This is a genomic window from Mesorhizobium vachelliae (assembly GCF_033977325.1).
Classification (GTDB): Bacteria; Pseudomonadota; Alphaproteobacteria; order Rhizobiales; family Rhizobiaceae; genus Mesorhizobium; species Mesorhizobium vachelliae.
Map to the genome: position 1 here is coordinate 225,073 of NZ_JAVIIR010000005.1, position 55,918 is coordinate 280,990.

General features: G+C 63.5%; 53 protein-coding genes, 1 tRNA gene, 1 other RNA gene and 1 pseudogene (2 of these 56 running past the window's edge). 35 read left to right on the plus strand and 21 right to left on the minus strand.

The features are described 5' to 3' along the window. The 7 genes from RFM41_RS13340 to RFM41_RS13370 form a co-directional block, all read left to right on the plus strand. On the plus strand, positions 1-394 hold the 3' portion of the coding sequence (locus tag RFM41_RS13340) for an ABC transporter permease (RefSeq protein WP_430691535.1). The gene continues 629 nt to the left of window position 1, outside the view; 394 of the gene's 1,023 nt are visible here — the last part of the coding sequence; the start codon falls outside the window, past its left edge; it ends in the stop codon at positions 392-394. Between the two features lie 52 nt (positions 395-446). Beyond that, the gene (locus tag RFM41_RS13345; protein WP_320249058.1) at positions 447-1,292 is read left to right on the plus strand and encodes an ATP-binding cassette domain-containing protein; all 846 of its coding nucleotides are present in this window, start codon (positions 447-449) and stop codon (positions 1,290-1,292) included. A gap of 78 nt (positions 1,293-1,370) precedes the next feature. Beyond that, positions 1,371-2,375, plus strand: a complete 1,005-nt coding sequence (locus RFM41_RS13350) for a Gfo/Idh/MocA family oxidoreductase (protein WP_320249057.1) — start codon at positions 1,371-1,373, stop codon at positions 2,373-2,375. Then, the gene (locus tag RFM41_RS13355; protein WP_320249056.1) at positions 2,372-3,331 is read left to right on the plus strand and encodes a sugar phosphate isomerase/epimerase family protein; all 960 of its coding nucleotides are present in this window, start codon (positions 2,372-2,374) and stop codon (positions 3,329-3,331) included. Before RFM41_RS13350 ends, RFM41_RS13355 begins: the two co-directional genes overlap by 4 nt. Positions 3,332-3,343: 12 nt before the next feature. Continuing rightward, a complete protein-coding gene (locus RFM41_RS13360; protein ID WP_320249055.1) occupies positions 3,344-3,652 on the plus strand; it encodes a MocE family 2Fe-2S type ferredoxin in 309 nt (102 codons plus the stop codon). A 7-nt stretch (positions 3,653-3,659) separates the two neighbouring features. Continuing rightward, the gene (locus RFM41_RS13365; protein WP_320249054.1) at positions 3,660-4,448 is read left to right on the plus strand and encodes a TIM barrel protein; all 789 of its coding nucleotides are present in this window, start codon (positions 3,660-3,662) and stop codon (positions 4,446-4,448) included. Positions 4,449-4,467: 19 nt separating this feature from the next. Continuing rightward, the gene (locus RFM41_RS13370; RefSeq protein WP_320249053.1) at positions 4,468-5,292 is read left to right on the plus strand and encodes a 3-methyl-2-oxobutanoate hydroxymethyltransferase; all 825 of its coding nucleotides are present in this window, start codon (positions 4,468-4,470) and stop codon (positions 5,290-5,292) included. A gap of 476 nt (positions 5,293-5,768) precedes the next feature. Here the strand turns inward: RFM41_RS13370 and RFM41_RS13375 are convergent. From RFM41_RS13375 to RFM41_RS13385, 3 genes and pseudogenes are all read right to left on the minus strand, one after another. After that, positions 5,769-7,086: pseudogene (locus tag RFM41_RS13375) on the minus strand (DUF2130 domain-containing protein). A 143-nt stretch (positions 7,087-7,229) separates the two neighbouring features. Further along, positions 7,230-8,423, minus strand: a complete 1,194-nt coding sequence (locus RFM41_RS13380; protein ID WP_320249052.1) for a tyrosine-type recombinase/integrase — start codon at positions 8,421-8,423, stop codon at positions 7,230-7,232. Between the two features lie 165 nt (positions 8,424-8,588). Further along, positions 8,589-8,664, minus strand: a tRNA-Thr gene (locus RFM41_RS13385). A 72-nt stretch (positions 8,665-8,736) separates the two neighbouring features. Here RFM41_RS13385 and RFM41_RS13390 point away from each other — a divergent pair. The 3 genes from RFM41_RS13390 (at position 8,737) to RFM41_RS13400 (ending at position 10,680) form a co-directional block, all read left to right on the plus strand. After that, a complete protein-coding gene (locus RFM41_RS13390; protein ID WP_320249051.1) occupies positions 8,737-8,961 on the plus strand; it encodes a hypothetical protein in 225 nt (74 codons plus the stop codon). A 40-nt stretch (positions 8,962-9,001) separates the two neighbouring features. Further along, a complete protein-coding gene (locus tag RFM41_RS13395; protein ID WP_320249050.1) occupies positions 9,002-10,198 on the plus strand; it encodes a hypothetical protein in 1,197 nt (398 codons plus the stop codon). 71 nt (positions 10,199-10,269) lie between these two features. After that, positions 10,270-10,680, plus strand: coding sequence for a nuclear transport factor 2 family protein (locus tag RFM41_RS13400; protein ID WP_320249049.1), 411 nt, complete (start codon positions 10,270-10,272; stop codon positions 10,678-10,680). On the opposite strand, the gene RFM41_RS13405 is transcribed toward RFM41_RS13400, so the two are convergent. Together RFM41_RS13405 and RFM41_RS13410 are read right to left on the minus strand one after the other, a co-directional pair. Then, complete coding sequence (locus tag RFM41_RS13405) at positions 10,656-12,281, minus strand: cisplatin damage response ATP-dependent DNA ligase (RefSeq protein ID WP_320249048.1); 1,626 nt, start codon at positions 12,279-12,281, stop codon at positions 10,656-10,658. The genes RFM41_RS13400 and RFM41_RS13405 overlap by 25 nt on opposite strands. A gap of 241 nt (positions 12,282-12,522) precedes the next feature. Continuing rightward, the gene (locus tag RFM41_RS13410; protein ID WP_320249047.1) at positions 12,523-13,533 is read right to left on the minus strand and encodes a ligase-associated DNA damage response exonuclease; all 1,011 of its coding nucleotides are present in this window, start codon (positions 13,531-13,533) and stop codon (positions 12,523-12,525) included. A 108-nt stretch (positions 13,534-13,641) separates the two neighbouring features. Between RFM41_RS13410 and RFM41_RS13415 the strand changes: the two genes are divergently transcribed. The 3 genes from RFM41_RS13415 (at position 13,642) to RFM41_RS13425 (ending at position 15,687) form a co-directional block, all read left to right on the plus strand. After that, positions 13,642-14,565: a methyltransferase domain-containing protein gene (locus tag RFM41_RS13415; RefSeq protein ID WP_320249046.1), complete on the plus strand. Its 924-nt coding sequence runs from the start codon at positions 13,642-13,644 to the stop codon at positions 14,563-14,565. Positions 14,566-14,717: 152 nt separating this feature from the next. Beyond that, positions 14,718-15,092 (plus strand): hypothetical protein, encoded by a 375-nt coding sequence (locus tag RFM41_RS13420; RefSeq protein ID WP_320249045.1) that lies wholly within the window; start codon positions 14,718-14,720, stop codon positions 15,090-15,092. Positions 15,093-15,156: 64 nt separating this feature from the next. Further along, entirely contained in the window at positions 15,157-15,687 is a 531-nt protein-coding gene (locus RFM41_RS13425; RefSeq protein ID WP_320249044.1) for a P-loop NTPase family protein, read from the plus strand. Here RFM41_RS13425 and RFM41_RS13430 read toward each other — a convergent pair. The 7 genes from RFM41_RS13430 to RFM41_RS13460 form a co-directional block, all read right to left on the minus strand. Then, complete coding sequence (locus RFM41_RS13430; RefSeq protein ID WP_320249043.1) at positions 15,684-16,625, minus strand: 2-hydroxyacid dehydrogenase; 942 nt, start codon at positions 16,623-16,625, stop codon at positions 15,684-15,686. The genes RFM41_RS13425 and RFM41_RS13430 overlap by 4 nt on opposite strands. A gap of 40 nt (positions 16,626-16,665) precedes the next feature. Then, a complete protein-coding gene (locus tag RFM41_RS13435) occupies positions 16,666-18,294 on the minus strand; it encodes an ABC transporter ATP-binding protein (RefSeq protein ID WP_320249042.1) in 1,629 nt (542 codons plus the stop codon). Next, positions 18,291-19,430, minus strand: coding sequence for an ABC transporter permease (locus RFM41_RS13440; protein WP_320249041.1), 1,140 nt, complete (start codon positions 19,428-19,430; stop codon positions 18,291-18,293). The genes RFM41_RS13435 and RFM41_RS13440 overlap by 4 nt, the downstream gene beginning before the upstream one ends. After that, positions 19,430-20,527 carry a microcin C ABC transporter permease YejB gene (locus RFM41_RS13445; RefSeq protein ID WP_320249040.1) on the minus strand — a complete coding sequence of 366 codons (1,098 nt, stop codon included), beginning with the start codon at positions 20,525-20,527 and terminating at the stop codon, positions 19,430-19,432. Before RFM41_RS13445 ends, RFM41_RS13440 begins: the two co-directional genes overlap by 1 nt. 30 nt (positions 20,528-20,557) lie before the next feature. After that, entirely contained in the window at positions 20,558-22,435 is a 1,878-nt protein-coding gene (locus RFM41_RS13450) for an extracellular solute-binding protein (RefSeq protein WP_320249039.1), read from the minus strand. Continuing rightward, positions 22,435-24,315 carry an extracellular solute-binding protein gene (locus RFM41_RS13455; protein WP_320249038.1) on the minus strand — a complete coding sequence of 627 codons (1,881 nt, stop codon included), beginning with the start codon at positions 24,313-24,315 and terminating at the stop codon, positions 22,435-22,437. The genes RFM41_RS13450 and RFM41_RS13455 overlap by 1 nt, the downstream gene beginning before the upstream one ends. A gap of 250 nt (positions 24,316-24,565) precedes the next feature. After that, positions 24,566-25,249 carry a c-type cytochrome gene (locus tag RFM41_RS13460; protein WP_320249037.1) on the minus strand — a complete coding sequence of 228 codons (684 nt, stop codon included), beginning with the start codon at positions 25,247-25,249 and terminating at the stop codon, positions 24,566-24,568. Between the two features lie 193 nt (positions 25,250-25,442). Here RFM41_RS13460 and RFM41_RS13465 point away from each other — a divergent pair, with 193 nt between their 5' ends. Then, positions 25,443-26,171, plus strand: a complete 729-nt coding sequence (locus RFM41_RS13465; RefSeq protein WP_320249036.1) for a 3-deoxy-manno-octulosonate cytidylyltransferase — start codon at positions 25,443-25,445, stop codon at positions 26,169-26,171. Positions 26,172-26,181: 10 nt separating this feature from the next. Then, complete coding sequence (locus tag RFM41_RS13470) at positions 26,182-27,045, plus strand: prephenate dehydratase (RefSeq protein WP_320249035.1); 864 nt, start codon at positions 26,182-26,184, stop codon at positions 27,043-27,045. A gap of 129 nt (positions 27,046-27,174) precedes the next feature. Here RFM41_RS13470 and RFM41_RS13475 read toward each other — a convergent pair whose 3' ends face one another. The 3 genes from RFM41_RS13475 to RFM41_RS13485 are packed head-to-tail and all read right to left on the minus strand — an operon-like array spanning position 27,175 to position 28,903. Continuing rightward, positions 27,175-27,477, minus strand: coding sequence for a Dabb family protein (locus tag RFM41_RS13475; RefSeq protein WP_320249034.1), 303 nt, complete (start codon positions 27,475-27,477; stop codon positions 27,175-27,177). 10 nt (positions 27,478-27,487) lie between these two features. Continuing rightward, the gene (nudC, locus tag RFM41_RS13480) at positions 27,488-28,429 is read right to left on the minus strand and encodes an NAD(+) diphosphatase (protein ID WP_320249032.1); all 942 of its coding nucleotides are present in this window, start codon (positions 28,427-28,429) and stop codon (positions 27,488-27,490) included. 54 nt (positions 28,430-28,483) lie between these two features. After that, positions 28,484-28,903 (minus strand): HIT domain-containing protein, encoded by a 420-nt coding sequence (locus tag RFM41_RS13485; RefSeq protein WP_320249031.1) that lies wholly within the window; start codon positions 28,901-28,903, stop codon positions 28,484-28,486. A gap of 181 nt (positions 28,904-29,084) precedes the next feature. Here RFM41_RS13485 and ffs point away from each other — a divergent pair. From ffs to RFM41_RS13540, 11 genes are all read left to right on the plus strand, one after another. After that, positions 29,085-29,181, plus strand: an RNA gene (gene ffs, locus RFM41_RS13490) — signal recognition particle sRNA small type. A gap of 106 nt (positions 29,182-29,287) precedes the next feature. Beyond that, positions 29,288-31,105 (plus strand): DNA polymerase III subunit gamma/tau, encoded by a 1,818-nt coding sequence (locus tag RFM41_RS13495; protein WP_320249029.1) that lies wholly within the window; start codon positions 29,288-29,290, stop codon positions 31,103-31,105. Between the two features lie 22 nt (positions 31,106-31,127). Beyond that, the gene (locus RFM41_RS13500; protein WP_040993963.1) at positions 31,128-31,451 is read left to right on the plus strand and encodes a YbaB/EbfC family nucleoid-associated protein; all 324 of its coding nucleotides are present in this window, start codon (positions 31,128-31,130) and stop codon (positions 31,449-31,451) included. A gap of 217 nt (positions 31,452-31,668) precedes the next feature. Beyond that, on the plus strand, positions 31,669-32,652 hold the full coding sequence (locus RFM41_RS13505) for a cell wall hydrolase (RefSeq protein ID WP_320249026.1): 984 nt from the start codon (positions 31,669-31,671) through the stop codon (positions 32,650-32,652). Positions 32,653-32,752: 100 nt separating this feature from the next. Beyond that, positions 32,753-33,358, plus strand: coding sequence for a recombination mediator RecR (recR, locus tag RFM41_RS13510; protein ID WP_040985994.1), 606 nt, complete (start codon positions 32,753-32,755; stop codon positions 33,356-33,358). 217 nt (positions 33,359-33,575) lie between these two features. Beyond that, positions 33,576-34,808: a lytic murein transglycosylase gene (locus tag RFM41_RS13515; protein WP_320249020.1), complete on the plus strand. Its 1,233-nt coding sequence runs from the start codon at positions 33,576-33,578 to the stop codon at positions 34,806-34,808. A 267-nt stretch (positions 34,809-35,075) separates the two neighbouring features. Continuing rightward, positions 35,076-36,713 carry an ABC transporter substrate-binding protein gene (locus RFM41_RS13520; RefSeq protein WP_430691534.1) on the plus strand — a complete coding sequence of 546 codons (1,638 nt, stop codon included), beginning with the start codon at positions 35,076-35,078 and terminating at the stop codon, positions 36,711-36,713. 15 nt (positions 36,714-36,728) lie between these two features. Further along, entirely contained in the window at positions 36,729-37,796 is a 1,068-nt protein-coding gene (locus RFM41_RS13525) for an ABC transporter permease (RefSeq protein ID WP_320249018.1), read from the plus strand. Continuing rightward, positions 37,793-38,713: a nickel transporter permease gene (nikC, locus tag RFM41_RS13530; protein ID WP_320249017.1), complete on the plus strand. Its 921-nt coding sequence runs from the start codon at positions 37,793-37,795 to the stop codon at positions 38,711-38,713. Before RFM41_RS13525 ends, nikC begins: the two co-directional genes overlap by 4 nt. Positions 38,714-38,723: 10 nt before the next feature. Continuing rightward, positions 38,724-39,563, plus strand: coding sequence for an ABC transporter ATP-binding protein (locus RFM41_RS13535; protein WP_320249016.1), 840 nt, complete (start codon positions 38,724-38,726; stop codon positions 39,561-39,563). Continuing rightward, positions 39,560-40,306, plus strand: a complete 747-nt coding sequence (locus RFM41_RS13540) for an ABC transporter ATP-binding protein (protein ID WP_320249015.1) — start codon at positions 39,560-39,562, stop codon at positions 40,304-40,306. Before RFM41_RS13535 ends, RFM41_RS13540 begins: the two co-directional genes overlap by 4 nt. 204 nt (positions 40,307-40,510) lie before the next feature. Here RFM41_RS13540 and RFM41_RS13545 read toward each other — a convergent pair whose 3' ends face one another. The 3 genes from RFM41_RS13545 to RFM41_RS13555 are packed head-to-tail and all read right to left on the minus strand — an operon-like array spanning position 40,511 to position 45,653. Further along, complete coding sequence (locus RFM41_RS13545) at positions 40,511-43,600, minus strand: efflux RND transporter permease subunit (RefSeq protein WP_320249013.1); 3,090 nt, start codon at positions 43,598-43,600, stop codon at positions 40,511-40,513. Further along, positions 43,600-44,673, minus strand: a complete 1,074-nt coding sequence (locus RFM41_RS13550) for an efflux RND transporter periplasmic adaptor subunit (RefSeq protein WP_320249010.1) — start codon at positions 44,671-44,673, stop codon at positions 43,600-43,602. Before RFM41_RS13550 ends, RFM41_RS13545 begins: the two co-directional genes overlap by 1 nt. Next, positions 44,670-45,653: an efflux RND transporter periplasmic adaptor subunit gene (locus RFM41_RS13555; RefSeq protein ID WP_320249502.1), complete on the minus strand. Its 984-nt coding sequence runs from the start codon at positions 45,651-45,653 to the stop codon at positions 44,670-44,672. The genes RFM41_RS13550 and RFM41_RS13555 overlap by 4 nt, the downstream gene beginning before the upstream one ends. Between RFM41_RS13555 and RFM41_RS13560 the strand changes: the two genes are divergently transcribed. Next, a complete protein-coding gene (locus RFM41_RS13560) occupies positions 45,643-45,858 on the plus strand; it encodes a hypothetical protein (RefSeq protein WP_320249009.1) in 216 nt (71 codons plus the stop codon). The genes RFM41_RS13555 and RFM41_RS13560 overlap by 11 nt on opposite strands. Before the next feature lie 208 nt (positions 45,859-46,066). Further along, positions 46,067-47,344, plus strand: a complete 1,278-nt coding sequence (locus tag RFM41_RS13565; RefSeq protein ID WP_320249499.1) for a 4-aminobutyrate--2-oxoglutarate transaminase — start codon at positions 46,067-46,069, stop codon at positions 47,342-47,344. 53 nt (positions 47,345-47,397) lie between these two features. On the opposite strand, the gene RFM41_RS13570 is transcribed toward RFM41_RS13565, so the two are convergent. From RFM41_RS13570 to RFM41_RS13580, 3 genes are read right to left on the minus strand one after another with little or no spacing between them, the layout of a single operon-like run. Continuing rightward, positions 47,398-47,724: a type II toxin-antitoxin system RelE/ParE family toxin gene (locus RFM41_RS13570; RefSeq protein WP_320249008.1), complete on the minus strand. Its 327-nt coding sequence runs from the start codon at positions 47,722-47,724 to the stop codon at positions 47,398-47,400. A 4-nt stretch (positions 47,725-47,728) separates the two neighbouring features. Then, positions 47,729-47,959, minus strand: a complete 231-nt coding sequence (locus tag RFM41_RS13575; protein ID WP_320249007.1) for a type II toxin-antitoxin system ParD family antitoxin — start codon at positions 47,957-47,959, stop codon at positions 47,729-47,731. Between the two features lie 38 nt (positions 47,960-47,997). After that, the gene (locus RFM41_RS13580; RefSeq protein WP_320249005.1) at positions 47,998-49,251 is read right to left on the minus strand and encodes an NAD(P)/FAD-dependent oxidoreductase; all 1,254 of its coding nucleotides are present in this window, start codon (positions 49,249-49,251) and stop codon (positions 47,998-48,000) included. Between the two features lie 414 nt (positions 49,252-49,665). Between RFM41_RS13580 and RFM41_RS13585 the strand changes: the two genes are divergently transcribed. From RFM41_RS13585 to tsaB, 7 genes are all read left to right on the plus strand, one after another. Next, complete coding sequence (locus tag RFM41_RS13585; protein WP_320249003.1) at positions 49,666-50,955, plus strand: imelysin family protein; 1,290 nt, start codon at positions 49,666-49,668, stop codon at positions 50,953-50,955. A 55-nt stretch (positions 50,956-51,010) separates the two neighbouring features. Further along, a complete protein-coding gene (locus RFM41_RS13590; RefSeq protein WP_320249001.1) occupies positions 51,011-51,322 on the plus strand; it encodes a (2Fe-2S)-binding protein in 312 nt (103 codons plus the stop codon). After that, positions 51,288-51,773, plus strand: a complete 486-nt coding sequence (gene bfr / locus RFM41_RS13595) for a bacterioferritin (protein ID WP_320248999.1) — start codon at positions 51,288-51,290, stop codon at positions 51,771-51,773. The genes RFM41_RS13590 and bfr overlap by 35 nt, the downstream gene beginning before the upstream one ends. 12 nt (positions 51,774-51,785) lie before the next feature. Beyond that, positions 51,786-53,381, plus strand: a complete 1,596-nt coding sequence (locus RFM41_RS13600; protein WP_320248997.1) for a di-heme oxidoreductase family protein — start codon at positions 51,786-51,788, stop codon at positions 53,379-53,381. Then, positions 53,381-54,460, plus strand: a complete 1,080-nt coding sequence (locus tag RFM41_RS13605) for an imelysin family protein (RefSeq protein WP_320248995.1) — start codon at positions 53,381-53,383, stop codon at positions 54,458-54,460. Before RFM41_RS13600 ends, RFM41_RS13605 begins: the two co-directional genes overlap by 1 nt. A gap of 4 nt (positions 54,461-54,464) precedes the next feature. Beyond that, the gene (locus RFM41_RS13610) at positions 54,465-55,571 is read left to right on the plus strand and encodes a DUF1513 domain-containing protein (RefSeq protein ID WP_320248993.1); all 1,107 of its coding nucleotides are present in this window, start codon (positions 54,465-54,467) and stop codon (positions 55,569-55,571) included. A gap of 227 nt (positions 55,572-55,798) precedes the next feature. After that, positions 55,799-55,918, plus strand: the 5' end (the start) of a protein-coding gene (gene tsaB, locus RFM41_RS13615; protein ID WP_320248991.1) for a tRNA (adenosine(37)-N6)-threonylcarbamoyltransferase complex dimerization subunit type 1 TsaB. Its footprint extends 570 nt past the window's final position; only the first 120 of its 690 coding nucleotides appear in the window; the start codon lies at positions 55,799-55,801; the stop codon falls past the right edge of the window.

Genomic DNA, 55,918 nt, shown 5'->3' on the forward strand with positions numbered 1-55,918 from the left:
CGGCATTCCGACAAACCGCATGACGATCGCGCTGTTTGTCTTATCCGCGGTCAGCGCCACCTTCGTCGGCATATGCCAGGCGATCCTGTTCAACTCCGCCCAGGTCTCGGGCGGCATGAACTTCATCTTCAACGCCATCGTCTCCGTCGTTGTCGGTGGCGTGCTGCTGACCGGCGGGTTCGGCTCGGTCTTGGGCATCTTCGTCGGCACTATCACCTTCGCGATTGTGAGCCAGGGCATCTACTTCACCCAGATCGACCGAAACTGGTCGAACCTGATCATCGGTGTGATGCTTCTGCTGGCCGTGCTGATGAACCAGTCGTTCCGTGACCTGGCGCTGTACTTCAGACCGCGGGGCAAGCGAACCCTGCCGAGGGAGCCGGCAAACCCATGACAACTCAACCGAACCAGCCTGGCCGGTCCGCATGTGAAGGGATGAGCACGCCATGAACGATAAACCTGCCATTCTCGAACTGAGGAACGTCAACAAGTCCTTCGGACCGATCGACGTCCTGCACGACATTTCGCTCAGAGTGCGCGCCGGCGAAGTGCTCTGCCTGCTGGGCGACAACGGCGCCGGCAAGTCAACCCTGATCAAGACCTTGGCCGGCGTCCACAAGCCCACCAGCGGCGAGATACTAATGGATGGCCAGCCGGTGACCTTCACAGGACCGAGTGATGCACAGGGACGCGGAATCGCCACGGTGCACCAGTTCGGCGGCACGTTCCCGCTGATGAGCATCGGGCGCTCCTTCTTCGTCGGCGTCGAGCCGACCAAAGGCTGGGGACCGTTCAGGATCTACGACCGAAAGCGCGCCAACGAGATCGCGGTGAAAGCCGTGCGGGATTTCGGTATCACCCGAATCGATGACGGTGATCGGCTGGTCGGCGGCCTGTCGGGGGGCGAGCGCCAGTCGCTCGCCATTGCCCGCGCCGTCTATTTTGGCGCGCGCGTGCTGATCCTGGATGAGCCGACTGCGGCGCTCGGCGTCAAGCAGGCCTCACATGTGCTGCGCATCGTCAACGAGGCCAAGAAGCGCGGCCTCGCAGTGGTCTTCATCACCCACCAGGTCATGCACGCCATGACCGTCGGGGACCATTTCGCGGTGCTGATCCGCGGCGCGATCGCCGCCGATTTCCGCAAGGGCGAAAAGTCCCGCGAGGAAATCACGGATCTGATGGCCGGTGGCGAGACCATGGCCGACTTGGAAGCCCAGGTGGAAGGCTACATGGAAACCCATGAGGGACATCCGCCATCCCTCCAGGTACTGGAGGGCCCAACCGCGCACTAGACTTCACGGAGGCATCCCACGTTGGTGCCACTCCGTGCCGCCGCTGCCCAATATTCTAAGAAGCAAAGCAGGACAGAAATGACAATACGCGTTGCGATGATCGGCGCCGGCCTGATGGGCGCGGATCATGCCAGGATCGTCGCCGAGGAACTGCCAGGCGCAACCCTTCAATTGGTCTGCGACATGGACGAGCGGCGCGCTCGTTCCGTCGCCGACGCCTGTGGCGCCCTCGACGTCGCCACCGACCCCGAGGGCGCCATCGCGCGGCAGGACGTGGACGCCGTGATCATCGCCAGCCCCGATTTCACGCATGCGCCGCTTTCAATGGCCTGCATTGCCGCCCGCAAGCGGGTTCTGTGCGAAAAGCCCCTGTCACAAGCCTCGGCCGACTGCCTCGCGGTGATGGAAGCCGAGCAGAAGGCTGGCGCGAAATTCGTCCAGCTCGGCTTCATGCGCCGTTACGACCGGTCCTATCAGGAGATGAAGCGGGCGATGGAAGACGGTCGTCTCGGCCGGGCGCTGATGATGCATAATTTCCACCGCAATGTCGAAACACCCGCTGCCGATTTCACCGGCGCGATGGCCATCACCAATTCCGCCGCGCACGAATTTGACGTGGTGCGCTACGTGCTGGGGACCGAATATGCCGCCATTTCCGCATTCCAGCCGAGGCGCTCGGACGCGCGTGTGGCACCCGTCGTCATGGTGCTGGAAACGGTGGACGGCCAACTCGTCAACATCGAGATCAACAACAACGCCGCCTATGGTTATGACGTGCGTGCTGAGTTGGTCGGCGAGCGCGGCACGATTGCGACCAACAATGTCGCCTACACCCGCACGGACTCAGCGCTTATCCAAAGCACAGCCTACGACGCCGACTGGCGGGCCCGCTATCACGATGCCTATCGCCGCCAGAACCGTGATTTCCTGTGCTTTGTCATGACCGGTGAGTTCCCCGCGACCGCCTCGGATTGCTGGGACGGCTATTGCGCCGCAATCGTCGCTGAGGCCGGCGTGAAGGCGCTGAAAGAAGGGCGCCGCACGCCCGTAGAGATGATTGCAAAGCCGGAGCTTTACGCGTGAAACTGGGTTTCGTATCCGACAGTCTCGGCGGTCTTCCATTCGACGCGATGCTCGACCACGCTCAGCGCATGGGGGTATCAGGCGTCGAGGTGAACACCTGCGGCTGGTCGACCGCGCCGCATTTCCGGCTGTCGGCGATGCTGGGCAACAGGGAAGCGCAGAAGCGCTTTACCGGAGCGTTCGAGCAACGTGGGCTTCAGATCATCAGCCTCAACGCAAACGGCAATCCGCTGCATCCGACCGATCCAGCCCAGGGCGAGGGTTTGAAGGACACGATCCGGGTTGCCGGCGAGATGGGCATCCGCACCGTCTGCACCATGAGCGGCCTGCCCGCCGGGAGCGCCGGCGACAGCATGCCGAACTGGGTTGTCTCGTCCTGGCCGCCGGAGACGCAGGCAATCCTCAAATATCAATGGGAAGAAAAGCTGATTCCGTTCTGGACCGAGATCGCGGCCCTGGCGAAGCAAAGCGGCGTCGAGCGCATAGCGCTCGAGCTGCATGGCAATCAGTGTGTCTACAACGTGCCCTCGCTCTTGAAACTTCGAGCAGCGGTCGGGCCTGTCGTGGGTGCCAATCTGGACCCGTCGCATTTGTTCTGGATGGGCGCGGACCCCCTCGCGGCTGCCGAGGCGCTAGGCGAGGCCGTCTATCACGTGCACGCCAAGGATACGATGTTGAACCGGCCCGTGCAGGCGACGACCTCACTGCTTGAGAATGGCAGCCTGATGGACATCCCGGCCCGCTCTTGGAGCTACATCACGCTCGGCTTCGGCCATGGCGAGGAGTGGTGGCGGCAGTTCTGCTATCGACTCAAGATGGCCGGCTATGACGGCTGGCTTTCCATCGAGCACGAGGACGTCCTTCTGAACTCGCTGGAGGGGCTGGAAAAGTCCGTCGCGCTGCTCCAGGGCGTGATGCCATCGGCTCCCGCAGACTTCAAACCGCAAGAGATCTGAGGAGAGACGCGAATGCCCTGGGTTGATGCCTGTGCCGCCGATGAAATCGAAGCCGAGGAGGCTAAACGCTTCGATAGTGGCGGCCGCACTTTCGCGATCTTCCGCAATGACGCGGATGAGTACTACTGCACTGACGGGCTTTGCACGCACGAGGCGATCCACATCGCCGACGGTCTCGTCATGGGCAACACCGTCGAGTGTCCCAAGCACGCCTCGGTCTTCGACTTCACGACCGGCGAGGTGGAGACTCCGCCGGCCTGTGAGAACCTCAGGACTTACAGGACGAAGGTCGAGAACGGCCGCGTCATGGTCGAGCTTTGAGCCGCCCATGAGCCGACCGTTCCAGCTGGCCGCTTGTGCCGAGATGCTTTGGCGGGATCGTCCGATGGCCTGGCGCGTTGCGCGTCTGCATGAGATGGGTTTCGGCGTCGGATTGTGGAATTGGCCCGACCATGACCTCGCGGCGCTCGAGAAGACAGGCGCGACCTTCACGATCATGAATGGCTATCTCGAAGAACGGCTCGCCGACGAGGAGGGCGCCGACATGCTCCTGAGATCGGCGCTGGAGACCGCCAGGGTGGGGAAACGCCTCGGCGTTGCGCGGTTGAACCTGCACGGCACCGGGCTCGGCGAGGGCGGCATACCCATCGTCAAGGCCGAGGTCGAGACCGGTCCTATGTGGCTGAAGGCGCGCGACACCTTGAACCGCATCTGCGACATGGCAGAGGCCGAAGGTGTCGTCTTCACGCTGGAAAACCTGAACCTGCTTGACCACCCCGGCTGCCCTTTCGGCTCGACGGCGGCGGTGCTGGCATTGGTGTCGTCGATCGACAGGGCGCAACTGCGGATCAATCTCGACCTCTATCACACCCAGATCGGCGAGGGCGACATCGTGCGTTGGTGCCAAAAATGCCTGCCCTTTATCGGCGAGGTGCAGGTCGCCGACAATCCGGGTCGCTGCGAGCCCGGCACCGGCGAGATGAACTGGCCTTACATCGCGAGAGCTCTGTTCGACATGGGATATCGCGGCCCGGTGGGTCTGGAAGCCTTTGCCCAAAACGATCCGGAAACGGCGCTGAACGCCTTCCGGCGGGCCTTCACGATCTGCGAGAAATGAACTGCGGCGGAGACTGACGATGGGCATGTATCACAGCCGTCCTCATGTCGAGGACATCCGAAAGATGAAGCGGGATGGGCAGAAGATCTCCATGCTCTTCGTCAGCACGCCCGACGAAGCTGCGGCAGCAGCGGCAGCGGGCATTCATATGCTTTCGATCGAAGGCCGATATTTCGACCACGAGATGCGGGATGCAGCCGGCAACTGTTTCGTGCAGGTCGGTCTGCCTTACGGCGGCTGGGGCAGTTTTGCCGGCCGGCCACTTGCGACAGCCGAGGACTATCTGCGTGCTGCCTTCCACTTTGCCGGCCTTGGCGGCGACGCGTTCTACTGCGCCGCCTCCTATGACATACAGAAGGCGCTTTGCGACAATCATCTCCCTGTCGTGGGCCATATAGGCCTGATCCCTTCCTACATCACCTGGACAGGCTGGCGTGCGGTCGGCAAGACGGCGGACGAAGCGATGCGCCTGTGGCGGCACACTAAGAAACTCGAAGAGATCGGCGTCTTCGGGGCGGAGCTGGAAGTCGTGCCCGACAGGGTGGCGAAATTCCTGACCGAAAATTCATCGCTTGTCATGCTCGGCATGGGCGCCGGCAAATATGCCGATGCGCAATATCTCTTCACCGAAGACGTGTGCGGCTACGGCAAAAACCACAAGCCGCGGCACGGAAAGATCTATCGCGACCTTGGCCCTGAGTTTCAGAAGATCCAGGACGAGCGCGTAGCGGCGTTCAAGGAGTACAAGGCCGACGTCGATTCCGGCAGGTATCCCGGTTATGAGCATACGGTTCCGATTGGCGACGCAGAGTTCGACATATTCATGCAAGCAGCCAAGGGATGACAACGATGGGGGTGCGGATAGCCGATCCGTCACGAGCAACGATCGGCGGAATCGTTCCCACCAACACCAGACCGCCAACTCTTGCCGAACTCAAAATGCTTGTTGCGAAGAAGGAGCTTATCCTTCCAGCGAAACTGGAAACGGTCGCCCGCATGATATTTGCGGAGCCGGACAGCGTGGCGTTCGGCAATTCCGTCTCGATCGCACGCCGTTGCAGTGTGTCAACTACAACACTGTCTCGCCTCGCTCCCCGGCTTGGCTTCAGGTCCTTCAAAGAAATGCAGAACTGCTTTCGCAATCATATTCTAGACCGACAGATGCAGTCTAAACCGAGCTAGCAACGCGACTGCATCAATCGCCACACTTTGAAGTCGGATTTTGACCAGGCAGCGAAGGCAAATCCGCTTTTTGGACCAGGGTTCCCGAAGCCGACGTTCCGCTTGCGGCCCCATTCGGGCAGTTCCCGTGAGACGTTACTAGTCGAGTTCGGGGAGGGGGCCTGCAACAGCCAGCACTTCGAGGCTTTCGATCTCTTGCATCACCTTCCCAGCGATGCCCTGGAGGTCGCCGTACATGCCGACTGTCGACTCGATCACTCCTTGAATCTGCGCTTCTCGCTTGGCCCACAGTCGGATCGTGGCCTTGCGCTCACGTGCAAGATCGTCCTGCATATCGGAGAACTTTTCGACGATGGCCTCGACGCGCTGGCGAAAACGGGCCCGGTCAAATAACCATAGACCAGTTCCATCTTTGAGGCTTGACCGACTTGGACTAAACGCGAGTTGGACAATTCGATTAGCGACTGCCGCAGCATAACCGCAACGGGAATGGCGCACTTGGGATGAGCGACATATACGCCGTCGACCAGGTCGAAAGTCTCAACGCCGGGGGGCAGGGTTTCTGAAATAAGCAGGGCGATGTCCGCCTTCGCCGCTCGCTGGTCGGACCTCAGCTTGGTGAGCCAGCCCTGACTCCAATTCTTCGTACGCTTTGACTCCCAAAGGATAGCCCCGCATTGCTGACCAGCCGGCCGATGACCCGCTGAAGGACGTCACCGCCAAATTCGCCCTTCGCCACCGGCTCGATCACGTCCACCGGGAAGCGACTGCTGATTAGCCCTTCCAACTCCAACTCCAGAGCTTCACCTTGCAACTGCTGGGAGCCCTGTTCAGCGCGACGCTTCAGATCCTCGATCTGGCGCTGCATGCCAGCGATCTGTTCCTCTTTCTCAACGATCTTCATTTTGAGGCCATCTTCGGCATCGGACCTCGCCTTTGCACGAACTGCGTCGAGTCCTTCCTGGACTTTTCGCTCGACCGTGAGAGCCATTTCCCGCCGCTCGTCCTCCAGCGCCCGCTGCTTCGCGAGAAATTCTGCCTGCTGCTTTTGCGCCTGCTCGAGCTTGTCATCGCGCGCCTTCAGCGTCTCCTCCAATTCGGCCACCTTGCGGTCGCGCTCGTCCAAATCGGCTGAGAGCAAAAGTTTGGCCTTGCGAGCCTCATCGGCCGCAATGTGACCCCGCTCGATCCTGAGCTTCTCGGCAACGAGGCTCTCGACGTCTTTTTTCGCCGCTGCCACCTCCTGGCGCTGACGCTCGAGTTCTTCTTCCCTGAGGGCAATCGCTGCATTCGTTTGGGAGATGCGCTGCTCATATTCCTCGCGCGTTGCAGCGATCAGCGGCCCTGCGAGTGACTCGTTGAGCTTGATGTCAGTCTTGCAACTCGGACACGTGATCGTCGGCTCGTTGAAGATCTTGTCGCCGTGCAGAGTCTTGCTGACTGGTTGAACGGTCATCGTAATCCCCCCTCGGAAGAATCGGTTTTCAAGGGCAATATTATAGGCGATGTCGCGCTACCTGAAAAGAACAAAGCAAGAACATACACTGCAATCGAACCAGCGCAAATGCGCGGAAATGGGAGACGGCACTTGCCTTAGAGTCACGATTTTATGGAGCGCATGGCATCCAACTGGTCGGCCCACCACTGCATCATTTGTACTCTTTCGTCCCAGTGATCACCGCGATGGTATGCCCTGCGAACCGCATCGGCATCCTTGTGAGCCAGTTGCCGCTCTATCGCGTCGACTGACCATTTGCCGCTCTCATTCAATATCGTGCTTGCCGTGGCGCGGAAGCCGTGGGCCGTAGCCTCACCCTTCGTGAATCCCATCCGCCTAAGGGCTGCGTTTAGAGCGTTGTCGGAAAGGGGCTTTTTGCCTGATCTGACTGAGGGAAATAGGAACTGTCCCCAGCCCGTTATAGCGTGCAAGTCTCGAAGGATAGCCACGGCTTGTGTCGACAGCGGGACGCGGTGCTCGCGTCGCATCTTCATGCGACCTGCGGGCACGCTCCACACTGCAGTAGTCAAATCGAACTCACTCCAATGAGCTTGACGGAGCTCGCCTGGCCGAGGAAAAAGAAGTGCGGATAGCTCAAGTGCCGTTCGGACTTCAGGCGTGCCGTCATACTCCCGGATCGACCTAAGCAAGCCGCCGAAGGCTTTGGGTTGCAGTAGTGCCGCGTGGTGCTTTGGCTGAGGGCCAGCAATGGCGCCTTTTAAGGCCTGCGTCGGGTCCGTTTCGCAAAGCGCAGATGATATTCCAAATCGGAAAACGCTCCCGATCACCCCGCGCATCCGACGGGCCGTTTCAAGTCGGCCTCGCTTCTCGACTTGCCTTAAGGCCACCAAGATCTCGGGCGCAGTTATCTCGTTGATTGGGCGGACTCCCAGCACTGGACGCGCCAAGTCTATCACCCACTCCGTCTTAGTGATCGTAGCTGGAGCACGTCCCTTACGTTTCTGAAGGGCAATGTATTCATCGGCCACAGCGCTGAACGTACGGGCTCGCGCCACGCTAGCGGTGATCTTGTCGAGCCTCCTCTGGGCGCTTGGATCTGTACCGCCTCGTAGAAGGCTCTTGGCCTCGTCCCTCTTCTTACGCGCGTCCGCCAAGCCGACGTCAGGATAGGCGCCAAGCGCGAGGGTTTTCTCTTTGTTATCGAAGCGGTACTTCAGCCGCCAGAGCCGGCCGCCTTTCGCCGTGACCAGCAGATACAGACCCCCGCTATCAGCAACTTTTCGATCCTTGCCGCTGGCCTTGAGGGACCTAACAGCTGCATCTGTAAGGGGCATATTTGGGGGTATCGCCTAAGCGGGGTGGTTCGATACCCCCAACGATACCCCCAATTTTGTTGAATGCAACCGGATATTGTCGGACTTCTTTGCACTAGTGATCGGCTCAAAAGCCCGCAAAAGCTGGGTTTGTCGGACTATCTTGGACTATGCTGGATGGGGAAGTGGTGCCGCTTGCGTGACTCGAACACGCGACCCCATCATTACGAATGATGTGCTCTACCAACTGAGCTAAAGCGGCCCGGGAAGCGTCAGGCTTCCAGAATGGGCTGGGTGATAGACTCAACCGCTCGCTAATTCAAGATGGGCAGCGGTGAATTCCGGCCTCGCCGGCGGCAATTTCCGATCTACGGTTACCGCGCCACGGGCGCAGACGGCGGCCCTGGCGGCGTTCGGGCAGGCGGTCCCTTGCACCCGGCTGGCCGGCGCGGCCGTGCCGGCGGTGACGAAAAATGTTGATTCTTCAACAAAAAATGCCGAAATGGCTTTGCCGGCAAGGCAGCCGCTCGCCGTTGATCGATTGGTCGTCCGCGGCTAACGATCAGACAACCGGGAGCGAACGTGCAGAGGGAGCTCGCTTGGACCCCATCGAGAAAGCGATCCGAAATGCCTTCGAGAAGGGCAATGCCGAGGACCGGGCGTTCCGCGAGAAGGTCTATCGATCGGCCTTTGCCGCGCTCGATCGCGTGTTGCAGGCCAATCCGAATGTCACGGTCGAGGCCGCCATCAATCGCCGCAAGGCGGTGCAAGCCAAGATCGCCGAGATCGAATCGGAGTTCCTGCCGGCCGTCCCCGACGTGACGCTTCCGCCGGAAAACGTCGCGTCGGCCGGCAATGGCGCGCCGGATCCGCGCGTCGACGCGCCGGCCGTATCGGCTGCGCCCTCGGTCGACGCGCCACGGCCGCCGTCACAAACCGCGCCGTCGCCCTCGATCACCGTCGACGGTCCGGTCCAGCCCGATACCTCGGACCAGCCGCGCTCGCGCGTGCTGCCGCGCGTTCCCGACATCATGCCGGGCGAGACGGCGCTTCCCGATGCGCCGTCGCTCGATGATTCGCCGGATGCTCCCGTCGGCAACGGCGCCCAGGTCGCGCCCGATCGCGACGAGCGGCGCATCAGGGGCCGGCGCCTGCCGCTGACCTCGATCTTCGTCGTCGCGACGCTGCTCGCGGCCGCCGGCATCGGCCTCTATTTCGCCAAGCAGACCGGTGTCTTCAAGACGGCGGCCGAGCTCAACACCGGCCCGCCGGAACCGACGCCGACGCTGGACGACGAGGATTCCTCGCAGCCGGCCGAACCCGGCTCGCCGCAGAAGCCGGGCGAGGCTGACCAGTCGAAGAACTGGATCAACGTCTTCTCGCCTGCCGATCCGACCCATGTCAGCGCGCCCTCCGACGCCGCCGCCGAGGTGATGAAGGACGACACCGGCCAGTTCCTGCGCATCCGCTCGGGCGCGTCGGGCTCGGCCATTGCGTTCGATGTCGGCCAGGGCGTGCTGGAGAAGCTTGCCGGCAAGCATGCCATGTTCGACATCGTCGCCCGCTCGGAAGAGGGCAAGGAAACGCAGATCTCGGTCGATTGCAATTTCGGCGATTTCGGCGATTGCGGCCGCAAGCGCTACGCGGTCGGCCACGAGCGCAACGAATATCTGTTCGACGTGCAGTTCCCCGACAAGCATCCGGGCGCCGCCGGCACGATCGCGATCAACTCCGACGTCGACCAGAAGGGCAAGTCGGTGGATATTTACGAGATCCGCGTTTCGATCGCGGAATAGTCTCCTCGCCACGATCGTTCCTCCCCCAAGCCCCACGGATCGCCGTGCTGGAAATTGGCAGGGAGGAGACGATGAACGATCCCAATTCTCAGGTGGGAGACGCCGGACAAATCCGTCTGCTGATCGACCAATGGGCTGAAGCCGTGCGCCGCAAGGACATGGACGGCATTCTGCGTCACCACGCACCGGACTTCATCATGTTCGACGTTCCGCCGCCGCTGCAATGCAGAGGCATCGAGGCCTATCGCGACACCTGGCCTCTGTTTTTTGGCGCCTCGCCTAATCCTCCTGTATTCGACATCGTCGATTCGAAGATCACAGCCGGTACAGATGTCGCCTTCGCAATCGCGCTGATGCGATGCGTGCTCGTGACGAATGGCCAATCCAGCAATCTGGATTTCCGGCTGACAATTTGCTTCGAGAAGATAGCCGGACAGTGGACCTTCAGACATGAGCATCACTCGGTGCCGGCGGTCGACTGATCCCAGTCCAACAGCGCCTGCAGCGTCTCAATGCGGTCGGCTTCCGCGGCCGGCTTGTCCCATCGCAGCCGTGAGATGCGGGGAAAGCGCATCGCCACGCCCGATTTATGGCGGGTCGAGCGGTTGAGACCTTCGAACGCCACTTCCAGCACCAGGCCGTTCCGACGGTCGGCGCGCACCGAGCGCACCGGGCCGAAACGCTCGATCGTGTTGTCGCGCACATATTTGTCGATTTCTCTCAGCTCCTCGTCGGTGAAGCCGAAATAGGCCTTGCCGACGGGGACCAGCTCTTCCGAGCCCTCCGGGCCGGACCAGACGCCGAACGTGTAGTCGGAATAGAAGCTGGAACGCTTGCCGTGGCCGCGCTGCGCATACATCAGCACCGCGTCGATGGTGTGCGGGTCGCGCTTCCACTTGAACCAGGGCCCTTTCGGCCGGCCGGCGAGGTAGGGCGAGTCCCAGCGCTTCAGCATCACCCCTTCGATGATCGGATGCGGTGGCGCCTGGCGCAGCCGTTCCAGCGTCTCCCAGTCGGGGAACGCGACCAGCGGCGAGAGATCGAAGCGACTGGAATCGAGCGTCCCAACGAAGGCTTCGAGCCGCTTGCGGCGCTCGGCGAAAGGCAGAGCGCGCAGATCCTCGCCGTCGATCTGCAGCGCGTCGTAGCAGCGCATGAACGCCGGATATTGCTGCTGGATCTTCGGCGAGACGCTCTTGCGGTTCAGCCGCTGCTGCAGGTCCGAGAACGTGCCCGTCGCCTCGCGCGGGTCGCCCACCAAGAGTTCGCCGTCCAGCGTCGCTTCGAAATTCATGGCGGCGGCAAGGTCCGGGAAGGCGCCGGACACGTCGTCGCCGGTGCGCGAATAGAGCCTGCGGACGCCGCCTTCGCACACCGCCTGCACGCGGATGCCGTCCCATTTCCATTCCGCCGCATAGTCGGCCGGCTCGAGCTTTTCGAGGTCGCTGTCGTCGACGGCATTGGAGAGCATCACTGGCCTAAACAGCGCGAGTGCTGCGCTTCTCGGCTTTTCCGCACGGCCCTCCAGCCATGCGAACAGCTCGGCGTAAGGCGGCGCCAGCCCGTGCCAGAGCTCCTCGATCTCGGCGACGTCGACCTTGCCGAGGTCGGCCAGCGCCTGCTTGGCGAGCCTGGCCGACACGCCGATGCGCAAGCCCCCGGTGACCAGCTTGATGATGGCGAAGCGCGCTGAGATGCTGGCGTCGTCGAGCAGCCGTGACAGCACCTTGGGCCCGTCGGAGCGGCTTGCCGCCTGCAGCCTGCCGACCACCTCGGCAAGCGTCGGCACATGGTTGGGGATATGGCCCTGTGGCTGTGGCCAGACCAGCGACACCGTCTCGGCGAGGTCACCGACATAGTCGTAGGAATAACCGAACAGCACCGGGTCCATGCGCTCGACCACCAGCGCGCGCAGCATCGCCGGCTTCACCGCCGCTATTGTGAGATCGCCGGTGATCGCCGCCAGCGCCAGCCCGCGATCGGGGTCCTCGACGCTGCGGAAATAGTCGGTCAGCAGCGTCAGCTTGCCGTTGCGCGACGGCGTCAGCACGAGACGGTCGAGGAGCTCGGCGAAGCGGTTCATGGGCGAGCCAGCCTGGCCAATAACGAAAGCCGGCGCGAGGCGCCCCCCTCTGGCCTGCCGGCCATCTCCCCCACTTGGGGGGAGATCAGATGTCGCCGTCGCTTTCGCCAATCGCCAACGTTGCAAAGGAAGTGCCTGCGGCCAAACCGCCAATCTCCCCCCAAGTGGGGGAGATGTCCGGCAGGACAGAGGGGGGCGCCGTAGAGCGCTACGCTGGCGATTGTCGAAACCTCCTCCGCCATCAATCGCCCTCGTCCTCGTACCCCACCAGATGCAACGGCCTCGCGGCGATGCCCTCCAGCTCGCACCAGCGCACCAGCGCCTCCTCGCGGCCATGCGTGACCCAGATTTCCTCCGCGCCGGTCTCTTTGATCGTGATGATCAGCTCGTCCCAATCGGCGTGGTCGGAAATGATCAGCGGCAGCTCGACGCCGCCCTGCTTGGCGCGCTGGCGGATGCGCATCCAGCCCGAGGCGAAGCAGGAGATCGGGTCGGGAAAACGCCGCGCCCAGCGGTCGGCGAAGGCTGACGGCGGCCCGATCACGATGGCGCCGGCGAAATCGGCCTTGGCTCCGGTCTCCACCGTCCCCGGCTCCAGCCGGCCGAGATCGATACCCTGGCTCTGATAGTATTCGCTGAGCTTGGCCAGCGCGCCATGGATATAGATGGGCCTACCGTAGCCGGCGTCGCGCAGCAGCCGCATCACGCGCTGCGCCTTGCCGAGCGCATAGGCGCCGATCAGGTGCGAGCGTTCGGGGAACTGCGCCGCCGATTTGAGCACGCGGGCGATCTCCTCATGATCCGGCGGATGCCGGAACACCGGCAGGCCGAAGGTCGCCTCGGTGATGAAGACATCGCACCGGATAGGCTCGAACGGTAGGCAGGTGGCGTCCTTCTGCCGCTTGTAGTCGCCGGAGGCGACGATGCGCATGCCCCCATGCTCGACGCAGATCTGCGCCGAGCCGAGCACATGCCCGGCTGGGTGGAAGGTGACGGCGACGCCGTTGATGTCGATCGTCTGGCCGAGTGCCGCGGCCTGTGTCGTTCCGGCGAAATCTTCGCCATAGCGCAGTCCCATGATGTCGAGCGTCTCTTGCGTCGCCAGCACCGAGTGGTGGCCGGATCGCGCATGGTCGGAATGGCCGTGCGTGATCAGCGCCCGCTCGACGGGCCGCACCGGATCGATGAAGAAATCGCCGGGCGGGCAGTAGAGGCCCTCCGGCCGGGATTTGAGCAGGTCGCTGGCGCGCATGGCTTTGAACATAGTGGCTAAATTTGCAGCGGGAAGCCTGTTGCAAGAGACTGCTGACTCGTCCTACAGCCAGCGGCCGGCTGGCCTCGCCGGTAGGGTCCTCCACATATGAAACCGCTCCAGGCCTCGTCGGGCGATTTGAACGCCGACCGTCGTGCCGATTTCGCCGAGATGCTGCTCGCCTCGGGAGAGCCCGCGCAGGCGGCGGAACTCTTGCTCGGGGCGCTGGAGCTCGCGCCGCAATGGGCGGCTGGCTGGTTTCGCCTCGGCGAGATGCAGGAGGCGGCTGGCCTGCCCGACCAGGCCGCTGAGGCCTGGGCCATGGCGCTGAAGCTGGAGCCCGCGGACCGCCTGGGCGCCGCGCTCAAGCTTCAACTGATCGGCAAGGCGCCAGCCGCGGCGGCGCCGCCCAGCGCCTTTGTCGAGACCTTGTTCGATCACTATGCCGACAGCTTCGAGGACTCGCTCGTCAGGAAACTCGGCTATGGGCTGCCGGATTTTCTCAGGCAGGCCATCGGCAGGGCAAGGCCCGGCCGGTTCCGGCTGGCCCTCGACCTCGGCTGCGGCACCGGCCTGGTGGGCGAAAGGTTGCGTCCTTTCGTCGACCGGCTGGAGGGCTACGACATCTCGGCCGGCATGCTGAGGAAGGCGAAAGCCAAGGGCATCTATGACCGGCTCGCCAAGGTCGACCTCCAGCATTTCTCACACACTGGCGACAGAGCTGACCTCGTGGTCGCGGCCGATGTGTTCATCTATGTCGGCGCCCTCGAACGTATCGTCGGCGCGGTGGCCGGGATGCTTGCCGAGGGCGGCATATTCGCCTTTTCGCTCGAGACGCTTGCCGGCGGCGGCGATTTCGCCCTTTTGCCGTCGCGGCGTTATGCCCATTCCGAGGCCTATGCGCGGCGCGTGCTTTGCGCCAACGGGCTTGCGGTCCTGTCGCTGGAAAGCACGATTATCCGGCATGACCGGCATGATCCGGTCGAAGGCCTGGTCATCGTGGCTGGCTTCCCGCTGCAACTGCCCAGGTGACTTCGACAACCGCATGAGCCGGACCTTGCTGCGAAAAAGCCTGAATGGCATGGTCGGGGTCGCGCGGGGCGGTGACCAAAGTCTTTGTTTTGCGCAATTCCGGATGGAAAACCACCACGCGGTTTTTCTGGAATTGTCCTAAGGAGGGATCCATGCGCTGGACCATGGTTGTGTTGGCGTCCTGCCTGACGGTCGCCGGATGTGTCGGCGGCACATCGCTGGCCGAGCGTCAGGACGAGGATATCCAATCCTCATTGCAATATGACGATGTGCCTTGCGACCAATTGCTGGCGCAGCGCAATCAGCTGGCGCGGCAGAACAATCTGCCCATCACCGCCAAGCCGAGCTTCTCCAATCCGGCGATGGGCTTTGGCCCGTTCATACCGGACATGCGCTCCAAGGCGCAGCGCGCCAGCAACAAGGCGAGCGGCGAGATCGATGCCATGAACCGCTCGATCGAGCGCCGCGACTGCGGCAAGCCGAAGAAGAAGGAGACGTTCGGGCTGCCCGGCTCGAAACCGTCCTGAGAATTCGATATTCGACATCCGCTTTGCGATCGGTCGGGTCGTCGAGCTTCGTTTGAAGGCCGCCATGAACCTCTCGGACCTCGGCAACCGCATCTGCATCCTGGGGCCGTCCAACAGCGGCAAGTCGACCCTTGCCAACGCGATCGCCCGCAAGCGCGGCCTTGAGCCCGTTCACCTCGATGTGCTGCACCATCTGCCCAACACCGACTGGGAGCCACGCCCAAAGAGCGAATTCATTGCCCTGCACGACGCCGCAATCGCCGGCGAACGCTGGGTGATGGATGGAAATTATTCAGTTTGCATGCCGCAGCGACTCCGGCGGGCGACGGGCCTGATCCTGCTGGATATCTCCACGTCCATGAGCCTGCTGCGCTACTTTCGGCGAACTTTGTTCGAGACCGGAAGGCTTGGCTCGCTGGAAGGCGGCCGCGACAGCGTCAAATGGGACATGATCCACCATATTGCCGTGGTCCAGCCGCGAAATCGCAAGCGATATAGCATGATGTTCGACGCGCTCGACCTGCCCAAGCTGCAGCTGTCCTCGGTGGAAGCAATAAAGCAGTGCTTTCGCGCGTGGGATTTGACCCTGAATTAGTAACCCGCCTCGCGGTCGACCAGATTGTCGAGCTTTTCGCCGCGCTCGAAGGCGGCCATCTGCCGAAGCATGATCGGCACCAGATGGGCCGGGTCCGACGTCGCCGCCGCATGCGGCGTGACGAACACTTTCGGATGGCTCCATAGCGGGCTGGTCTTGGGCAGCGGCTCGACTTCGAACACGTCGAGGCTCGCCTCCTTCAGCGTGCCGTCGTCCAGCGCGCGCACGATATCGGCGTCTTTCTGCAGGCGGCCGCGCCCGGCATTGATCAGCACGGCGCCGCCAAGGCCGTTGCGCCGGCGCAACTCCTTGAGCAGCCCGTAATTGACGATGCCTTGGGTTTGCGGCGTGAGCGGCAAGAGCACGACGAGGATGTCGGTGGCGTTGAGGAACGGGATCAGCCCCGCTTCGCCGGAATAGGTCGAAACGCCCTGCATCGGCCGGTCGCTGCGCGACCAGCCGTTGACGGCGAAGCCGAGCGAAAGCAACGCCGAAGCCGCGGCGCGGCCAAGACTGCCAAGCCCCATGATGCCGACGGAAACGTCGCCGGCCACCCGTTGCGGCGGCTCGTGCCAGATCTTCTTTTGCTGCTGGGCTCGGTAAAGCGAGGCCTGGCGATGGTGGTCGAGCACACGCCAGACGACATATTCAACCATGTGCTGGGTGAGATTGTCGGCGACGATCTTGACGATCGGCACGTCGGGCAGGTCGGGATCGGCAAAGATATGGTCGACACCGGCGCCGATCGAAAAGATGGCGCGCAGATTGGGCAGCGACTTGAGAAGGTTGCGCTTCTGCTTCCACACCACCGCATAGGTGATCGACGGATCGTCGGCGCCGTTCGGCTCCAGCACGACCTCGCGCTCGGCCGAGAGCAGCTCACGCCAGCGCTGCGGGTGGATGCCCGTGAGGGCGAGCAGGATTTTGCCTTTTTCCATTCTCGGATTTTTCTTCCCTGTTTCGCCAGTGCGGGTCCGGCTATTCGCTGACCACGCCGGTCGGTGCGGTCTCGATCTTGAAGGCCGCCGCCATCAGCGCCCGCGTATAGTCGGTTTGCGGGCTGCTGAAAATCTGCTCGGAAGGTCCCGCCTCGACGATCTGGCCATTGCGCATGACGATGACGTCATTGGCAAGGGCGCGGACCACCTTGAGGTCATGGCTGATGAACAGATAGGCGAGATTGTGCTTGGCCTGCAGGCCGCGCAACAGGTCGACCACCTGCGCCTGCACGCTCATGTCGAGCGCCGAGGTCGGCTCGTCGAGCATGACGAAGCGCGGGTTGAGCACCATGGCGCGGGCGATGGCGACGCGCTGGCGCTGGCCGCCGGAAAATTCGTGCGGGTAGCGGTGGCGCGTTTCGGGATCGAGGCCGACCTCCTTCAGCACGGCGACCACCCTGTCGTCGCGCTGGTCGGCCGAGAGCTTGGGCGCGTGGATCTTCAGCCCTTCCTCGATGATCTCGGAGACCGAGAGGCGCGGGCTGAGCGACCCGAACGGATCCTGGAACACGATCTGCAATTCGCGGCGCAGCGGCCGCATGGCGCTGAAGGAGAGCTGGTTGATGTCGCGTCCGTTGAAATTGATCGTGCCGGTCGATGAGATCATCCGCGCCAGCGCCAGCCCGAGCGTCGTCTTGCCCGAGCCGGATTCGCCGACCACGCCGAGTGTCTGGCCGGCGCGCACCGTGACGTCGATGCCGTCGACCGCCCTGACATGGTCGACGGTCTTGCGGAAAAAACCCTTCTTGATCGGGAACCAGACCTTGATGTCCTTGCCCGTCATGACGGATTTGGCGCCCGGGTCGGCTGCCGGCGGCTTGCCCTTCGGCTCGGCCGCCAGCAGGTGTTTGGTGTAGTCATGCCGAGGATTGGCGAAGATTTCCCTGGTTGGGCCGCTCTCGACGATCTTGCCTTTGGTCATGACGCAGACGCGGTCGGCGATCCGGCGCACGATGCCGAGGTCGTGCGTGATGAACAAAAGCGACATGCCCTTGCGGGCTTTCAGCTTGGCCAGCAGCTCGAGGATCTGCGCCTGCACGGTGACGTCGAGCGCCGTCGTCGGCTCGTCGGCGATCAGAAGCTCGGGCTCGTTGGCCAAGGCCATGGCGATCATCACGCGCTGGCGTTGGCCCCCGGAGAGCTGGTGCGGGTAGGCGTCGAGGCGCTTTTGCGGATCGCGGATGCCGACCTCGCTGAGCAACTCCAGCGTACGCGCGCGGGCCGGAGCATCGCGCAAGCCCTGGTGCAGTTGCAGCACCTCGACGATCTGCTGCTCGATCGTGTGCAGCGGGTTGAGCGAGGTCATCGGCTCCTGGAAGATCATGGTGATCTTGTTGCCGCGCACGCCGCGCAACGCCTTTTCGTTCATGGCGAGCAGATCGTCGCCGCTGAACAGGATCTTGCCCGAGGGGTGGCTGGCGGCGGGATAGGGCAGGAGCTTCAGCACCGACAGCGCCGATACCGATTTGCCCGAGCCGGATTCGCCGACCAGGGCAACCGTCTCGCCCTTGGCGATGTCGAAAGAGACATGGTCAACGGCGATCGATTGCTTGCCGCCCTGCGCAAAGGCGACGCTCAGATCTTGGACGGACAGCAGCACTTCGCTCATTTGAACGTCTTGCGCGGATCGAAGGCGTCGCGTGTCGCCTCGCCGATGAACACCAGCAGGGACAGCATCAGCGAAATGACGATGAAGCCGGAAATGCCGAGCCAGGGGGCGTTGAGGTTGCGCTGCGCCTGTTTCAGCAGCTCGCCGAGCGAGGCCGAGCCGGGCGGCAGGCCGAAGCCGAGATAGTCGAGCGAGGTCAGCGTCGAGATCGAGCCCGAGAGCAGGAAGGGCAGGAAGGTCAGCGTTGCCACCATGGCGTTCGGCAACAGGTGCCGGAACATGATGGTGAGGTTTGGCACGCCGAGCGCGCGCGCCGCGTTGACATATTCGAAGTTGCGGGCGCGCAGGAATTCGGCCCGCACCACGCCGACCAGCGCCACCCATGAAAACAACAGCATCAAGCCGAGCAGGATGAAGAAGCCGGGCGGCAGGATGGCCGAGACGATGAGCAGGAGGTACAGCACCGGGATCGCCGACCAGATTTCGATGAAACGCTGGAAGAGAAGGTCGGTCCAACCGCCGAAATAGCCTTGCACCGCGCCGGCCGCGACACCGACCAGCGACGAGCCGAGCGTCAGGATCAGGCCGAACAGAACCGAGATCCGGAAGCCGTAGAGCACGCGCGCCAGCACGTCGCGGGCCTGGTCGTCCGTGCCCAGCCAGTTCCAGTTGCCGATCACGCAGTTCTCGTCGGCCTCTCCCTTCGGGTACTGACTGCAGCGCGTCTTCTTGTCGTAAAGCCAGAACGGCTTTGCCGGCGCCGGTTCCGGAATGGCGTTGTTGACCGTCTGGTAGGAGTAGCGCACTGGCGGCCAGATCATCCAGCCGTTGGAGTTGATCTCGTCCTGGATCACCGGATCGCGATAGTCGGTGACGGCGTAGAAGCCGCCGAACTTCTCTTCCGGATAGGCGACCAGGACCGGAAACAGGATCTCGCCCTTGTAGGAGGCGATGATCGGCTTGTCGTTGGCGATCAACTCGGAAAACAGCGACAGCACGAACAGGAAGAGGAAGATCCAGAGCGACCAGTAGCCGCGCCGGTTGGCCTTGAAGTTCTGCAATCGCCTCTGGTTGAGCGGCGACAGGAATGGCCTGCGGGGCCGCGCCGGCGCACTTTCGATCGCGGCCTCGGCCATCAGATGTCTCTCCGCTCGAAGTCGATGCGCGGATCGACCCAGGTGTAGATCAGGTCGGACATCAGGCCGACGAACAGGCCAAGCAGCGAGAAGATGTAGAGGGTGGCGAACACCACCGGATAGTCGCGGTCGATCACCGACTTGAAGCCGAGCAGGCCGAGACCGTCGAGCGAGAAGATGTTCTCGATCAGCAGCGAGCCGGTGAAGAAGGCGGAGATGAAGGCGCCGGGAAAGCCGGCGATCACGATCAGCATGGCGTTGCGGAAGACGTGGCCGTAGAGCACCTTGCGTTCCGACAGGCCCTTGGCGCGCGCCGTCACGACATATTGCTTGCGGATTTCCTCGAGGAAGGAGTTCTTGGTAAGCAGGGTGGTCGTCGCGAAAGCCGAGAGCACGAGCGCCGTCAGCGGCAGCGTCATATGCCAGAAATAATCGGCGATCTTGCCCGGCCAGGAGAGCTGGTCCCAATTGTCCGAGACGATGCCGCGCAGCGGAAACCAGTCCCAGAACGAACCGCCTGCGAACAGCACCATGAGCATGATGCCGAACAGGAAGCCGGGAATGGCATAGCCGACGATGACGACGCCACTGGTCCACACATCGAAGGTCGAGCCGTCCTTCACCGCCTTGCGGATGCCGAGCGGGATCGAGATCAGATAGGACAGAAGCGTGATCCACAGGCCGATGGAGATGGAGACGGGCATCTTCTCCAGGATCAGGTTCAGCACCGAGATATCGCGGAAATAGCTGTCGCCGAAATCGAAGCGGCTATAGTTCCACAGCATCATGCCGAAGCGCTCGAGCGGCGGCTTGTCGAAGCCGAACTGCTTTTCCAGCTTCTTGATGAATTCGGGATCGAGCCCCTGCGCCCCGCGATATTTCGAGCTGACATCGCCGGCAACGTCGAAATTGCCGCCGCCGCCGGCATCGCCGCCACCGCTGCCGAGGCGATCGTTGCCGCCCTGGTTGGTCAGCCGGGCAATCACCTGCTCGACCGGGCCGCCCGGCGCGAACTGGATGACCGCGAAGGAGATCGCCATGATGCCGAACAGCGTCGGGATCATGAGAAGAATGCGGCGCAGGATATAGGCGCCCATCAGGCGACGGGTCCCGTGCGAACAGTGATGTCAGGCTTTGCCAATCTTTGCCGCCTTGCCCTTGTCGAACCACCACAGCGCCTCGACCGGAAAGCCGAAATCGGGTTTCTGCTCGGGGAACCCGAACATGTCCCAATAGGCGCTTCGGTGATTCGCCAGATACCAACTTGGAATCCAATCGCGCCGTGCGCGCAAGGCCCGGTCCAACGCGCGCATGGCGGTGGTCAGGCTTTCACGGTCCTTGGCGGCGCCGACGGCATCGATCAGCGCATCGATTGCCGGGCTTGCAACGCCCGACAGGTTGCGTGAGCCCGATATGGCGGCGCTGCGCGAGTGGAAGAAGATTTCCAGATCGTCGCGGGTCGGTGTGGCGCTGAAATTGAAGGCGGCCGACAGCAGGTCGAAATCGAATGTCGATTGCCTGAGCTGGTACTGCGCTGAATCCACCAAGCGGATCGAGGCGTCGATGCCGATGGCCTTCATGTTGGCGACCCAGGGGGAATAGACCTGCACGAATGTCTCGTCGTCGACCAGGAATTCGGCGGCAAGCCGCCCGCCCTTGTCATTGACCACGAAGTCGCCGGAGCGTTTCCAGCCGGCCTCGGCGAGCAATTTCAGCGCAGCGCTCAGTTGCTTGCGGTCCCGCCCTGACCCGTCCGATGGCGGTTGCGTCACCGCCTCGCCGAAGGTCTCCGGCGGCAGCTGGTCGCGCAGCGGTTCCAGCAGCGCCAGCTCCTGCGCCGTTGGCATGCCTGTGGCCCGGAAGTCGGATTTCTCGAAGCAGGATTGCGAACGCTCATAGGAACCATAGAAGAAATTGCGCCGTGTCCATTCGAAATCGAAGCAGAGCGCGATCGCCTGCCGCACACGCGGATCCTTGAATTGCTCGCGCCGCTGGTTGACGGCTGTGGCTTGCATGGAGGGCGTGGTTTCGGCCGGAAACTCGTGCTTGACCACCTTGCCGGCGGTGAAGGCCGGAAAGTCATAAGCGGTTGCCCATACGCGCGATGTGAACTCCTCGCGGTAGAGGATATCGCCCTTCTTGAAGGCCTCGAAGCCGGCGGTCCGGTCCTGGTAGAATTCGATGCGGATACGCCCGAAATTGTTCTGGCCGCGATTGACCGGCAGGTCGTTGCCCCAATAGTCCGCCACCCGCTCATATTCAATCCAGGCGCCCGCCGACCAGCGCCCGACCTTGTAGGCGCTCGAGCCGAGCGGCGGATTGAGCTGCGAGGAATCGAACGGGTTGGCCGTAAAGAAGGCCTTCGAAAGGATCGGGAATCCGACCACATTGAGGATGGTGCGGGCCGATTGCTTGCCGGAGAATTTGAGCTCGACCGTGTGGGTGTCCTTCGCCACTGCGTCTTCAAGATGTGTCAGCGACAGCGCGTAATCCGGATGCCCTTTGTCCTTCAGCAGCTTGAAGGTGAAGGCGACATCGTCGGCGGTGAGCGGCGTGCCGTCATGGAAGCGTGCCTGCGGGCGCAGTGAGAAAATGAAGCTGTTGCGGTCGTCCGAGATCGTGACACTGTCGGCGATCAATCCATAGACCGCGTCCGGCTCGTCGAGCGCCCGCACCATCAGGGAATCGAAGCACATTTCCATGCGCTGTGGGGAATCGCCCTTGGGGACGAAAGAGTTCAGTGTGTTGAAGGTCTGCGGGCTCTGGTTTTGGCCCCAATTGGGTGGCGAGAAATTGAAGGTGCCGCCTTGCGGCGCATCGACATTGACATAGTCGAAATGCGTGAAATCGGGTTTGTATTTCAGGTCGCCGAAGGCCGACAGGCCGTGCAGCTTGACGCCGGTCGGGGTGTCGGCAAAGGCTCGGCCGGGTAGCAGCGCAGCGGCCGTGGCCGCGGCGCCGAGCGCCAGGAAGTCGCGGCGAGGAAGCAAAGTCCGCGGCCCCATCAATTGAGGCCTTTGTATTTGGCGGCCAGCGCCTTTTCCTTCGCCGTGTCGATCCACCAGGAATCGATATCGGCGCCGCGGTAACTGGGCTGCTTCTCCGGCATGCCGAACTTGTTCCAATAGGCCAGCCACACGACGGCGCGATAGTATTGCGGAACGACGTAGTAGTTCCACAGAAGGATACGGTCGAGCGCGTGGGTCGTGGCGACAAGGTCGTCTCGATCGGTGGCGAATATGATGCGGTCCACGAGAGCATCGACGACTGGATTCTTTATCCCGGAATAATTGCGCGATCCGGGCGTATCGGCGGCCTTCGAACTCCAGAAATCGCGTTGCTCGTTGCCGGGCGATTCCGACTGCTGCAACTGGCTGGTGATGACGTCATAATCGAAATTGTTGACGCGGTTGATGTATTGCGTCTGGTCGATGATGCGCAAACTGGCGTCGACGCCGATCTTCCGCAGATTGGCGATCCACGGGCTGGAGATCACTTGATCGGTGTCGTTCCAGCCAAGGATCTCGAATCTGAACGGCGCGCCGGTCTTGGCATTCACCATCTTGCCGCCCTTGATCACCCAGCCAGCCTGGGCAAAGAGGTCGACCGCCTGCTTCAGGTATTTCCGCTCGGCCTGCGGCGAGTCGTAGACTGGTAGCTTGAACTCCTGCGTGAACAACTCGGGCGGGAGCTTGTCACGGTATTTTTCGAGGATTTCCAGTTCCTTGCCCTGCGGCAGTCCGCTCGACGCCAGCTCGGTGCCCTGGAAATAGCTGTGGGTACGCGTGTTCGAATTATAGAACAGCGTGCGGTTCATCGTTTCGAAATCGAACGGAAGCGTCAGAGCTTCGCGCACGAGGCGGTCCTGGAGCAGCGGCCGTCTCTGGTTGAGTATGAAGGCCTGCATGGGTTCCGGCGAGGTGGTCTTGAACACCTGCTTGACCACATCGCCGGAGCTCACCGCCGGAAAATTGTACGCCGTATTCCAACGCCTCGAGCTGTTTTCCGGCTTGATGTCTTCCAGCCCACCTTTGGTGAAGGCCTGCCAGGCGGCATTGTCGTCGAGGATGTAAGTGAAGCGCTGGGTGTCGAAATTCTCGCGGCCGATCTTCACCGGCAGCTTGGCGCCCCAATAGTCCGGCACGCGCTGCCAGACGATCTCGGCGCCCGGCTTGAAGCTGGCGATCTTGTAGGCCGCGGAGCCGAGCGGCGGCTCCAGCGTCGGCCTGGTGATGTCGCGCTTCTTGCCGTTGCCGTCGGTGCCTTCCCACCAGTGCTTCGGTAAAACGACGAGATCGCCAAGGATCTTTGGCAGTTCGCGGTTGCCTTTCTGGTTGAAATGGAACTCGACTTCGCGGTCCGAGACCGCGACGGCGTCGGTGACGTTCTCGAAATAGCGATTGTACATCGGGCTGTTGGCCTTCAGCACCCGGAACGACCAGATCACATCGTCAGCAGTAATCGGCTGACCGTCATGCCATTTGGCGCGCGGATCGAGCCGGTAGGTCGCGGACGAATAATCCGTCGGATATTTGTAGGCTTCGGCGATCAGCGGGTGGCTGACGCTGCCCTCATCGGTCGCCTGGTCCATCAGCGTATCGTAGAGTAGTCCGCCACCAAACTGGGCGAAGCCGGCGGCCGGCGATCCCTGAACGATATAGGGGTTGAAGCTGTCGAACGTTCCGGTGACCACGGAGTTGTAGGTGCCGCCCTTCGGCGCATCCGGATTGACGTAATCGTAGCGCTGGAATTTCTCGCCATATTTGGAGGGGCCGATCAGCGAGGACGTCGTATGCCATTCATCGGCGAAGCCGGCCTGCAGGCTGGCGGCGAAGGCGAGCGCGAGCGCCGATGCGAAAAGCGTGGGGAAGCGGCCAACCTTCATGCGTTCTCCTCGTCGCGAGCCCCGGAGCATTCATCGTTTCGCGGAAACGATGGCCGCTCGCTTTGTCTCGAAGCAATTCCTGACGGAACCGGTTCTCGCTTTCCTGGAATTGCTCCGACCACCCGCAATCTAGATCATTTGACGCCGGTGGAAACCGCAAGTGCCGCCTTTGTCGCCGCCCATGCAGCTTTCCTAACAGAAAAGCCGGGACGAACCCGGCTTTTCCAAGGAAGTCTCTGTGACAAATTGTTTATTGAGCGGGCGCCGCGGGCTTGGCCGGAGCGGCTCCCTCAGCCGGCTTGGCGGCGCCATCGGCCGGCTTGGCAGCGCCGTCCGCCGGCTTGGCCGCATCGGCGGGCTTGGAAGCGTCGGCGGCAGCGCCCGGCTGCGGCAGAGGCTTCGGATTGTCCGACAGCGTGCGCAGATAGGCGATCACATTGGCGCGGTCTTCTTCCTTCGGCAGGCCGGCGAAGCCCATCGCCGTGCCCTTCACGAACTTCTTCGGCGAGGTGATGAAGTGGTTGATATTCTCGTAGGTCCAGTGCTCCTGGCCGCCCTTGGAAAAGTCCTTCATGCCGGCCGAATAGGCGAAGCCCTCATGCTCGGCGACCGGACGGTCGACAATGTCCCAAAGGTCCGGACCGACCTTGTTCGGACCGCCCTTCTCACCGGAATGGCAGGCCTGGCACTTCTTGAAGATGGCGGCACCGGCATCGGCGCTGGCGTTGGCGAGCAGATCGGCGATCGGCTTTTCGGCCGCTGCAGGTGCGGCTGGGCCGCCGCCTTCGGTCGGCTCCTGGGCCTCGATGGCGAAGCCGGGCTTTTCCGGCGCGGGCGAGGCGAACAGCCCGTCCGAGACAAGACCTATCGAAAACACGATGAAGCAGGTTCCCAGAAATCCGCCGAGCAGCTTGTTGACTTCGTTGGAATCCATACGCCCCTTGCTCCCTTTTCCGGCGGACCGTCCCGTCCACTCCGTCCGTCGGTATCGCGAACTGCCCTGAAAGGCCAGTCAAATCGGGCGGAAACTAGGTCTTTTGCTCTGGCGTTGCAACACCTATAAGGGCGCTTCCAGTGAGACCTTTTGCCACTTTTCCATCCGCGTTTTTCGACCGTCCAAAAATCCGATGTCAACCTTGATCCTGATCCCCGCCCGCATGGCCTCGACGCGCCTGCCGGGCAAGCCGCTGGCCGACATTGCGGGCGCGCCGATGATCGTCCATGTCGCCCGGCGCGCCGCCGAGGCCGGGCTTGGCCGCGTGGTGGTGGCAACCGACACGCAAGCGGTCGCGCAAGCCGTGTGCGCGCATGGCTTCGAGGCGGTCATGACCCGCGCGGATCACGAATCGGGCTCCGACCGCATTTTCGAGGCGCTGACGGCGCTCGACCCCGAAAGGCGGGTGGAAACGATCGTCAACGTCCAAGGCGACCTGCCGACCATCGATCCTGAGATCATCGGCGCGTCGCTGCGGCCGTTCGAGGACAAATCGGTCGATATCGCCACGCTCGGCGTCGAGATCGTGCGCGACGAAGAGAGGACCAACCCGAACGTGGTCAAGATCGTCGGCTCGCCGCTTTCGGCGACACGGCTGAAAGCGCTCTATTTCACCCGCGCCACCGCGCCCTGGGGCGAGGGGCCGCTCTACCACCATATCGGCCTCTACGCCTATCGACGCGCGGCGCTGGAGCGCTTCGTGGCGCTCAAGCCGTCGCCGCTCGAGCGTCGCGAGCGCCTCGAGCAGCTGCGCGCGCTAGAAGCCGGCATGCGCATCGACGCCGAGATCGTCAAATCGATGCCGCTTGGCGTCGACACCCCCGACGATCTGGAGCGGGCGCGAAAAATCCTCTCAAACTGAGACACCCGTAATGGCTGAGAAGACCAACCGAATCTCCTTCCAGGGCGAGCCAGGCGCCAACTCCGACACGGCCTGCCGCAACATGTTCCCGTCGATGGAGCCATTGCCTTGCCCGACCTTCGAGGATGCCTTCAACGCGGTCGAGACGGGCAAGGCGGATCTCGCCATGATCCCGATCGAGAACACGATCGCCGGGCGCGTCGCCGACATCCATCACCTCCTGCCGGAATCGAAGCTGCACATCGTCGGCGAATATTTCCTGCCGATCCACTTCCAGCTCATGGTGCTGCCGGGGGTGAAGCGCGAAGAGATCAAGACCGTGCATAGCCATATCCATGCGCTGGGACAGTGCCGCAAATATATCCGCAAGAACGGCTGGAAGCCGGTGATCGCCGGCGATACGGCGGGCTCGGCCAAGATGGTGTCGGAGGTCAAGGACCGCACCATGGCCTCGCTGGCGCCGGCTTTGGCCGCCGAGCTCTACGGGCTCGATATCATCGAGAAGAATGTCGAGGACACCGATTCCAACGTCACCCGCTTCGTCGTGCTGACCAAGAACAAGCAATGGGTGGAACGCCCCGCGCCCGACGCCAAGATGATGACCACCTTCATCTTCCGCGTCCGCAACGTGCCGGCCGCGCTCTATAAGGCCATGGGCGGCTTCGCCACCAACGGCATCAACATGACCAAGCTTGAGAGCTACCAGCTCGGCGCCTTCACCGCGACGCTGTTCTACGCCGACATCGAAGGCCACCCGGACGATCCGCTGGTCAAGCTGGCTCTGGACGAGCTGCGCTTCTTCTCGCGCGAGGTGCGTATCCTCGGCGTCTATCCGGCAAGCGCCTCGCGCGAGCAGTGGAAGGTGGCAGACTAGCGCCAGCGCAATTCAGGTCAGGCCGAGTCGAAAATGGCGGGCTCCGAGAACCGGAGCGGAGCGTACTTAATGTACGCGAGCACTGGAAGCGCAGGAGGCCGCCATTTGCAGGCCGGCCTCACCTGAATTTCAGTCGAAGCCCAGCGGCACGTAGTCGATCTCCATGAACGACTCCACTTCCGGCACCCAGCGGTCGCGCACGAAGGCGACGTGGTCGGGGTGCTCGTTGTAGCGCGTGTAGGCCGCCTGGTCGGCGAACTCCATCGAGAAGCCGAACTGGTAGTCGTTCTTGGGGCTCACCTGCCGCAACTGCTCGAAATGCGTGACACCCTTGATCCCGGTGAGGATCTTCTTCGCGTCGTGCAGGAAGCGCTTTGTCTCCAGCGACTGCGGCGGATGCTTCAGCGTGAACACGACGGTGTGGCGGATCATTCTTCTGCTCCTATTCGCTGTCGACCCAGGCGCGGATGAGGTGATGGGCGATCGCCCCTTTCGGCGGTGTAATCAAGCCGCCGGCATGCGTCCTGTCCAGCATCGTGCGCACCTCCTCGCGGAAAAACCAGCGGCAGTCCTCCAGCTCGTTGAGGTCGGCCTGGATATCCTCGTTGAGCGGCTCGCCGAAGCAGCCGATCATCAGCGAATAGGGGAACGGCCAGGGCTGGCTGGCGTGGTAGACGACGCGGCCGAGCCTAATGCCGGCCTCCTCCAGCGTCTCGCGCCGCACCGCCGCCTCGATCGTCTCGCCCGGCTCGATGAAGCCGGCAAGTGCTGAATACATGCCCGGCGCGAAATGCCTGCCACGCCCCAGCAGGCATTTCTCGCGCGTCGCCGTCAGCATGATCGCCACCGGGTCGGTGCGCGGAAAGTGGTCGGTGCCGCAGGAAGGGCAATGGCGCCGGTAGCCGCCGGCGCGCATCTCCGAACGGTTGCCGCATTTCGAGCAAAAGGCATGGCTGGCGTGCCAGGCAAGCAGCGCCGCGCCTTGCGCCAGCGCGCCGGCGGCCGCCTCGTCGACCAGCCCCTGCATATAGACCGAACGGTAGTCGATCGCCTTGACCGTTTCGGGCAGCTTTTCCGGCTCGACGCCGGCGGGCATCGCCAGCACAGGGCCTTCCTCGGAAAAACCGAGCAGCACGCCTTGGCCGAGCGAAACCTCGAAAGCCTGGCTTTCATCCGCCTTGAACCACGGGTCGAACGCTTCGTCGTCGAGTTTGAGATAGAGCCGGCCGGCATGCATCAGCATCAGCCGCGCGGTCCCGTCGGCCAGCGCTTTTTCGACCGCGTCGTCGGCGCGGTTCTCGGACTGCCGGTCGATCCGGTTGCCGGCGAAACCGACGAATTGGCTGGGCTCGCGCAAGGGCGCGTCGAACAGGCGAAAGCTCATGGGGACTCGGGCAGGCTGAGGGACACGGGGGATGCTGAATGGACACTGGTCAGCTTATAGCGCCGCCTTGATCGTTTCGGCAAACCGCCTGATGTCGGAGCTCTGGTACGGTTCCCGCATGCCATGGCCCCAGACCGGTCCCGGCCAGCCCGGGTCGCCCTCGGAGCGGGCGACGACGTGGACATGCAACTGGCGCACGATGTTGCCCAAAGCGCCGGTGTTGATCTTGGTGCAGCCGGTCACCCGCTTCAGCGCCTGCGCCACCATATTGGTCTCGAAGGTCAGCATCGCCTGGTCGAGCGGCGTCATCTCGTGGATTTCCTCGACACCCGGCCGCTGCGGCACCAGCACCAGCCATGGCCAGCGGCGATCGTTCATCAATCTGAGCTCGCAAAGGCCAAGCCACATAAGCTGCTCGCTGTCCGCCTCCAATCGGGCGTCCAGCGTGAAACCGGCCTTGAGGCCAGGCAGCATGGGCGTTTCCTTCGTTTCTTGTAGCATTCTTCAAACCAACGAACGCTAGAGCGGCGGCAGGGTGGCTGCAAGCGATTCATTGACCGCTATTATCGTTTTGAAGGACTTTCCAGTCTCGATGCGGCTGCGGGTTCCGGCTCGGCCCTTGCATTTCGCCGCCGAATTGCCGATATGGAGCACGGGAGGTTGGTGGTGGACGATCCACTCGCCAACCGGGTCAGGTCCGGAAGGAAGCAGCCCTAACGAGCCCGGAACGGGTCATTGTTCCAGCCTCCCGCCTCTTCGCCTTTCTCCCGCGACATTGACGGTGCCAAGCCGTGCGGGCGAGACTATGCGCAGGAATCGGCCGCCTTCCGTCGCGGTCCTGGGAGCTTTTGACGGCGAATGAGCGAAGCCGGAAATTTGGGGCCAGAAAGCCTGGAGACAGGTAAGGCTGGCGCTTATCGCGTCCTGGCGCGCAAATATCGCCCCTCGAATTTCTCCGAGCTGATCGGCCAGGAGCCGATGGTCCGCACCCTGACCAATGCCTTCGCCACCGGCCGCATCGCCCAGGCCTGGATGCTGACCGGCGTGCGCGGTGTCGGCAAGACGACGACCGCGCGCATCCTGGCGCGGGCGCTCAACTACAAGACCGCGACCGTCGACCAGCCCTCCGTCGACCTTTCGATCCCCGGCGAGCATTGCCAGGCGATCATGGAAGGCCGGCATGTCGACGTCATCGAGATGGACGCCGCCTCCCACACCGGCATCGACGACATCAGGGACATCATCGACCGCGTCCGCTACGCGCCGGTCTCGGCCCGCTATAAGGTCTACATCATCGACGAAGTGCACATGCTCTCCACCCAGGCCTTCAACGGCTTGCTGAAGACACTGGAAGAGCCGCCGCCGCACGTCAAATTCATCTTCGCCACCACCGAGATCCGCAAGGTGCCGATCACGGTCCTGTCGCGCTGCCAGCGCTTCGATCTCCGCCGCATCGATGCCGGCGCGCTGGTCGGCCATCTGTCCTCGATCGCCGCCAAGGAAGGCATTTCCGTCGACGACGAGGCCTTGGCGATGATCGCGCGCGCCGCCGAAGGCTCGGCGCGCGATTCGCTCTCCATCCTCGACCAGGCGATCGCCCATGGCAGCGGCACGGTCAGCGCCGACGCGGTGCGCGCCATGCTCGGCCTCGCCGACCGCGCCCGCATCATCGACCTGTTCGAGCATGTCATGAAAGGCGACGTGGCGGCGGCGCTCGCCGAGTTCCGCGCGCAATACGACACCGGCGCCGATCCGGCCGCCGTGCTGACCGACCTTGCCGAGTTCAACCACCTCGTCACCCGGCTGCGCTTCGTGCCGGCGGCGGCCGACGACGCCTCGCTTTCGGAGGACGAGCGCCGGCGCGGCGCCGAATTCGCCGGCACGCTTTCGGTGCGCGTGCTGTCGCGGACCTGGCAGATGCTGCTCAAGGGCATTCCCGAGGTGCAGTCCTCCAATCGCCCCGTCAGCGCCGGCGAGATGGTGCTGATCAGGCTGGCGCATGCCGCCGACCTGCCGACGCTGGACGAGGCGCTGAAATCGCTGGAAGGCGCGGGTCCGCTGCCGAATGGCGCGCCACGCGCCAATGGCGCACCTGCAAATCCAGGCAATGGCGGCGGCGCCAGCGCCGTGGCGCAGGCGCGGATGCCCAGTTCAAATGGCGGTGCGCAGACCATGCGCCTGGTCGAAACGCAGGCCGCGCCCGCCGCTTTCGTTCCGGCGCCAGAACCGGTCGTCGAAACGCCTGTCGTTCCGGTCAAATCGCTGGCCGACATCGTCGCGCTTGCCGACGCCAATCGCGACATGGCCTTCAAAGTGCTGCTGAAACGCTGCGTGCGGCCGGTGCGCATCGAGCCCGGCCGTCTCGACGTCACCTTGACCGACGACGCGCCCAAGATGCTGCTCAACGACCTGACCTCCAAGCTGCGCGCCTGGACCGGTCGCAACTGGCTGGTGTCGCTGTCGAAGGAAGAGGGCGGCCAGACCTTGGCCGAGATGGAGACGACGAAGCGCGAGAATGCCTTCTCCGACGCCAAGGCCGATCCGACGGTCGCCGCCATCCTCGCCCGCTTCCCCGGCGCCAAGATCATCGACGTGCGCATCCCAGATGTGCCGGACGTGGAAGAGGCCGAGGCCGAAGTGCCGGTCGAGCCTGCGGCCGACGACGACGAAATCTGAAACAATCTTAGAGGACCATCCGATGAAAGATCTTCTCGGCCTGATGGGCAAGGCGAAGGAAATGCAGGCCAAGTTCCAGGCCATGCAGGACGAGATCGCCACGCTCGAAGCCACCGGCCAGGCCGGTGGCGGCCTTGTCAGCATCACGCTGACCGGCAAGTTCGAGATGAAGGCGCTGAAGATCGATCCGTCTCTCATCAAGGCGGATGAAGCCGAGATCCTGGAGGACCTCATCCTGGCCGCCCACAATGACGCCAAAAATAAGGTCGAGCAGGTGATGCAGGAGAAGACCAAGGCGTTGACGGCAGGCCTGCCGATTCCGCCCGGAATGAAATTGCCGTTCTGAGACGGCCTCCACCAGTTAATTGATTATGAACGGAAATTGAGCCCAGGCCGCAATATTAACCATTTTGCCGGCAATGCTCACGGGCTCATTTCGCGACATTCATAAAGTTTTACCCAAGTCCAGAAGTTGCTAACCCTCTAGCCATCTTTTTGCCCGAAAGAGTCTCATTCTTGCCACATCTCGGGGCGGGCTGGCATCTGGACATGAGGCTTTTTTGGTGATCGCGACGCGATGGAAGACGCCGCTGCTGCTTATCGGCATCGTCACTTCCCCCTTGCTCCTGGCCGGTTGCAGCCAGACCACTTCCTCCCATGGCATGTCGGTGTCGGGTCTGACCAACGCCCTCACGCCGAGTTTCCTCACCACGCGTACCAGTCACTCGCCGAAGGACAAGGAATGCCTGAAGCGGGCGATGTTCTTCGAGTCCAACCGGTCGAGCCGCGACGGCATGATCGCCGTCGGCACGGTGGTAATGAACCGGCTGCGCTCGGGGCAGCATGGCAACACCATCTGCGAGGTCGTCGGCGAAAGGGGCCAGTTCGCCCCCGGCGTGATGACCCGGCCGATGAATTCCAGGGCGCTGCCCGACGTCGAGGAAGCCGCGGACGCGGTGCTGAAGGGCGAGCGCAAGGCTAAGCTCAAGAACACGATGTATTTCCACACCGCCGGCCTGCATTTCCCCTACAGGAACATGCACTACACCATGGTGGCCGGTGGCAACGCCTTTTACGAGAAGCGCGGCCGCAACTGGCAGCCCCTGCCGGATGAGCCGATGGTCGCCATGGCGTCCGAAAAGTCGCAGAAAATCGATCCTACCGCTCCCGTGCTGATGGCTTCCGCCGAGCCGGAGGTCAAGACGATCGTCCGGTCCGATCCGGCCAAGCAGGCCGCGATGACCGCGGCGGAGCCGACGCTGCCGGCCACGGCAATCGTTCCGACGCAGCAGGCCTATATGACGGCCGCCGCGACGCCTTCGCAGAAATCCGGCCGTCTCGCGCAGAAGCCGACGGTCGTGGCGATGCAGGAGCCGATGGCCGAACCGGACGCCTCGCGTTTCGGCGGCACGCTCAAGGGCCGCTACGTCACCTCCGTGCCCAGTGCGACGCAGGAAGCGGCGATGGGCTTCCAGTCGACGCCTGAGAACACCGACGCCATCGGCGCAATGATCGCCAGCCAGGACCGGCCGCTCGAAACCAACTGAAGCCGATTGCATCCAACACAGGGCCCTTCATGGCAGCATGTCGGGCCCTGTGCCGTTGCTGGCTGTTTCAAACGGCGCTGAAAAATCCTAGATCAAGGCGATGTCGAAGAGAATCGCCGGTCCGGAAATCGAACGCCTGATCCAGCTCCTGGCCAAGGTGCCGGGGCTCGGGCCGCGTTCGGCCAGGCGCGCCGCGCTTCATCTCATCAAGAAGAAGGAGCAGCTGCTCGAGCCTTTGGCCGCCGCCATGGGCGAAGCGGTCGACAAGGTGCGCATCTGCTCGACCTGCGGCAATGTCGATACCTCCGACCCTTGCATGATCTGCACCGACCCGCGCCGCGACGCCGGCACGCTCATCGTCGTCGAGGACGTCTCCGACCTTTGGGCGCTGGAGCGCGCGGCGGCCATGAACGTGCGCTACCATGTGCTCGGCGGCACGCTGTCGCCGCTCGACGGCATCGGTCCCGATCAGCTCAACATCCGCTCGCTGGTCGACCGCGTCGCCGGCGGCGAGGTGAAGGAAGTCATCCTTGCCGTCAACGCCACAGTCGAAGGGCAGACGACCGCGCATTATCTGACCGACCAGCTCTCGGGCTTCGAGGTGAAGGTGACGCGGCTCGCGCATGGCGTGCCGGTCGGTGGTGAGCTTGACTATCTCGACGAAGGCACGCTGGCCGCGGCATTGAGGTCAAGGACGGCGTTTTGAGGGGATTTTGGGGGACTTGGAGATGACAGCATTCCTTCGCGCCCCCCTCTGTCCTGCCGGACATCTCCCCCACAAGGGGGGAGATCGGACGTCACGCCGGCTTTCGCCAATCTTGAACGTTGCAGGAAGAGGCGCGGCGCCCAAGCTGCCAATCTCCCCCCAAGTGGGGGAGATGTCCGGCAGGACAGAGGGGGGCGCGACAGAACGCGGCCTTTGCATGCTTGCATTCGCTTTTCTTCTGATCGTGATATTCGGCTTCATTCTCACCACCCCGACCCACGCCGCGCCCATCGACGACCAGTTCCAGGCCTGGCTCCAAACCGACCTCTGGCCCGAAGCCAAGTCCAAGGGCATCTCGAAAAAGACCTTCGATGCCGCCTTCCTCGGCGTGAAGCCGAACCTCAAGCTGCCCGACCTCGTCATGCCCGGCGAGAAACCGACCACGCCGCAAAAACAGCACCAAGCCGAGTTCGGCCCGCCTGCCGATTATTTCGCCGAGAAGATCATCCGCGCCGTCACCTCGGGCGGGCGCTCGCGCGAGGGCGCCAACGCCCGCGTGCTCGGGCTGATCGAGAAGCGTTACGGCGTGCCGGGCGAGATCGTGCTGGCGATCTGGGGTCGCGAGACCGGCTTCGGCGCGGCCAAGATGCCTTACGACGCCTTCGAGGTACTTGGGACGGATGCCTTCATGTCGACGAAGAAGGATTTCTTCCGCACCGAGGTGCTGGCGGCACTCGAGATCGTCGAGCGCGGCCTGGCGCCGGTCAACGCCATGAAATCCTCCTGGGCCGGCGCGCTCGGCCAGCCGCAATTCATGCCGACATCGTTCCTGAAGCATGCCGTCGACTTCGACGGCGACGGCCGGCCCGACATCTGGAATTCGACGCCCGACGTGCTCGCCTCGATCGCCAATTATCTCGTCCATTACGGCTGGGTAAGGGGGCGCGGCTGGGGGACCGAGGTGACGGTTCCGGCCAATGTCTCCTGCTCGCTCGAAGGGCCCGACCAGGGCAAGAAGATCTCCGATTGGGTGGCGATGGGCATCCGGCGCGTCGACGGCAAGGCCTTTGCGGCAAGCGAATTAAAGGCCGAGGGTTTTCTACTGATGCCGGCCGGTCGCAGCGGCCCGGCCTTCGTCGTCACGCCGAATTTCTATGTGATCAAGCAATACAACAACAGCGATCTCTATGGCCTGTTCATTGGCCATGCCGCCGACCGCATCGCCAAGGGCGACACCACCTTCGTCGGTACCTGGGGCGCGGTCGGCGACCTGCACCGCTCCGACATCGCCGCGCTGCAGCGGGCGCTCGAGGCCAAGGGTTACGATGTCGGTAGCGCCGATGGCCTGCCCGGCTTCAAGACCCGCCGCTCGATCGGTATCTGGCAGGCGAAGAACGGCAAGCCCGCCACCTGCTTTCCCGATGCGGGTCTGGTCGCGCAACTGAAATAGCGTCTGCCTCCCAAGTACGGACACTGGTAGATTTTTGCGGATCGGCGGCTGCAATTAGCCGGCGCATACGTCGACTCCTGGCGGCCCGTCTGGTCCGATATGATGTCTGGCAAAATGCCCCGTTGCCGGTTCGAGAACCGCTGAATAGGGTGTTGACCAACTGGACAAAAAACACGACGGTAAGCGGTCAAAGCCGCAGCCGGCCTTGCAAAGAACAATTCAGCCCTGAGCCGGGAACTCAGGTCAACAAGACAGGGAACGATCACCATGATGCTGGAAAAGTTTGCTCTCCGCTCTCGCGCCTTGCTCGCGGGCGCCGCGCTGTCCGCGCTGCTCGTCGCGCCCGCTTTCGCGGTCACGCCCGCCGATACGCTGGTCGAGGGCTTCGCCATCGACGACATCATCTCGATGGATCCGGGCGAAGCGTTCGAGCTGTCGACGGCCGAAGTCACCGGCAACACCTATGATCTGTTGGTCCGCCTCGACCTCAGCGACACCTCCAAGGTCAAGGGCGACCTCGCCGAGAGCTGGACCGTTTCCGATGACGGCCTGACCTATACTTTCAAGCTGAAGCCCGGCATGAAATTCGCATCCGGCAATCCGATCACCGCGGCCGATGTCGCCTATTCCTTCGAACGCGCCATCAAGCTCGACAAGAGCCCGGCCTTCATCATCAACCAGTTCGGCATCACCGGCGACAACGTCACCGAGAAGGCCAAGGCTGTCGACGACACGACCTTCCAGTTCGTCGTCGACAAGGCCTATGCGCCGAGCTTCGTGCTCAACTGCCTGTCCGCCACCGTCGCTTCCGTTGTCGACGCCAAGCTGGTCAAGGAACACGTCGCGGCCGTCACGCCGAGCGCCGACTACAAATGGGATAACGACTTCGGCAATGCCTGGCTGAAGACCGGCTATGCGGGCTCGGGCCAGTACAAACTGCGCGAGTGGCGCGCCAACGAGGCCGTCGTCATGGAGCGCAACGACAATTACAATGGCGAGAAGGCCAAGCTCGCCCGCGTCATCTATCGCAACATGAAGGAAAGCTCGGCGCAGCGCCTGGCGCTTGAGGCCGGCGACATCGACGTCGCCCGCAACCTCGAGCCGAACGACCTCGACGCCATCGCCAAGAACGCCGATCTCACCACCACCAGCGCGCCGAAGGGCACGGTCTATTACATCAGCCTCAACCAGAAGAACCCGACGCTTGCCAAGCCGGAGGTGCGGCAGGCGTTCAAGTATCTGGTCGACTACGATGCGCTGGGCTCGACCATCCTCAAGGGCATCGGTGAGATACATCAGTCCTTCCTGCCCAAGGGCGATCTCGGTGCCATCGACGACAATCCCTTCAAGCTCGACGTCGCCAAGGCCAAGGAACTTCTGGCCAAGGCCGGCGTGCCGGACGGCTTCAAGGTCACCATGGATGTGCGCACCGGACAGCCGACCACCGGCATGGCGGAATCGATCCAGCAGACGCTCGGCCAGGCCGGGATCAAGCTGGAGATCATTCCGGGAGACGGTAAGCAGACACTTACCAAATATCGCGCCCGCAACCACGACATCTATATCGGCCAGTGGGGCCAAGACTATTTCGATCCGAACTCCAACGCCCAGACCTTCGCCTCCAATCCGGACAATTCCGACAACGCCAAGATCAAGACGCTAGCGTGGCGCAATGCCTGGGACATTCCGGATCTGACCAAGGAAACGGATGCGGCCTTGCTGGAAAAGGATTCGGCCAAGCGCGCCGACATATACAAAGACCTGCAGCAGAAGATCCTCGACACCAGCCCCTTCGTCATCATCCACCAGCAGCTGGAAGTGGCCGGGCTGCGCAAGAACCTGCAGGGCTTCAAGCTCGGCCCGAGCTTCGACACCAACTTCGTCTGGGCGGTCTCGAAGCAGTAACCTTGAGCCCGACGCGTGAGCGTAGCTGAAAACCAGGCGGCGGCGGGGCGCGGCAGCGCCTGCGCCGTCGCCATCCTATCGTCGCTCGGCCGCTTCCTGGTCATTGCGGTGACGACCTATCTCGGCCTTCTCGCGGTGACCTTCTTCATCGGCCGCGTCATCCCGATCGATCCGGTTCTGGCCGTTCTCGGCGACCGGGCACCGACGGCCGTCGTCGAGCGCACGCGCCGCGAGATGGGCCTCGATCTGCCCTGGATCGAGCAGTTCTATATTTATGTCAAAAGCGCGCTGAGAGGCGACTTCGGCACGTCGGTGCTGACCACCAATCCGGTGATGTCCGATATCCGCCGCGTCTTCCCGGCGACCATTGAGCTGGCGACGCTGGGCACGATCATCGGCACCGTCATCGGCGTGCCGCTCGGGGTATTAGCCGCGGTCCGGCGCGGCAGTCTCATCGACCAGATCGTGCGCATCATCGGCCTGGTCGGCTATTCGGTGCCGATCTTCTGGCTGGGGCTGCTGGGGCTTGTCCTGTTTTACGCCAAGCTGCAATGGGTCGCTTTCCCAGCGCGACTCGATGTCGTTTACGAATACACTTTCACGCCCATCACCGGCTTCTACTTGCTGGATGCCGCAATGCAGGGGCAGTGGGATGTCTTTTATGACGCCTATCGTCACATCATCCTGCCGGCCGCGCTGCTCGGCTATTTCGCGCTCGCCTATATCAGCCGCATGACGCGCTCCTTCATGCTGAACGAGCTTGCACAGGAATATATAGTCGCAGCCCGCGCCAAGGGCCTTTCCGAAACGCGCATCATCTGGGGCCATGCTTTGCGTAACGCCGCCGTGCCCATGGTGACGGTGATCGCGCTTTCCTATGCCAGCCTGCTCGAAGGTTCGGTGCTGACGGAGACCGTCTTCTCCTGGCCTGGCATCGGCCTCTACATCACCAATTCGCTGCAGAATGCCGACATGAACGCGGTGCTTGGCGGCACCATCGTCATTGGCTCGGTCTTCATCGCCATCAATCTTCTGTCCGACCTGCTCTACCGGCTGCTCGATCCGAGGACGAAGGCCGGATGAGCGCTGAAACCATCCAATCCCGTCGCGAATGGTTGCTGTCGGACCGGCCGGCCTCGCGCCTGCAGGCAAGGCTCGGCCGCGCCTATGTCACCTGGCGGCGGTTCTCCGCGAACCGGCTCGCCTTTGTCGGGCTCTTGATCATCATCGCGCTGCTGGTCGTCGCCGCTCTCGCCGACGTGCTGGCCCCTTATTCACCGACCATCGGCGACTTGAAGAACGCGCGCCTGCTCGCGCCCAGCGCCGCGCACTGGTTCGGCACCGACGACCTTGGCCGCGATATCCACTCTCGCATCGTCTACGGCTCGCGCTGGACGCTCTATGTGGTGATCCTCGTCGCCGTCATCGCCGCGCCCATCGGCCTGCTGGTCGGCACCATCGCCGGTTATGCCGGCGGCTGGACGGACACCATCCTGATGCGCATCACCGATATCTTCCTTGCCTTCCCGAAGCTGGTGCTGGCGCTGGCTTTCGTGGCAGCGCTCGGACCAGGCATCGAGAACGCCGTGCTGGCGATCGCCATCACCTCCTGGCCGCCTTATGCCCGCATTGCACGCGCGGAAACGCTGACGGTGCGCAACTCCGACTACATCAAAGCGGTGCAGTTGATGGGCGCCTCGCCCTTCCGCATCGTGCTGCGCCACATCATGCCGCTTTGCATCTCCTCGCTGATCATCCGCGTCACGCTCGACATGGCCGGCATCATCCTCACCGCCGCCGGCCTCGGCTTCCTCGGCCTCGGCGCGCAGCCGCCGCTGCCCGAATGGGGCGCGATGATCGCGTCCGGCCGCCGCTTCATCCTCGACCAGTGGTGGGTGGCCGCGGCCCCAGGTGCGGCCATCCTCATCGTCAGCCTCGGCTTCAACCTGCTCGGCGACGGCCTGCGCGACGCGCTCGATCCCCGGAGTGGCGACCAATGAGCGGTGACCAATGAGCGGCGACACGCTCCTCGACGTCGACGACCTGCGCGTCACCTTTCCGACCCGCACCGGCCTCGTGCAGGCGGTGCGCGGCGTCTCCTTCTCGCTCGGCCGCGAGCGGCTGGGTATCGTCGGCGAGAGCGGCTCCGGCAAGTCGCAGACCGGCCGCGCCATCATGGGCTTAACCCCGCCGCAGGCCGAGGTTTCGGCGAAGAAGCTCGCCTTCGACGGCATCGACCTGCTCTCCATATCGCCACGTGAGCGTCGGGCGCTGCGGGGAAACCGCATCGCCATGATCCTGCAGGATCCGAAATACTCGCTCGACCCGGTGATGACCATCGGCCGCCAGATCGTCGAGACGCTGCGCACGCATGAAAAAGTCTCCAAGGCCGAGGCGCGCGAGCGCGCTTTGGCCATGCTGCAGGCGGTGCAGATCCGCGATCCGGCCCGCGTCTTCGACCTTTACCCGCACGAGGTCTCGGGCGGCATGGGCCAGCGCGCCATGATCGCCATGATGCTGGTCACCGGGCCTGAGCTGATGATCGCCGATGAGCCGACCTCGGCGCTCGACGTCACCGTGCAGCTCGACGTGCTCAAGATCCTCGATAAGCTCGTCGCCGAGCGCGGCATGGGCCTGATCTTCATCTCGCACGACCTGCGCCTGGTCTCCTCCTTCTGCGACCGCGTCGTCGTCATGTATGCCGGCAAGGTGGTCGAGCAGATCAAGGCTTCCGAATTGCGCGATGCGCAGCACCCCTACACGCGCGGCCTGCTCAACTGCATGCCGAGGATCGGCTTCGAGCGCCATCCGCTGCCGGTGCTCGACCGCAAGCCGGAGTGGGCGGCATGACGGCTTCGATCACCGTCGAAGGGCTGGAAGTGGTCTTCGACCGTTTTCGCGCGCTGAAGGGCGTCAGCCTCGAAGTCAGGGAAGGCGAATCCTACGGCCTGGTAGGCGAAAGCGGTTCCGGCAAGTCGACGCTGCTGAGGGCCATCACCGGCCTTGCGCCTGTCGCTTCGGGCACCATCACCGTCAACGGCAAGAAGCTCGGCAAGACCCGCGACAAGGCTTTCTACCGCGATGTGCAGATGGTGTTCCAGGATCCCTACGGCTCGCTGCATCCGCGCCAGACGGTCGATCGCCTGCTGCAGGAGCCGCTCGCGATCCACGGCATTGCCGACGGCGAGAAGCGCATCGAGCGCGCGCTGGACGAGGTCGGCCTCGGCAAGGGCTTCCGCTTCCGCTATGCGCACCAGCTCTCTGGCGGCCAGCGCCAGCGCGTCGCCATTGCGCGCGCGCTGATCCTGGAGCCCTCGATCCTTTTGCTCGACGAGCCGACCTCGGCGCTCGACGCCTCGGTGCAGGCCGAGGTGCTGAACCTGCTGGAAGAGGTCCGTCGCCGCCGCAAGCTCACCTTCCTGATGGTCAGCCACGACCTCGCCATCATCACCCATATGTGCGAGCGGCTGATGGTGATGCAAAACGGCGCGGCGGTGGAAACGCTGACCGCGAGCCAATTGATCGGCCATCGCGTCAGCGAGGACTATACGCGCAACCTGCTCAGGGCGAGCGAGGGGTTTGTGCGAGTGTAGCAGACTGTCAAATTCGAGTTCTGTCGCGCCCCCCTCTGTCCTGCCGGACATCTCCCCCACAGGTGGGGAGATTGGCTGTCATCGCGGCTTTCGCCAATCGCCGTGATTGCAGAAAAAGCGCGGCGCCAAAACGGCTGATCTCCCCCCTCGTGGGGGAGATGTCCGGTAGGACAGAGGGGGGCGCCAAGGAACTCGGCCTTGTCCTTAAGGTTCCGCAATCGCCGTGACATCTGCCGCGCTGCCTTGCGCGTCGTTCGGCTCTTTGATCCGGAACCATGTCACATACAGCGCCGGCAGGAACAGCAGCGTGATCGCCGTTCCCGCGATGATGCCGCCCATCATCGCGTAGGCCATCGGTCCCCAGAACACCTCGCGCGCGATCGGGATCAGCGCCAGGCTGGCGGCCGCGGCCGTCAGCGCGATCGGCCTCATGCGGTGCTCGGTCGCCTCGATGACGGCGGCCCAGCGGTCCTTACCCTCGGCGACGAGATCCTCGATCTGCACGATAAGGATGACCGAGTTGCGGATCAGGATGCCGATCAGCGCCAGCACGCCGAGGATGGCGACGAAGCCCAGCGGCGCGCCGCTCGGCACCAGGGCCGCCACCACGCCGATCAGACCAAGCGGGGCCACCGCCACCACCAGGAACAGGCGCTGGAAGCTCTGCAACTGCACCATCAGGATGGTCGCCATGATGAACAGCATCAACGGCACCACGGCCGCGATCGGCCCCTGGCTCTTGGCGCTTTCCTCGACCGAGCCGGCGGTTTCCACAGAATAGCCGGGCGGCAGCTTGGCGATGAAGGCGTCGACCGACGGTTGGAGCTCGTTGACGACGGTTGCCGGCAGCACGTCGCCGACCAGCCCGGCGCGCACGGTGATCGTCGGCGTCCGGTTGCGCCGCCACACCGTCGGCTGCTCGAGCTCGTAGCGGAAATTGGCGACGGCGGCGAGCGGGATCGACTCGCCGCTGCCGGTCGGCAGCTGCATGTTCTGCAGCGTCTCGATCGAGCCGCGCTCGGCCTCGCGCGAACGCGCCACGACATTGATCAGGTAGGTCGCGTCGCGCACCTGCGTGATCGTCGAGCCGCCCACCGTGCTGTTCAGCGCGCTGGCGATGTCGGAAGAGGTGATGCCGAGCTGGCGCGCCTTGTCCTGCAGCACGTCGACCCTCAGCACGCGCTGCGGCTCGTTCCAGTCGAAGGTCGGCGCGGCAAGCTTCGGATTGGCGGAAATGACACCGGCGAATTGCTGCGCCAGCTCGCGCACCGTCTGGATATCGGGACCGCCGACGCGGTACTGCACCGGCCTGCCGACCGGCGGGCCGAGCTCCAGCAATTTAACGAAGGCGTCGGTGCCGACGAACTCCTCGCGCAACAGCTTCTCCAGCGCCGGCTTCACCCGGTTGCGCGCCTCGATGCTCTTGGTGACGATGACGGTCTGGCCGAAATAGGGATTGGCCGGCTGCACGTCATAGGCCAGCACGAAGCGCACGGCGCCTTGGCCGACATAGGAGGAGAAGTGGTCGATGTCGGGATTGCCGACCAGCGCGCGCTGCTCGAAGCGCTCCATCTGGTCGCGCGTCTCCGTGATCGAGGAGTTCTGCGGCAGATTCCAGTCGACGATCAGCTCCGGCCGGTCGGATGGCGGGAAGAATTGCTGCTGGACGAGGCCGAAGCCGGCGACCGAGGCGGCGAACAGAAGCACAGTCACGATGATCGTCAGCCAATGGCGGCGAACAGAGAAGACAAGCACGCGCCGGAACAGCGAGGTGAAGCGTCCAGGCTGGTCGTGATGCTTGGTCTTCATCGTCGCCGGCAGGATGGTGACCCCGAGCAGCGGCGCGAACAGCACGGCGACGATCCATGACACAAGCAGCGACACCGCGATGACGACGAAGAGCGTGAACGTGTATTCGCCGGCGGCGCTTGAATTGAGCCCGATCGGAATGAAGCCGGCGACCGTCACCAGCGTGCCGGTCAGCATCGGGAAGGCGGTCGAGGTGTAGACATAGGTCGCCGCCTTGCGCAGATTGTCGCCGACCTCCAGCCGCGCCACCATCATCTCGACCGCGATCATTGCGTCGTCGACCAACAGCCCGAGCGCGATGATCAGCGCGCCGAGCGAAATGCGCTGCAGCGATATTCCGAGATACTGCATGACGGTGAAGGTGATCGCGAGCACCAGAGGTATCGACAGCGCGACCACGAAGCCAGCCCGCAGCCCAAGGCTGATGAAGGACACCGCAAGCACGATTGCGACCGCCTCGAACAGCGCCCTCGTGAAGCCCGACACCGCTTCCTCGACGATGACCGGCTGGTCGGCCACCAGATGCACGCCGACGCCGATCGGCAGGTCGGCCAGCACCTTGTCCATTTCCTGGTGCAACGCCTCGCCGAATTTCAGCAGGTTGGCGTTGGGCTTCATGCCGATCGCAAGCCCGATCGCATTCTGGCCGTTGAAGCGGAACAAGGCGGTCGGCGGGTCGACATAGCCGCGCCTGATCGTCGCCACGTCGCTCAGCCGGAAGAAGCGGTCGTTGACGCGCAGATTGATGGCCCGCAGGCTCTCCTCCGAGGTGAACTGGCCGCCGACGCGCACGCTGATGCGCTCCGGGCCGGACTGGATGACGCCGGACGGGGTGATGGCGTTCTGGGCCTGCAGGCTGGCGACGATCGCCTGCTGGTTGAGGCCGAGTGCCGCGATCTGGCGCGTCGAGAATTCGAGATAGATCGCCTCGTCCTGCGCGCCGACCAGGTCGACCTTGCCGGCATTCGGCACCGTCAGGATCTTGGTCCGCACATCCTCGACATAGTCGCGCAACTGGCGCGGCGTAAGCCCGTCGGCGGTGAAGGCATAGATGTTGCCGTAGACGTCGCCGAAGCGGTCGTTGAAGAACGGCCCCTGCACGCCTTGCGGGAACTGCGCCTTGATGTCGTTGACCATATTGCGCACCTGAAGCCAGTTCGGCACGACGTCGCGCGCCTTGGTGGTGTCCTTCAGGTTGACGAAGATAACCGTCTGGCCGGCGGTGGTGATCGATCTGGTGTAGTCGAGGCTGTCGAGCTCCTCGAGCTTCTTCTCGATGCGGTCGGTCACCTGCTGCACCGTTTCCTTGACCGAGGCCCCGGGCCAGTTGGCCTGGATGATCATGGTCTTGATCGTGAAGGCGGGGTCTTCCTCGCGGCCGAGGTTGAGATAGGAGAAGATGCCGGCCACCACGAAGACCAGCATGAAATACCAGACCATCGAACGGTGGCTGAGCGCCCAGTCGGAGAGATTGAAGCCCTTCATCAGACCCCGCCCCCCGGCACCTTGACCTTCTGGCCTTCGCTCAGGCTGTGGACGCCCGCTGTGATGACGCGCATGCCGGCTTCGAGCCCTTCCGCCACCGTGAAGCTGCCGCCGTTCTTCGCGGCGACCTTGATATCGCGCGCGCTCACGCTGGAGGATTGCGGATCGACGATCCACACCTTTTGCGAGCCGTCCTTTTCGAGCAGTGCCGATATCGGAAGTTCGATCGTCGGCGCGACTTTGGTCATGCGCGTCGCCGAGATCGTCGAGCCCAGCCGGAACGCCGACGGCGGGTTGATCAGTGTCAGCCGCACGCGGCGGGTGCGGGTGGCGCCTTCCGATTGCGGCGCGACCTCGCGCAGCTTGGCGTCGGTTTTGATGGTCGGCAGCGACTGCAGGATGATCTCGAACGGCGTGCCGACGGCAAGGTCGCCGGTCAGCTGGTCGGGAATGTCGACCACGGCCTCGCGCGGGTCGGTGCGTGCCACGGTGACGATCGTCTGTCCCGGCGAAACGGTCTGGCCGACCTCGGCGCCGACGGCGGTGACGACGCCGTCGAAATCGGAAAACAGCCGGGAATAGCCGAGCTGCTCCTGCGACTTGGCCAAAGCGGCATTGGCGCGCTCGACGCCGGCTTCCGCCGCCTGCCGCGCTTGCCTCGCGGCATCGAATGTGGCTTGCGAGGTGTTGGCCGAGGCAAGCAGCTGGCGCTGGCGGTCCTCGCTGGCGGCGGCGTTGATGAATTGCGCCTGCGCGTTCGACAGATCCGCCTTGGAAGCCTGGACGGCAAGATCCAGCGCCGTCGGATCGAGCGCCGCGATCGTCGTGCCCTTGGTGACGAGGTCGCCCACCTTGACGTCGCGCGAGACGACGCGGCCGAGCAGGCGGAAGGCGAGGTCGGCGCTGTATTGCGGTTCGACCGAACCGGCAAAGCCGAAAGTCTCGACGGTCTTCGGTTCGACCACCATCGACAGAACCGGTCGGATGATCTCGGGCGGCTTCTCCTCCGAACGCGAGCAGGCGGCAAATGCCGTGAGGATCAGCAGCGGAGCGATGCGCGTCAACCGGTTCATTGCTGCGCCCTCGCCACCTCGATCGTCTGTCCGGGACTAAGCAACTGTCCGCCGGCGGTGACGACGCTCTGGCCTTCCTGCAGTCCCTTGTTCACGGCGACCACGCCCGAGTCGAAGGCGAGCACTTCGACCGGTGCCATCGTCACTGCCTTGCTTGATGGATCGACAATCCAGACGGCCGGTTTGCCGGCAGCCGAGGTGAGGGCCTGCCAGGGTAGCAGGAAAGCTCTCACCGGCGTGGCGCTGATGGTGCCGATCACCGCTGCGCCGAGCGGCATGCCAGCGGGGGTGTCCGGGATGCCGACCCTCACGCGGATCGTTCCTGAGGCGGTGTCGATGGCCGGCGAGATCTCGCGCACCTTGCCCGTGGCCCTGATTTGCGGATCCGAAAGCAGCGTGATCGTCACCACCGGCGCCGATGGCGCCTGGGCAACCAGCGTTTCGTGCACGTTGAAGACCGCATCGCGGTCGCCGTCCTCGGCGATGGTGAATACCGTCTGTGCCGCCTGCACCACCTGCCCGGCCTCGACCTGACGCGCGGTGATCACGCCGGCGGCGCCCGCCTTGAGCTCGGTGTAGGACAGGTTTTCCTTGGCATTGGCCAGGGCACTCTGCGCTGCATCGACGCTGCCTTGCGACACTTTCAGCGTCTGGTTGGCGGTGTCGAATTCCCGTCTCGTGGTGAAGCCCCGGGCCAGCAGCGTCTTCTGCCGCTCATAGGTGGCCGCGGCCTGGGTGAGTTGCGCCTGCGCGGCGTCGAGATCGGCTTGCGCCGAACGCAGGTCCGATTCCTGTTCCTGCGGGTCGATGCGGGCGAGCACCGCGCCCTGGTCGACATGTTGGCCGACATCGACCAGACGCTCCGCGACCCGGCCGCCGACGCGGAACGACAGATTGTTGAGCGTGCGGGCCGCGATCACCCCGGTCAGCGAGGTCCGCGGCGCGTAGTCGGCAAGGGCGACCGTCTGGGTGGTTACCATCACCGGCAGTTTCTTCTCGACCGCTTGCTGCTTCTGGCAGCCGGCAGCCGAAAACGCCGCACCGGCACAAGCCAGCAACAGCAAGATTTTTGAACGACAAAGAAGGCGGCGCGGCGAAGACGGCAAGGCGGACGATGTCGCGTTCCTGCTCATGGTCCCCCTCAACCAGTGGGAGCCGCTCCTGACGGCGGCACGTCGCGGATGAAATGAGATTAATCGATCGACGGGAAAAGGAAACCATCTCTGAGGCGCGTATCGCCGGGCTGGTTAAGAAGGTTCGTTCCTCATCCTCCAGTCAGGCCCAATCGACTGGGCCAACGTGCCAACTTGAGGAAAACGTGAAATAAGGTCAGAAGGGTTTCGATCAACGGAGCGGGTCCGATCCCGACGAGGGATGCCCGATGAGGGACGATATGAAGAATTCAGCCATTTCCGAACGCAAGAACCAGTCGATCTCGCGCGGCGTCGGTATGACGACGCAGATCTATGCCGATCGTGCCGAGAATTCGGAAATCTGGGATGTCGAAGGCCGCCGCTATATCGACTTCTCGTCGGGCATCGCCGTGGTCAACACCGGCCATCGCCACCCGAAGGTGATCGAGGCCGTCAAGGCGCAGCTCGACCGCTTCACCCACACCTGCCACCAGGTTGTGCCCTATGAGAGCTATGTGCATCTCGCCGAGCGCCTGAACGGCATGCTGCCCGGCAAGTTCGACAAGAAGACCATCTTCGTCACCACCGGCGCTGAGGCGGTCGAGAACGCCATCAAGATCGCCCGCAACGCCACCGGTCGCCAGGCGGTCATCGCCTTTTCCGGCGGCTTTCATGGCCGCACCTTCATGGGCATGGCGCTGACCGGCAAGGTCGTGCCCTACAAGGTCGGCTTCGGCGCCATGCCGGGCGATGTCTTCCACGCGCCGTTCCCGGTTGCGCTGCATGGCGTCTCGGTCGCGGATTCGCTGGCCGCGCTCGACAAGCTGTTCAAGGCCGATGTCGATCCGAACCGTGTGGCCGCTATCATCGTCGAGCCGGTGCAGGGCGAGGGCGGCTTCTACGAGGCGCCCCGCGATTTCATGACCGCGCTGCGCAAGATCTGCGACCAGCACGGCATCCTGCTCGTCGCCGACGAGGTGCAGACCGGCTTTGCCCGCACCGGCAAGATGTTCGCGATGGATCATCATGACGTGGCGCCCGACCTCACCACCATGGCCAAGAGCCTCGCCGGCGGCTTCCCGCTGTCGGCCGTCACCGGCCGCGCCGAGATCATGGATGCGCCTGGCCCCGGCGGTCTCGGCGGCACCTATGGCGGCAGCCCGATCGGCGTCGCCGCCGCGCATGCCGTGCTCGACGTGATCGAGGAGGAAAAGCTTTGCGACCGCGCCAATGCGCTCGGCGCCAGGCTGAAGCAGCGGCTGGAATCGATCCGCGACGACGTGCCGGAGATCGTCGACATCCGCGGCCCCGGCTTCATGAACGCCGTCGAGTTCAACGACGTGAAGAAGGGCCTGCCCTCGGCCGAATTCGCCAACGCGGTCAGGCTGAAGGCGCTGGACAAGGGCCTCATCCTGCTCACCTGCGGCGTCTACGGCAACGTCATCCGCTTCCTGTCGCCCATCACCATCCAGGACGGCGTCATGACCGAAGCGCTGGATATCCTCGAGACCTCGATCCATGAGGCGCGGGTGGCCTGACGGCGGTCTCCATTCCCTCCTGACGGCTTGCGTCGAAGCGATTGGATGTGCCGTCAGGAGTTCGGATTCTGTAGCCAGACGGGAACATCCCTCTTGGCGTGCAGAACCCGCCAAATATCGATATGGTCGGTCTGTTCGAAATAGAAAATCAGGTATGGATAGCGCTTGAATTGTACGCTGCGCAGACCGGGCAATCCAATTTCGTAGCCAAATCTCAGAGAGCCTGACGCCGGATGGCGGGCTATCAGTTGGTAGGCGCTTTCGAGGTCGTCGACGTAGCCCAGCGCTACGTGTGAACCAGCTTCTCGTGCATAATAATCAACAGCGTCCTCGATATCGCGCAGAGCAAGGCTTCGAGGAATAACTGGCTTGGTGGCCACTAACTTATTGGCCCTGCGCTCGTTTCCTCAGCGCTGCGAAATAGTCGTCGTCAACGGCAGCGCCCGGCGCCGATGATGCGCCCTCAAGGAGCAGCCGGCGAAGAAGCTGACGGTCCTGATCGTGGCGGATCAATTCACGCACATACTCGCTGCTCGTGCCATAGCCACGATCCGTCACCTGCTGGTCGACGAAATGCTTCAAGCTGTCGGGCAGTGAGATATTCATCGTGCTCATGCAGCCATTTTATGGCCTATGGCAAAAATTGGCAATCTCTACGCCCTAGCTTTGACCGGCTCCCTATCCTGAAAAGCCGCAAGCGCTGCCTTCAGCGCATCCGGCCCGCCTGCCACGGTCTGCGGCGTCGGCGAGAAGCCGGCACCGAGCATCTTGCGGCCGAGCATGTGATCGGCCGGGCGGTTGACGGATTCGATGCCGAGCAGCCGGTCGCCGGCATAGTGGTAGATCGAGAACTTGTTGTCGGCGAGATCGCCGAGCAGGACATGGTGATCGCCGCCTTGCGTCAGCCCAACCATCTGCAGCTTCATGTCGCCGATATCCGACCAGAACCACGGCACCGCCGTGAACGGCTCGGCATGGCCGAGAATGGTGCGTGCGGCGAGCCTGGCCTGGTCGGTGGCGTTCTGCACCGATTCCAGCCGCACGTCGCCGCCGGTGAACCAGTGCCGATAGGAGGCCGCGTCGCCGATGGCGAGGATCTCGGGGAGCGAGCTTTGCATATGCTGGTCGACGCGGATGCCGTTGCCGATGGCGAGACCCGCGGCTTCCGCCAGTTCGACATTGGGCACCACGCCGATGCCTATGATCACCATCTGCGCAGGCAGGCGCTCGCCGCTGGACGTGATCGCGGCCGAGACGCGGCCGCCTTCGCTCTCCAGGCGCGCGACGGTGGTGCCGGTCAGGATGCGCACGCCGATCGCCTCCAGGCGTTGGCGCACATGGGAAGCGATCACCGGCGCCACGACGCGGCCAAGCAGGCGATCGACCGCCTCGACGACGGTGACGTTGCGGCCGGCGGCCCTCAGCGTCGCCGCGATCTCCAGCCCGATGAAGCCGCCGCCGAGAATGACCACGTCCTCGGTCTGCGTGCTGAGCTCGCGGATAACCCGCGCGTCGGCCAGCGAGCGCAGCGAAACCACTCCGGCGAGGCCGGCGCCGTCGAGCTTGAGCAGGCGCGGCCGCGAGCCGGTCGCGAGCACCAGCCGGTCGAAGCCGAGCATTCCACCGCCTGCGACATTCAACTGGCTCGCGCGGGCATCGATGCTGTCGATGCGCACACCCGGCCGGTAATCGATGGTGTTGCCGGTGTAGAAGGCCTCGCCGCGCAAGGGCTGCGGCTTGGCCTCGGGATCCTTGATGAAGGTCTTGGAGAGCGGCGGCTTGTGATAGGGCAGTTCCTTCTCGTCGCCGATCAGGACGACAGGCCCTTCATAGCCTTCCTCGCGCAGGCTGGCCGCGGCCTGCACGCCGGCATGGCCCGCACCGACAATCACAACCCCGTTCGTCATCGCGATCCTTTTTTGTTGCAAATCTAGGCCCTTGCGGCAGGTGGCGATTGTCCGCCACCGCCGCAAGGGCCGCGGATCGGGTCGCACCCGGAATGGCTGTCTGTCAATCGGGTCAGCGAGGTAGTGTCGGGTTTAAAGTTGATATTTGTAGTTTAGAATAATTCTAAACTGTTGTTTCAATTGAATTTTTTCTGCCGAGCCAGTTGACTCCCGGCCTCTCCATCGGTTTATGGAGGGCTGCGCGCAACGCGCATTCCTTTGATGTCTGGGCCTTGAACCCTTTCGATTGGAGGCAAGTGGGTGTCTTTTTATCGCGAACCGCGCATCGGCGCGGCCACCATTTTTCCCGGCATGCTCATGCCTCGGCGCGGGTGGGCGTCTTTTATTGAATTTCCAAATAACTGGAGAAGGACAATGACGGCACGTAATGGCGGCAGACTGGCTGCGATCTGCGCCACGGCTGCGCTGACGGCGGCGGTTTTCGTGTTGCCGGCGAAAGCCGGGACCGACGCCAAGGCGGTGATCAAGACCTATGCCGACATCGGGCTGGCAAAATACGAGGATTCGCTGACCACGGCGCGGGCGTTGGACAAGGCGGTCGATGCGCTCATCGCCAGCCCTTCGGCCGATACGCTGAACGCTGCTCGCGAAGCCTGGAAGGCGGCGCGCGTCCCTTACCAGCAGACCGAGGTTTATCGGTTCGGCAACAAGATCGTCGATGATTGGGAAGGCCGCGTGAATTCGTGGCCGCTGGATGAGGGCCTGATCGACTATGTCGCCAAGAGCTATGGCACGGAATCGGATACGAATGCGCTCTACACGGCCAATGTCATCGCCAACAAGGAAATCGAGATCAACGGCAAGAAGGTCGATGCCTCGAAGCTGACGCCCGAATTCCTTTCGGGCACGCTGCAGGAGGCCGGCGGCGTCGAAGCCAATGTCGCGACGGGCTACCATGCCATCGAATTCCTGCTCTGGGGCCAGGACCTGCACGGCACCGGTCCCGGCGCGGGCGAGCGGCCCTATACCGATTATGACCTCAAGAACTGCACCAATGGCAATTGCGACCGCCGCGCCGAATACCTGAAGTCGGCGAGCGGCCTTCTGGTTTCGGACCTGCAGGAAATGGTCAACGACTGGAAGGAAGACGGCGCCGCGCGTAAGGCGCTCGTGGAGGGAGAGCCAAACGTCGGCATCTCGACCATCCTGACCGGCATGGGTTCGCTGTCCTACGGCGAGCTGGCCGGCGAGCGCATGAAGCTTGGCCTTCTGCTGCATGATCCGGAAGAGGAGCAGGACTGCTTCTCCGACAACACCTACAACTCGCATCTCTATGATGCGGTCGGCATCCGCGACGCCTACCATGCCAGCTACAAGCGGCTCGACGGCTCCGTGGTTTCGGGTCCGTCTGTGTCGGACATGGTGAAGGCCGCCGATCCGGCGATCGACCAGGAGCTTTCGGGCAAGCTGGACACCACCGTCGCCAAGATGGAGGCGATCAAGGCCCGTGCGGTCGCCGGCGAGGCCTACGACCAGCAGATCGCCGAAGGCAACACCGAAGGCAACGCCACCGTGCAGGCGGCGATCGACGCCCTGATCGACCAGACCAAGTCGATCGAGCGCGCCGTCGGCTCGCTCAAGCTGAACCAGATCGCCTTCGAGGGTTCCGACAGCCTCGACGCTCCCGACAAGGTGTTCAAGTAGGGTTTACCCGCCAGCCAAGCGGCGCCGGCCCGGCGCCGTCAGCCAGAGCAAACAGATGCTGATCTGCCATTGCAACATCATCACCGAGAAGGAGATCGAGCAGACGATCGTCGGCCTGCTGGATGAGGATCCCTGGCAGCTGATCGTGCCCGCGAAGGTCTACCACGCGATGCGCAAGCGCGGTCGCTGTTGCGGCTGTTTCCCAAATGTGGTGGAAACGATCATTCGGGTCACCGAGAACTACCACGCCCGCTCAGAGGTGGGGGGCGTGGAAGTCGTTTCACACCTGGATCGCGTGAGAGGCTTGCGCGGCCAATACGGGAGCAGAACCCATGAAAGGCGAACCGCAGATCATCGAGCGGCTTAACGAGGCCCTGTTTCTGGAGCTTGGAGCCGTCAACCAGTACTGGGTGCATTATCGCCTGCTCGAGGATTGGGGCTACACCAAGCTGGCAAAGAAGGAGCGGGCGGAATCGATTGAGGAAATGCATCACGCCGACCGCCTGATCACGCGCATCATCTTCCTTGAAGGCCATCCCAACCTGCAGTCGGTCGCGCCGCTGCGCATCGGCCAGAACGTCAAGGAAGTGCTCGAATCCGATCTCGCCGGCGAATATGACGCGCGCACCGCCTACAAGCGCTCGCGCGAGATATGCCACGAGGAAGGCGATTTCGTCTCGATGAAGCTGTTCGAGGACCTGTTGACCGACGAGGAAGGACATATCGACTTCCTGGAAACGCAGCTCGACCTGCTCGCCTCGATCGGCGAGGAGAAATACGGCCTGCTCAACGCCGACTCGGCCAACGAGGCGGAGTAAGGACATGCGGGAATGCGGCGCCCCGTAGGTTTTTCGCGCCGCGCGCGGCGGGCCGCAATCGACGGCCGGCCGCTTCGGAAGACCCCGCGATACCGGACCGGTAGCGGGGCTTCGCTTTTGCTGACGATCGCGCTTTCCACATCCGCGCTGGCCGGCGCCGCCCTGCCGACAAGCCGCAGCGACCTGACGCCGAAGGACCAGGCGCGGGTCCTGGCCGTCACCAGGCCAACGACCGACTTCACCAAGCCCGAACCGTTCGAGCTGATGCAAGGCGGCACCGGGACGTCGCGCAAGGACGTCAACCGCGATGCCTTCTCGCAATCCTCCGCCAACCTCACCTTCGAGGAGGAGGGCACCTTCAAGCTCGGCAACGCGCTGTTCCGTAAGAACTGGGTGTCGTCGCCGTCTTCCACGCAGGCTTCGGATGGGCTTGGCCCGCTCTTCAACGAGCGCGCCTGCCAGAACTGCCACTTGAAGGACGGTCGCGGCCGTCCGCCGGAAGGCGATGCCGGATCGACGTCGATGTTCCTGAGGCTGGCGCGCGACGCCGGCAGCGCCGAGGAAAGGGCCGCGCTCGCCGACCACAAGCTGCTGAACTTCCCCGATCCGGTCTATGGCGCGCAGCTGCAGGATATGGCGGTTCCCGGCCTCAAGGGCGAGGGCCGGATGCGCGTCGATTACCAGGAGCAAGAAGTGACACTCGGCGACGGCACCGTCGTTTCGCTGCGCAAGCCGAGCTATACGATCGAAAATCTCGGCTACGGTCCGCTCGATGCGCACATCACGCTGTCGCCGCGCCTGACGCCGCCGATGATCGGGCTTGGCCTGATCGAGCAGATCGCGCCTGCCGACATCCTCGCCCACGCCGATCCGGACGACCGCGACGGCGACGGCATTTCGGGCCGGCCGAACATCGTGCGCGACGAGCTGAGCGGCGCGGTGACCTTGGGCCGTTTCGGCTGGAAGGCGCAGACCGCCTCGATCCGCCAGCAGGCCGCCGATGCCTTTGCCGCCGATATCGGCATCTCGACGCCGGAAATCCCGAAGCATTGGGGCGACTGCACCGAGGCTGAGAAGGATTGCCTTGCCATGCCGAACGGCGTGCAGGAGCGGCTGGGTAGCGCGGAAGCGCCGCCGCCGGTGATGGACCTCGTCACCTTCTATTCGCAGAACCTGGCCGTGCCGGCGCGACGCGGCCTCGACAGGCCGGACGTGCTTGCCGGCAAGAAACAGTTCTACGAAATGGGCTGCATTGCCTGTCACACACCGAAATTCGTCACCATGCGCGGCACGCCCAACAAGGCGCAGGCCTTCCAGCTGATCTGGCCTTATTCCGATTTCCTGCTGCACGACATGGGCGAGGGCCTGGCCGACGGGCAACGGGTTGGGGAGGCGAGCGGCAGCGAGTGGCGCACGCCGCCGCTCTGGGGTATTGGGCTCACCGCGACGGTCAACGGCAACAGCTTCTATCTGCATGACGGTCGCGCTCGCACGCTTGCCGAGGCGATCCTGTGGCATGGCGGCGAAGGCCTTAAGGCGCGCGACCGCTTTGCCCGGGCCGCCGCGGCCGATCGTGACGCGCTGATCAAATTCCTGGAGTCTCTGTGATGTCGAAACGCCTGGCCGCCGCGCTTGTTGTTCCGCTTTTTCTGGCCATCTCCCTGCCGGCATCGGCCGCGGTCAAAGCCTCCGACGTCATCGGCCGTGCGGTCGACGGTTTCGTCCGCCCCGCCTATGCCAGCCTCGACGAGCATGCGATGGGCCTGGCCAAGGCGATGCGCCAGCTTTGCGAAGCGCCGTCCGAAAAGAGCCTCGAAGGCGCGCGCTCCGCGTTTTCAGGCACGGTGGAAGCCTGGTCGGTGGCCGAGATCATCGGCTTCGGACCGATCAAGGAAAACAACCGGCTGGAACGCATGCTCTATTGGCCGGATCGTAAGAGCATCGGCCTGCGACAGGTGCAGGCCACGCTCGCATCGAAGGATCCTTCCGCCACCGATCCGGCGCAACTGGCGCAAAAGAGCGTCGCCATGCAAGGTCTCGGCGCCCTCGAATATGTGCTTTACGGCGACGGCGCCGAAACGCTCGCCGGGAAAGACGATCCCTATCGTTGCGCTTATGGCGCGGCTGTCGCCGGCAATGTCGAAACCATGGCTGGCGAGGTGCGTGACGCCTGGCAAAAGCCCGACGGCTTTGCGTCGCTCTGGGCCAGTCCGGGGCCGAAAAACCCGCTCTATCGCGACGGCAACGAGGCGGTCACGGAATTGGTCGGTGTCTTCATCAACGAGCTGGAGATGATCCGCGACGTGCGGCTCAAGGGCTTTCTCGGCACCAAGCCGGATGGCGACAAGCCGAAGCAGGCGATCTACTGGCGCTCGCAGAACACGACAGCCTCGCTCGCCGGAAATCTCTCCGGCATAAACCAGCTGTTCCAGGCCTCCAAGCTCGGCGAGGCTCTGCCCGCCGATGCGCAATGGATGGCCGAGTCCATCCACATCCAGCTCACCAATGGCGTGACGACAGCGAAATCCATCGCCGGCCCGATCGACAAGGCGCTCGCCGATCCGGCGCTGCGTGACAAGTTCGAGCATTTCGCGCTGATCACTTCGAGCCTGTCGACCTTGATCGGCACCAGGATGACCGCGGAGTTCGGTCTGACCGCCGGCTTCTCGTCGCTGGACGGAGATTGATGCCGTGAGAACCGCCCTCATCGACCGCCGCGATTTCCTGCGGGCCGCGGGCGCGGGCTTTGCCGCCGCCATGGCGCCGCGTGCCTGGGCCGACACGCTTGCCGCGGATGCGGTGTTTGCCACGGCTTTCGTCAAGCGCGACGGCAGCTTTGGCGCCGCCGTGCTCTCCGAGGCGGGAAAAATCCTGCACACGGTCGATCTGCCCGATCGCGGCCACGACGTCACTTTCGATCCGGTGTCGAAACGTTCGGTGGTCTTTGCCCGCCAACCCGGCACTTTCGCCGTCGTCTTCGACCATGCCGGCCGCGACAAGCCACTGACCATCGCCAGCATCGCCGGCCGGCATTTCTTCGGCCATGGTGTGTTCTCGCCTGACGGCGCCTTGCTCTATGCGACGGAGAATGATTTCGACAACGCGGCAGGTGTCGTCGGCGTCTATGACGCGCGGGCCAAATTCAACCGCATCGGCGAGTTCCCGACCTATGGCATGGGGCCGCACGAGCTGCTGCTGCTCGGCGATGGCAGGACGCTCGCCATCGCCAATGGCGGTATCGAAACCCATCCCGACTATGGCCGCGCCGAACTGAACATCGCGACGATGAAACCGTCCTACACGCTGGTCGACCGCATCACCGGCGACCTCATCGAAAAGCACGAGTTGCCGCCGACGCTGCATCAGCTGTCGATCCGCCACATGGATCGCGACCAGGCGGGTACCGTCTGGTTCGGCTGCCAGTATCGCGGGCCGGCGACCGATCGTCCGGCACTGGTCGGCCGCGCCGCGCGCGGCAAGGAGCTCGAGCTCCTGGAGATGCCGCAGGACGTGCTCTCAGGCTTCCGCAATTATATCGGCTCGGTCGTCGCCAATGCCGCGACGGGCACGGTCGCCGTCACTTCGCCGGAGGGCAATTCGCTGGCCGTCATCGACGCCGCCAGCGGACGCGTGGTCGAGACCAAGTCGCTGGTCGAGGTTTGCGGCCTTGCGCCCGACGGCGCCGGCTTCATGGCGACGACCGGCGCCGGCGAGATCGTCGGCGGCGCCGGCGCCACCCGTTCCGAGCCGGACTATGTCTGGGACAATCACATGCTGCGCATCGTCGCGCCGGCATGATCGCCGCGCCCAGAGCAATTCCAGGAAAAGTGTGAGCGGTTTTCCGTCCGGAATTGCGTCAAAACAAAGAGATAGAGCGGCTCGCCGTTTCCGTGAAACGGTGAAACGCTCTAGAAGCAAAGCCGCGTAACATTTCTGCGCCCTGGCCCTTGCGGCGATCGCCTATGCCGGGCAGAGGGAATTGTGTTTCGATCCAGTCCGTTAACCGGCCACATGAAGCTGCCCTTATGAAGCTGCTCGCCATCGACTGCGCCGCCAATCTCTGTGCCGCTTGCGTCTATGATGCGGGCGCGGGGAGGGAGCTTGGCCGCGAGGTGCGCGATCTCGGCAAAGGCCACGCCGAGCAT

What these genes read in the sequence shown, in the direction of transcription:
- RFM41_RS13345 (WP_320249058.1), top strand. Translation starts at nt 447, where the DNA reads ATGAACGATAAACCTGCCATTCTCGAACTGAGGAACGTCAACAAGTCC.
- RFM41_RS13350 (WP_320249057.1), top strand. Translation starts at nt 1,371, where the DNA reads ATGACAATACGCGTTGCGATGATCGGCGCCGGCCTGATGGGCGCGGAT.
- RFM41_RS13360 (WP_320249055.1), top strand. Translation starts at nt 3,344, where the DNA reads ATGCCCTGGGTTGATGCCTGTGCCGCCGATGAAATCGAAGCCGAGGAG.
- RFM41_RS13365 (WP_320249054.1), top strand. Translation starts at nt 3,660, where the DNA reads ATGAGCCGACCGTTCCAGCTGGCCGCTTGTGCCGAGATGCTTTGGCGG.
- RFM41_RS13370 (WP_320249053.1), top strand. Translation starts at nt 4,468, where the DNA reads ATGGGCATGTATCACAGCCGTCCTCATGTCGAGGACATCCGAAAGATG.
- RFM41_RS13380 (WP_320249052.1), bottom strand. Translation starts at nt 8,423, where the DNA reads ATGCCCCTTACAGATGCAGCTGTTAGGTCCCTCAAGGCCAGCGGCAAG.
- RFM41_RS13400 (WP_320249049.1), top strand. Translation starts at nt 10,270, where the DNA reads ATGAACGATCCCAATTCTCAGGTGGGAGACGCCGGACAAATCCGTCTG.
- RFM41_RS13405 (WP_320249048.1), bottom strand. Translation starts at nt 12,281, where the DNA reads ATGAACCGCTTCGCCGAGCTCCTCGACCGTCTCGTGCTGACGCCGTCG.
- RFM41_RS13410 (WP_320249047.1), bottom strand. Translation starts at nt 13,533, where the DNA reads ATGCGCGCCAGCGACCTGCTCAAATCCCGGCCGGAGGGCCTCTACTGC.
- RFM41_RS13415 (WP_320249046.1), top strand. Translation starts at nt 13,642, where the DNA reads ATGAAACCGCTCCAGGCCTCGTCGGGCGATTTGAACGCCGACCGTCGT.
- RFM41_RS13420 (WP_320249045.1), top strand. Translation starts at nt 14,718, where the DNA reads ATGCGCTGGACCATGGTTGTGTTGGCGTCCTGCCTGACGGTCGCCGGA.
- RFM41_RS13425 (WP_320249044.1), top strand. Translation starts at nt 15,157, where the DNA reads ATGAACCTCTCGGACCTCGGCAACCGCATCTGCATCCTGGGGCCGTCC.
- RFM41_RS13430 (WP_320249043.1), bottom strand. Translation starts at nt 16,625, where the DNA reads ATGGAAAAAGGCAAAATCCTGCTCGCCCTCACGGGCATCCACCCGCAG.
- RFM41_RS13435 (WP_320249042.1), bottom strand. Translation starts at nt 18,294, where the DNA reads ATGAGCGAAGTGCTGCTGTCCGTCCAAGATCTGAGCGTCGCCTTTGCG.
- RFM41_RS13440 (WP_320249041.1), bottom strand. Translation starts at nt 19,430, where the DNA reads ATGGCCGAGGCCGCGATCGAAAGTGCGCCGGCGCGGCCCCGCAGGCCA.
- RFM41_RS13445 (WP_320249040.1), bottom strand. Translation starts at nt 20,527, where the DNA reads ATGGGCGCCTATATCCTGCGCCGCATTCTTCTCATGATCCCGACGCTG.
- RFM41_RS13450 (WP_320249039.1), bottom strand. Translation starts at nt 22,435, where the DNA reads ATGGGGCCGCGGACTTTGCTTCCTCGCCGCGACTTCCTGGCGCTCGGC.
- RFM41_RS13455 (WP_320249038.1), bottom strand. Translation starts at nt 24,315, where the DNA reads ATGAAGGTTGGCCGCTTCCCCACGCTTTTCGCATCGGCGCTCGCGCTC.
- RFM41_RS13460 (WP_320249037.1), bottom strand. Translation starts at nt 25,249, where the DNA reads ATGGATTCCAACGAAGTCAACAAGCTGCTCGGCGGATTTCTGGGAACC.
- RFM41_RS13465 (WP_320249036.1), top strand. Translation starts at nt 25,443, where the DNA reads ATGTCAACCTTGATCCTGATCCCCGCCCGCATGGCCTCGACGCGCCTG.
- RFM41_RS13470 (WP_320249035.1), top strand. Translation starts at nt 26,182, where the DNA reads ATGGCTGAGAAGACCAACCGAATCTCCTTCCAGGGCGAGCCAGGCGCC.
- RFM41_RS13475 (WP_320249034.1), bottom strand. Translation starts at nt 27,477, where the DNA reads ATGATCCGCCACACCGTCGTGTTCACGCTGAAGCATCCGCCGCAGTCG.
- nudC (WP_320249032.1), bottom strand. Translation starts at nt 28,429, where the DNA reads ATGAGCTTTCGCCTGTTCGACGCGCCCTTGCGCGAGCCCAGCCAATTC.
- RFM41_RS13485 (WP_320249031.1), bottom strand. Translation starts at nt 28,903, where the DNA reads ATGCTGCCTGGCCTCAAGGCCGGTTTCACGCTGGACGCCCGATTGGAG.
- RFM41_RS13495 (WP_320249029.1), top strand. Translation starts at nt 29,288, where the DNA reads ATGAGCGAAGCCGGAAATTTGGGGCCAGAAAGCCTGGAGACAGGTAAG.
- RFM41_RS13500 (WP_040993963.1), top strand. Translation starts at nt 31,128, where the DNA reads ATGAAAGATCTTCTCGGCCTGATGGGCAAGGCGAAGGAAATGCAGGCC.
- recR (WP_040985994.1), top strand. Translation starts at nt 32,753, where the DNA reads ATGTCGAAGAGAATCGCCGGTCCGGAAATCGAACGCCTGATCCAGCTC.
- RFM41_RS13515 (WP_320249020.1), top strand. Translation starts at nt 33,576, where the DNA reads ATGCTTGCATTCGCTTTTCTTCTGATCGTGATATTCGGCTTCATTCTC.
- RFM41_RS13520 (WP_430691534.1), top strand. Translation starts at nt 35,076, where the DNA reads ATGATGCTGGAAAAGTTTGCTCTCCGCTCTCGCGCCTTGCTCGCGGGC.
- nikC (WP_320249017.1), top strand. Translation starts at nt 37,793, where the DNA reads ATGAGCGCTGAAACCATCCAATCCCGTCGCGAATGGTTGCTGTCGGAC.
- RFM41_RS13535 (WP_320249016.1), top strand. Translation starts at nt 38,724, where the DNA reads ATGAGCGGCGACACGCTCCTCGACGTCGACGACCTGCGCGTCACCTTT.
- RFM41_RS13540 (WP_320249015.1), top strand. Translation starts at nt 39,560, where the DNA reads ATGACGGCTTCGATCACCGTCGAAGGGCTGGAAGTGGTCTTCGACCGT.
- RFM41_RS13545 (WP_320249013.1), bottom strand. Translation starts at nt 43,600, where the DNA reads ATGAAGGGCTTCAATCTCTCCGACTGGGCGCTCAGCCACCGTTCGATG.
- RFM41_RS13550 (WP_320249010.1), bottom strand. Translation starts at nt 44,673, where the DNA reads ATGAACCGGTTGACGCGCATCGCTCCGCTGCTGATCCTCACGGCATTT.
- RFM41_RS13555 (WP_320249502.1), bottom strand. Translation starts at nt 45,653, where the DNA reads ATGGTAACCACCCAGACGGTCGCCCTTGCCGACTACGCGCCGCGGACC.
- RFM41_RS13565 (WP_320249499.1), top strand. Translation starts at nt 46,067, where the DNA reads ATGAAGAATTCAGCCATTTCCGAACGCAAGAACCAGTCGATCTCGCGC.
- RFM41_RS13575 (WP_320249007.1), bottom strand. Translation starts at nt 47,959, where the DNA reads ATGAGCACGATGAATATCTCACTGCCCGACAGCTTGAAGCATTTCGTC.
- RFM41_RS13580 (WP_320249005.1), bottom strand. Translation starts at nt 49,251, where the DNA reads ATGACGAACGGGGTTGTGATTGTCGGTGCGGGCCATGCCGGCGTGCAG.
- RFM41_RS13585 (WP_320249003.1), top strand. Translation starts at nt 49,666, where the DNA reads ATGACGGCACGTAATGGCGGCAGACTGGCTGCGATCTGCGCCACGGCT.
- RFM41_RS13590 (WP_320249001.1), top strand. Translation starts at nt 51,011, where the DNA reads ATGCTGATCTGCCATTGCAACATCATCACCGAGAAGGAGATCGAGCAG.
- bfr (WP_320248999.1), top strand. Translation starts at nt 51,288, where the DNA reads ATGAAAGGCGAACCGCAGATCATCGAGCGGCTTAACGAGGCCCTGTTT.
- RFM41_RS13600 (WP_320248997.1), top strand. Translation starts at nt 51,786, where the DNA reads ATGCGGCGCCCCGTAGGTTTTTCGCGCCGCGCGCGGCGGGCCGCAATC.
- RFM41_RS13605 (WP_320248995.1), top strand. Translation starts at nt 53,381, where the DNA reads ATGTCGAAACGCCTGGCCGCCGCGCTTGTTGTTCCGCTTTTTCTGGCC.